Annotated in this window: 51 protein-coding genes and 2 tRNA genes (1 of these 53 only partly in view); 25 read left to right on the top strand and 28 right to left on the bottom strand. The window is 54.8% G+C overall.

The window, feature by feature from the left end; all coding sequences use genetic code 11:
• The 4 genes from mnmG to JT718_RS06055 form a co-directional block, all read left to right on the top strand.
• Positions 1-164, top strand: partial view of a tRNA uridine-5-carboxymethylaminomethyl(34) synthesis enzyme MnmG gene (gene mnmG, locus JT718_RS06070; protein WP_205501128.1) — the 3' end only. Its footprint begins 1,699 nt before the window's first position; the window shows 164 of its 1,863 coding nt (coding positions 1,700-1,863); its start codon lies off the left edge, out of view; it ends in the stop codon at positions 162-164.
• 1 nt (position 165) lies between these two features.
• Entirely contained in the window at positions 166-1,053 is an 888-nt protein-coding gene (locus JT718_RS06065; RefSeq protein WP_205501126.1) for a class I SAM-dependent methyltransferase, read from the top strand.
• 68 nt (positions 1,054-1,121) lie between these two features.
• Entirely contained in the window at positions 1,122-2,711 is a 1,590-nt protein-coding gene (locus tag JT718_RS06060; RefSeq protein WP_205501123.1) for an Ig-like domain-containing protein, read from the top strand.
• Positions 2,712-3,279: 568 nt separating this feature from the next.
• A complete protein-coding gene (locus tag JT718_RS06055; RefSeq protein WP_205501121.1) occupies positions 3,280-3,759 on the top strand; it encodes a hypothetical protein in 480 nt (159 codons plus the stop codon).
• A 594-nt stretch (positions 3,760-4,353) separates the two neighbouring features.
• Here JT718_RS06055 and JT718_RS06050 read toward each other — a convergent pair.
• Positions 4,354-5,760: an inorganic phosphate transporter gene (locus JT718_RS06050; protein ID WP_205501119.1), complete on the bottom strand. Its 1,407-nt coding sequence runs from the start codon at positions 5,758-5,760 to the stop codon at positions 4,354-4,356.
• 243 nt (positions 5,761-6,003) lie between these two features.
• Between JT718_RS06050 and JT718_RS06045 the strand changes: the two genes are divergently transcribed.
• The gene (locus JT718_RS06045; RefSeq protein ID WP_205501117.1) at positions 6,004-7,500 is read left to right on the top strand and encodes a glycine--tRNA ligase; all 1,497 of its coding nucleotides are present in this window, start codon (positions 6,004-6,006) and stop codon (positions 7,498-7,500) included.
• Between the two features lie 561 nt (positions 7,501-8,061).
• On the opposite strand, the gene JT718_RS06040 is transcribed toward JT718_RS06045, so the two are convergent.
• From JT718_RS06040 to JT718_RS06015, 6 genes are all read right to left on the bottom strand, one after another.
• A complete protein-coding gene (locus JT718_RS06040; protein ID WP_205501108.1) occupies positions 8,062-9,150 on the bottom strand; it encodes a dipeptide epimerase in 1,089 nt (362 codons plus the stop codon).
• 668 nt (positions 9,151-9,818) lie between these two features.
• On the bottom strand, positions 9,819-11,072 hold the full coding sequence (locus JT718_RS06035; RefSeq protein WP_205501106.1) for a sialidase family protein: 1,254 nt from the start codon (positions 11,070-11,072) through the stop codon (positions 9,819-9,821).
• Between the two features lie 119 nt (positions 11,073-11,191).
• Entirely contained in the window at positions 11,192-13,486 is a 2,295-nt protein-coding gene (locus tag JT718_RS06030; protein ID WP_205501104.1) for a TonB-dependent receptor, read from the bottom strand.
• A 104-nt stretch (positions 13,487-13,590) separates the two neighbouring features.
• On the bottom strand, positions 13,591-13,968 hold the full coding sequence (locus tag JT718_RS06025) for a hypothetical protein (protein WP_205501095.1): 378 nt from the start codon (positions 13,966-13,968) through the stop codon (positions 13,591-13,593).
• A gap of 199 nt (positions 13,969-14,167) precedes the next feature.
• Positions 14,168-14,638, bottom strand: a complete 471-nt coding sequence (locus JT718_RS06020; RefSeq protein ID WP_205501093.1) for an Mpo1 family 2-hydroxy fatty acid dioxygenase — start codon at positions 14,636-14,638, stop codon at positions 14,168-14,170.
• Positions 14,639-14,700: 62 nt separating this feature from the next.
• Positions 14,701-16,215 carry a glycosyltransferase family 39 protein gene (locus JT718_RS06015; RefSeq protein WP_205501091.1) on the bottom strand — a complete coding sequence of 505 codons (1,515 nt, stop codon included), beginning with the start codon at positions 16,213-16,215 and terminating at the stop codon, positions 14,701-14,703.
• 247 nt (positions 16,216-16,462) lie between these two features.
• Between JT718_RS06015 and JT718_RS06010 the strand changes: the two genes are divergently transcribed.
• Entirely contained in the window at positions 16,463-18,616 is a 2,154-nt protein-coding gene (locus tag JT718_RS06010; RefSeq protein ID WP_240336962.1) for a dipeptidyl-peptidase 3 family protein, read from the top strand.
• Between the two features lie 414 nt (positions 18,617-19,030).
• On the opposite strand, the gene JT718_RS06005 is transcribed toward JT718_RS06010, so the two are convergent.
• The 3 genes from JT718_RS06005 to ychF form a co-directional block, all read right to left on the bottom strand.
• Positions 19,031-19,561: a DinB family protein gene (locus JT718_RS06005; RefSeq protein ID WP_205501089.1), complete on the bottom strand. Its 531-nt coding sequence runs from the start codon at positions 19,559-19,561 to the stop codon at positions 19,031-19,033.
• 83 nt (positions 19,562-19,644) lie between these two features.
• Positions 19,645-21,120 carry an OmpA family protein gene (locus JT718_RS06000; protein WP_205501087.1) on the bottom strand — a complete coding sequence of 492 codons (1,476 nt, stop codon included), beginning with the start codon at positions 21,118-21,120 and terminating at the stop codon, positions 19,645-19,647.
• A 280-nt stretch (positions 21,121-21,400) separates the two neighbouring features.
• Complete coding sequence (gene ychF / locus JT718_RS05995; protein WP_205501076.1) at positions 21,401-22,498, bottom strand: redox-regulated ATPase YchF; 1,098 nt, start codon at positions 22,496-22,498, stop codon at positions 21,401-21,403.
• 112 nt (positions 22,499-22,610) lie between these two features.
• Here ychF and JT718_RS05990 point away from each other — a divergent pair, with 112 nt between their 5' ends.
• From JT718_RS05990 to JT718_RS05980, 3 genes are all read left to right on the top strand, one after another.
• Complete coding sequence (locus tag JT718_RS05990; RefSeq protein ID WP_317195487.1) at positions 22,611-23,747, top strand: aldo/keto reductase; 1,137 nt, start codon at positions 22,611-22,613, stop codon at positions 23,745-23,747.
• 121 nt (positions 23,748-23,868) lie between these two features.
• Entirely contained in the window at positions 23,869-24,612 is a 744-nt protein-coding gene (locus JT718_RS05985) for a DNA-formamidopyrimidine glycosylase family protein (RefSeq protein WP_205501073.1), read from the top strand.
• A gap of 100 nt (positions 24,613-24,712) precedes the next feature.
• Positions 24,713-25,855, top strand: a complete 1,143-nt coding sequence (locus JT718_RS05980; protein WP_205501071.1) for a glycosyltransferase family 2 protein — start codon at positions 24,713-24,715, stop codon at positions 25,853-25,855.
• 197 nt (positions 25,856-26,052) lie between these two features.
• Here the strand turns inward: JT718_RS05980 and uvsE are convergent, their stop codons facing one another.
• Both uvsE and JT718_RS05970 read right to left on the bottom strand, forming a co-directional pair.
• Entirely contained in the window at positions 26,053-26,964 is a 912-nt protein-coding gene (gene uvsE, locus JT718_RS05975; protein WP_205501065.1) for a UV DNA damage repair endonuclease UvsE, read from the bottom strand.
• A gap of 628 nt (positions 26,965-27,592) precedes the next feature.
• Positions 27,593-27,925 carry a DUF3276 family protein gene (locus tag JT718_RS05970; RefSeq protein WP_123134899.1) on the bottom strand — a complete coding sequence of 111 codons (333 nt, stop codon included), beginning with the start codon at positions 27,923-27,925 and terminating at the stop codon, positions 27,593-27,595.
• A 129-nt stretch (positions 27,926-28,054) separates the two neighbouring features.
• On the opposite strand from JT718_RS05970, the gene JT718_RS05965 reads away from it, so the two are divergent.
• On the top strand, positions 28,055-28,450 hold the full coding sequence (locus JT718_RS05965; protein ID WP_205501063.1) for a septal ring lytic transglycosylase RlpA family protein: 396 nt from the start codon (positions 28,055-28,057) through the stop codon (positions 28,448-28,450).
• On the top strand, positions 28,447-29,364 hold the full coding sequence (locus tag JT718_RS05960) for a DUF58 domain-containing protein (protein ID WP_205501061.1): 918 nt from the start codon (positions 28,447-28,449) through the stop codon (positions 29,362-29,364). The genes JT718_RS05965 and JT718_RS05960 overlap by 4 nt, the downstream gene beginning before the upstream one ends.
• Before the next feature lie 74 nt (positions 29,365-29,438).
• Here the strand turns inward: JT718_RS05960 and JT718_RS20465 are convergent, their stop codons facing one another.
• Complete coding sequence (locus JT718_RS20465; RefSeq protein WP_240336960.1) at positions 29,439-29,840, bottom strand: DNA-3-methyladenine glycosylase family protein; 402 nt, start codon at positions 29,838-29,840, stop codon at positions 29,439-29,441.
• Positions 29,841-30,205: 365 nt separating this feature from the next.
• On the opposite strand from JT718_RS20465, the gene JT718_RS05950 reads away from it, so the two are divergent.
• Positions 30,206-31,057, top strand: a complete 852-nt coding sequence (locus tag JT718_RS05950) for a hydroxymethylglutaryl-CoA lyase (RefSeq protein WP_205501059.1) — start codon at positions 30,206-30,208, stop codon at positions 31,055-31,057.
• Between the two features lie 5 nt (positions 31,058-31,062).
• Positions 31,063-31,800, top strand: a complete 738-nt coding sequence (locus JT718_RS05945) for a (Fe-S)-binding protein (protein WP_205501057.1) — start codon at positions 31,063-31,065, stop codon at positions 31,798-31,800.
• A 100-nt stretch (positions 31,801-31,900) separates the two neighbouring features.
• Here the strand turns inward: JT718_RS05945 and JT718_RS05940 are convergent, their stop codons facing one another.
• From JT718_RS05940 to JT718_RS05910, 7 genes are all read right to left on the bottom strand, one after another.
• Positions 31,901-32,860, bottom strand: coding sequence for an alpha/beta hydrolase (locus JT718_RS05940; protein ID WP_205501055.1), 960 nt, complete (start codon positions 32,858-32,860; stop codon positions 31,901-31,903).
• A gap of 33 nt (positions 32,861-32,893) precedes the next feature.
• Positions 32,894-33,772 (bottom strand): 4-hydroxy-tetrahydrodipicolinate synthase, encoded by an 879-nt coding sequence (dapA, locus tag JT718_RS05935; RefSeq protein ID WP_205501053.1) that lies wholly within the window; start codon positions 33,770-33,772, stop codon positions 32,894-32,896.
• Positions 33,773-33,889: 117 nt separating this feature from the next.
• Positions 33,890-35,425: an MBL fold metallo-hydrolase gene (locus tag JT718_RS05930; protein ID WP_205501050.1), complete on the bottom strand. Its 1,536-nt coding sequence runs from the start codon at positions 35,423-35,425 to the stop codon at positions 33,890-33,892.
• Positions 35,426-35,589: 164 nt separating this feature from the next.
• A complete protein-coding gene (locus tag JT718_RS05925; protein ID WP_205501048.1) occupies positions 35,590-36,363 on the bottom strand; it encodes a LytR/AlgR family response regulator transcription factor in 774 nt (257 codons plus the stop codon).
• Complete coding sequence (locus JT718_RS05920; RefSeq protein WP_205501046.1) at positions 36,356-37,444, bottom strand: sensor histidine kinase; 1,089 nt, start codon at positions 37,442-37,444, stop codon at positions 36,356-36,358. The genes JT718_RS05925 and JT718_RS05920 overlap by 8 nt, the downstream gene beginning before the upstream one ends.
• A 53-nt stretch (positions 37,445-37,497) precedes the next feature.
• Positions 37,498-38,226, bottom strand: coding sequence for a LytR/AlgR family response regulator transcription factor (locus JT718_RS05915; protein ID WP_205501044.1), 729 nt, complete (start codon positions 38,224-38,226; stop codon positions 37,498-37,500).
• Between the two features lie 15 nt (positions 38,227-38,241).
• Positions 38,242-39,285, bottom strand: coding sequence for a sensor histidine kinase (locus JT718_RS05910; RefSeq protein ID WP_205501042.1), 1,044 nt, complete (start codon positions 39,283-39,285; stop codon positions 38,242-38,244).
• A 207-nt stretch (positions 39,286-39,492) separates the two neighbouring features.
• Between JT718_RS05910 and JT718_RS05905 the strand changes: the two genes are divergently transcribed.
• Genes JT718_RS05905 through JT718_RS05895 form a run of 3 tightly spaced genes read left to right on the top strand, consistent with a single transcriptional unit; the run spans position 39,493 to position 41,457 of the window.
• On the top strand, positions 39,493-40,449 hold the full coding sequence (locus JT718_RS05905) for an ABC transporter ATP-binding protein (RefSeq protein ID WP_205501039.1): 957 nt from the start codon (positions 39,493-39,495) through the stop codon (positions 40,447-40,449).
• A 2-nt stretch (positions 40,450-40,451) separates the two neighbouring features.
• Entirely contained in the window at positions 40,452-41,228 is a 777-nt protein-coding gene (locus tag JT718_RS05900; RefSeq protein ID WP_205501037.1) for an ABC transporter permease, read from the top strand.
• A gap of 43 nt (positions 41,229-41,271) precedes the next feature.
• Positions 41,272-41,457 carry a hypothetical protein gene (locus JT718_RS05895; RefSeq protein ID WP_205501025.1) on the top strand — a complete coding sequence of 62 codons (186 nt, stop codon included), beginning with the start codon at positions 41,272-41,274 and terminating at the stop codon, positions 41,455-41,457.
• A 13-nt stretch (positions 41,458-41,470) separates the two neighbouring features.
• On the opposite strand, the gene JT718_RS05890 is transcribed toward JT718_RS05895, so the two are convergent.
• From JT718_RS05890 to JT718_RS05880, 3 genes are all read right to left on the bottom strand, one after another.
• A complete protein-coding gene (locus JT718_RS05890; protein WP_205501015.1) occupies positions 41,471-42,103 on the bottom strand; it encodes an AlbA family DNA-binding domain-containing protein in 633 nt (210 codons plus the stop codon).
• A gap of 43 nt (positions 42,104-42,146) precedes the next feature.
• Positions 42,147-42,995: an SDR family oxidoreductase gene (locus JT718_RS05885; RefSeq protein WP_205501013.1), complete on the bottom strand. Its 849-nt coding sequence runs from the start codon at positions 42,993-42,995 to the stop codon at positions 42,147-42,149.
• A gap of 146 nt (positions 42,996-43,141) precedes the next feature.
• Complete coding sequence (locus tag JT718_RS05880) at positions 43,142-43,519, bottom strand: DUF3127 domain-containing protein (protein WP_205501011.1); 378 nt, start codon at positions 43,517-43,519, stop codon at positions 43,142-43,144.
• Between the two features lie 189 nt (positions 43,520-43,708).
• Between JT718_RS05880 and JT718_RS05875 the strand changes: the two genes are divergently transcribed.
• Positions 43,709-44,650, top strand: coding sequence for an isoaspartyl peptidase/L-asparaginase family protein (locus JT718_RS05875; RefSeq protein WP_205501009.1), 942 nt, complete (start codon positions 43,709-43,711; stop codon positions 44,648-44,650).
• Positions 44,651-44,690: 40 nt separating this feature from the next.
• On the opposite strand, the gene JT718_RS05870 is transcribed toward JT718_RS05875, so the two are convergent.
• On the bottom strand, positions 44,691-45,575 hold the full coding sequence (locus tag JT718_RS05870) for a cyanophycinase (RefSeq protein WP_205501007.1): 885 nt from the start codon (positions 45,573-45,575) through the stop codon (positions 44,691-44,693).
• Positions 45,576-45,740: 165 nt separating this feature from the next.
• On the opposite strand from JT718_RS05870, the gene JT718_RS05865 reads away from it, so the two are divergent.
• Positions 45,741-46,235, top strand: a complete 495-nt coding sequence (locus JT718_RS05865) for a YciE/YciF ferroxidase family protein (RefSeq protein WP_205501005.1) — start codon at positions 45,741-45,743, stop codon at positions 46,233-46,235.
• Between the two features lie 71 nt (positions 46,236-46,306).
• Here the strand turns inward: JT718_RS05865 and JT718_RS05860 are convergent, their stop codons facing one another.
• On the bottom strand, positions 46,307-48,109 hold the full coding sequence (locus JT718_RS05860; protein ID WP_205501003.1) for a M1 family metallopeptidase: 1,803 nt from the start codon (positions 48,107-48,109) through the stop codon (positions 46,307-46,309).
• A gap of 278 nt (positions 48,110-48,387) precedes the next feature.
• Here JT718_RS05860 and JT718_RS05855 point away from each other — a divergent pair, with 278 nt between their 5' ends.
• The gene (locus JT718_RS05855; protein WP_205501001.1) at positions 48,388-50,061 is read left to right on the top strand and encodes a L,D-transpeptidase family protein; all 1,674 of its coding nucleotides are present in this window, start codon (positions 48,388-48,390) and stop codon (positions 50,059-50,061) included.
• A gap of 646 nt (positions 50,062-50,707) precedes the next feature.
• Positions 50,708-51,148 carry a helix-turn-helix transcriptional regulator gene (locus tag JT718_RS05850; protein ID WP_205500992.1) on the top strand — a complete coding sequence of 147 codons (441 nt, stop codon included), beginning with the start codon at positions 50,708-50,710 and terminating at the stop codon, positions 51,146-51,148.
• 217 nt (positions 51,149-51,365) lie between these two features.
• On the opposite strand, the gene JT718_RS05845 is transcribed toward JT718_RS05850, so the two are convergent.
• The 3 genes from JT718_RS05845 to JT718_RS05835 form a co-directional block, all read right to left on the bottom strand.
• Positions 51,366-51,908 carry a heme NO-binding domain-containing protein gene (locus tag JT718_RS05845; protein ID WP_205500990.1) on the bottom strand — a complete coding sequence of 181 codons (543 nt, stop codon included), beginning with the start codon at positions 51,906-51,908 and terminating at the stop codon, positions 51,366-51,368.
• A 334-nt stretch (positions 51,909-52,242) separates the two neighbouring features.
• Positions 52,243-52,316 (bottom strand) — tRNA-Asp (locus JT718_RS05840).
• Between the two features lie 249 nt (positions 52,317-52,565).
• Positions 52,566-52,639: transfer RNA gene (locus JT718_RS05835), tRNA-Asp, on the bottom strand.
• A 244-nt stretch (positions 52,640-52,883) separates the two neighbouring features.
• Between JT718_RS05835 and JT718_RS05830 the strand changes: the two genes are divergently transcribed.
• From JT718_RS05830 to JT718_RS05810, 5 genes are all read left to right on the top strand, one after another.
• A complete protein-coding gene (locus JT718_RS05830) occupies positions 52,884-53,831 on the top strand; it encodes an acetyl-CoA carboxylase carboxyltransferase subunit alpha (protein ID WP_205500988.1) in 948 nt (315 codons plus the stop codon).
• A 53-nt stretch (positions 53,832-53,884) separates the two neighbouring features.
• Entirely contained in the window at positions 53,885-54,727 is an 843-nt protein-coding gene (locus JT718_RS05825; RefSeq protein ID WP_205501500.1) for an MBL fold metallo-hydrolase, read from the top strand.
• A gap of 3 nt (positions 54,728-54,730) precedes the next feature.
• Positions 54,731-55,498 (top strand): patatin-like phospholipase family protein, encoded by a 768-nt coding sequence (locus JT718_RS05820; protein WP_205500986.1) that lies wholly within the window; start codon positions 54,731-54,733, stop codon positions 55,496-55,498.
• A gap of 110 nt (positions 55,499-55,608) precedes the next feature.
• Positions 55,609-56,226, top strand: coding sequence for a hypothetical protein (locus tag JT718_RS05815; RefSeq protein ID WP_205500984.1), 618 nt, complete (start codon positions 55,609-55,611; stop codon positions 56,224-56,226).
• A 136-nt stretch (positions 56,227-56,362) separates the two neighbouring features.
• The gene (locus tag JT718_RS05810; protein WP_317195486.1) at positions 56,363-56,848 is read left to right on the top strand and encodes a 1-acyl-sn-glycerol-3-phosphate acyltransferase; all 486 of its coding nucleotides are present in this window, start codon (positions 56,363-56,365) and stop codon (positions 56,846-56,848) included.
• Positions 56,849-57,315 lie beyond the last annotated feature (467 nt).

Here is a 57,315-nt window from a genome sequence, read left to right as displayed (position 1 = left end):
ACCGCATTAAAGACCGGTTGGACTACAAAGCCATCACGGCGCTTTCTAATGAAGCCCGCGAGAAATTGCTGAAAATCCAGCCAGAAACATTAGGACAAGCATCGCGCATCAGTGGCGTATCTCCCGCAGATATCTCCATCCTGATGGTATACTTAGGAAAATAGAATGAGCTACGAACGGCTAGACCATTGCCCCATTTGTTCCAAAACAGAGTTTAAGAATTTTCTAGTAGTACAAGACAAAAGCGTAAGCCAGGAGAGCTTTGTGATTGTGCAGTGCAACCACTGCCAGCTCAAGTTCACCAACCCACGCCCGGATGAAGGAAGCATAGGCCCGTACTATGCTTCCGAGGGCTACATTTCCCACTCAGACACCAGCAAAGGTCTGCTGAACAAAACCTACCGTTTGGTCAGATCCATGGCGGTGAAGAACAAAGTGGAACTGGTGAACCGTCTGGGCCCTAAAGGCAAAATCCTGGACTACGGCAGCGGGGTGGGGTACTTTCTGCAGGCCTGCCAGAAAGATGGCTGGCAAGTGGAAGGTTTTGAGCCCAACCAAGCCGCCCGGCAGCAGACGGAAGAAAAGATAGGCAAACCGCTGTTTCAGGGTTCTTTGGAGAATTTGGGCCAGGAAACGTTTGACGTGATCACCCTATGGCACGTGCTGGAGCATGTGCATACGCTCAATGAAACGCTCAAGGCATTGGTGAACGCCACCAAAACCGGCGGCCACGTGGTCATAGCCGTCCCCAACGCCGATTCCTACGATGCCAAGAAGTACGGAGCAGATTGGGCCGCCTATGACGTACCGCGGCATCTGTACCACTTCAACAAAGCCAGCATGCAGCGGCTTCTGAAAAAACACCGGCTGCAGCTGAAAGAAGTGTTGCCCATGAAGTGGGACGCCTATTACGTGAGCATCCTGAGTGAGAAGTACAAACACGGACAAACCAAGATGCTGGACTCGTTCTTCACGGGTTTCAGGTCTAACCTCCACGGCTCACAGAATGATAATTCCTATTCCAGTCAGATCTTCATAGCAAGGAAAAATTAAACCCACACACTAAGAGTAATGACCTTATAGTTTGACACTATAAGGTCATTTCCATTTTAAAGCCAAAAATGAAAAATCAGCTTAAAAACGCCTTCACCGCCGTTGCCTTGTTCCTGTGCGGATGCGCCAGCATCAGTAGCCCCGAAGGAGGAGAGAAAGACATCACCGCTCCAAAACTGGTTACCGCCTATCCCAGAAACGGGCAAACTAACGTAAAACCAGAAACCATCATCTTAACCTTTGATGAAGCCATCCAGACCGTGGATCTCACGCGGCAGCTCATCATTGCGCCGTTCACTGACAATACCTACAAAAGCCGGGTCAAAGACAAAACCGTGGAACTCACGTTCAGTGAGCCCTGGGAAGAGAACACCACCTACAGCCTTAACTTCCGAAACAGCCTGGCCGACATCACGGAGAAAAACCCTGCCAAGAACGTGGTCATTACCTTCAGTACCGGCCCGCTGTTAGATTCTGGTCGGGTGAGCGGGAAAGTGACCCAGCTGTTCAGCAACACGCCGCCTAAGGAAGTAAACGTACTGCTGTACCCCACCAACGACACTTCACAGGTGACCAAAGGCCGGCCGCTGTACGTGACCAACACCGACTCCACGGGGAACTTTGAGTTCAGAAACATCAAGGAAGGCAACTACTACATCTACGGCTTAACCGAGGCCAACAACAACCTGCGCTACGACAACGAGAAGGAGAACATCGCCTATACGCCAGACTCCATCCAGGTGCGGCCGACGGTAGAGAACATCCAGCTGCAGCTGCACACCCAGGATGTGACCCGGCCTAACGTAGTTTCGCGCCGCAGTTTCCTGAACGTGTATGAGGTGGAGTACAACGAGGGCATCACCACCGCCAACGTAACCTCCCCAGACAATAGCAGAAACATCAGATGGCTGATTGGCAACAACGGCAAAACCCTGCGCCTATTCCCAAGCAGCCCCGAAGAGAAACGCTGGCTAGTGCAGGTGCAGGACAGCGCCAGCAACCCGCGGGTAGACACCATAGCCGTGCGCCTCAGCGGCAACGCCGCCCCCCGTAAAAACAACTCGTATACCGTGGTCAACGGCTCCACCCTCAGGCCCGGAGAGCCCATCACCCTGCAGTTTGAGGTGCCCACCAAAGTGCTGAACCCGGAGGGCGCCTTTACCCTGCTGTTAGACTCGGTCACTACCGTCACCACCAAAGACACCGCGCAGCTACGCTTTAACCAGGAAGCCACCCAAATTACTTTGAACCTGCCGCTGCCGGCCAAGAAAGACATTACCCTGCAGATGGACACCACCAAGGTGGTACCGTTCATTGGCGCACCCTACACCAGCCAGACGCAAAAACTGGAAATCAGTGACAAGGCCGTGGCCGGCAGCCTCAAAGTGAACCTGGCCACCGAGCAGAAGAACTTCATTGTGCAGCTCCTGCGGCAGAACACGGTGGTGAAGGAAGTCAAAAACAAGAAGACCATCTTGTGGGACAACCTGGCTCCCGGCAACTACCAGATCAGGATTCTGGTAGACGAAAACGGCAACGGCAAGTGGGACACCGGCTCCCTCAAAGACCGTAAACTGCCCGAGCCAGTGGTGCTTCCCGTGGATAATTGGGAAGTAAGAACGAATTGGGACATTGAAACCCAGGAAATCAGGTTTTAGGTGGATACGGCGTGGATAACTGTGGAGAAAACTCTTGATAAAAGAACCCCAATCCTGAAAATCCAGAACGCGGGACCAGAAATTCAACCGTCTGGAGCCTCCATTGTGGGCGAGGGTGCATAAAATCAGAAGTTATCAGAAGTTATCAACCTGGGTATAAACGTGGGGCTGTTTCAGGCCCGTTTTGTGTGCAGAAGTGGAAATCTGAGATAAGTGATTGAAACTGACTAAAAAAGAATCCACACGCGCTTGCGAATAAAGTTGGGTACTTTGAGGATATATGAGCCCGCCGGGGAAAACCTGAGGAAAAGATTTTTTTTCCACTTCTGCACAGCCCTAATGACGAAGAAGAATCTTTTTAAAAAAATCATTTTATAATGGTTGTCCGGTTGACTTCGTGGAAAAGTGGGAAAAGCGCCAAAATCGGGAAGGAGAAAGGGGAGCCGGGGGGCGCGGCCAGATTTCGCCAGAGCGCGCCAGGCCGGCCCCAAATGTGGAAGAACCGCTATTTTTAAGTAGTTTTAGGAAAATCAAGCCGGAAACGGAACCATATAAACCAATAGAATCTATGGAACAGGACAGAGAGCAATTAGACAACGAGATAAAGCTGGGCTACGGAATAGGAGACCTGCGCTTCGGGTTGAGCATGGATGAAGTGGAAGACATCATGGGCGAGCCCGAGGAAGTAGAAGAATCTACCGACGAGGACGAGTTTGAGCACAAGGCCTGGAACTACTGGGACAGCGGCTTCTCCTTTTACTTTGACAAGGAAGACGACTACCGCCTGAGCTGCATTGAGATTGCCAACCCCAACGTGACGCTGTTCGGGAAGAAGATCTTTGAGATGAGCCTGCCCGAAGTGGAGGCCCTGTTCAGGCAGAACGGCGTGCAGAACGTAGAAAAAGAGAAGATTGAGAACAACGTGACCTGCCTCTCTTACGAGCGCGAGATGATTGACCTGTACTTTGAAGACGGCAAACTGCTGGCTGTGAACTTCGGGGTGCACATGGATGATAACCTGGAAGTGCTCTGGCCACAGGCAAAGTAGCCCCGGAGGAACCCAATTCCAGCATAGAACACCAGAAGAGAGCCGCCAATCGCGGCTCTCTTTTTTTTATGATCCGGTTTTCTGTTCAGGGAAGCCCCTGTTTTGGGCCGGTTTTCCAAAAAAGAAGCGTAAACCACGCCTATATTTTAAGTGTAAGGGCCGACTCACGCCGAATACGGAAGCCTGGAATCGTTCATATTTGCTGTTCCACGAAAAAGCGCGTGGAACAGCCCCGGGGAAGGCTCCAACAGGAGCGTTTTTAGGTACCACCAAGCCATCCACCCAGAAATAACAGGCTCTCGTGGGCTAGTTCCCGCGTGAGTCTTCTAAAACGCCTGTATTCGCAAAATGATTTTTCAGGAGCTAGCGGTTATCTAGTGCCCAAAGGCAGAAGACGGTGTGGGCCACAAAAGGGAGCTGCAGCCAGGTAGAGATTGCTGGGAAATTGGTTTCAGGGGGATTTTGGTAAAACAAGCCGAAAATGGCTTCAGAATCCAAGAGAGTGGCAGCTGAAAAGCAGATACAGAACGGCCTGAAACAAAAGAGCCGCTCCATTTCTGAAGCGGCTCCTGGTATGACGTACGAATTAAGGTCTTAGGCAAACATCCAGCGGAACAGCAGGAACAGGGTTCCCGACAGGAACATGGAAACCGGTAAGGTCAGGATCCAGGCCATGGCAATGTTGCGGATGGTGCCGGCATTCAGGTTCTTGATTCCGCGGTTGGCCACCATACTACCGGCAATACCAGAAGATAGGATGTGGGTGGTACTCACCGGTAACTTGAACACAAACGTAGAGAACCCGATCACGCTGGCCGCCATGAACTCAGCCGAAGCACCCTGCGCGTAGGTCAGGTGCTCCTTCCCAATCTTTTCGCCAATGGTTTTCACAATGCGTTTCCAGCCAATCATGGTCCCGATCCCCAGGGAAAGCGCAATCATCATAATCACCCAGTTAGGGGCATAGTCGGTGTAAGAGCGCATGCCGGTTACGCCGGCCATCAGTTGGTCGCGCTCGCGCTGGCTCAGGGTAATGTCTTGGCTCTCCATCAGCTTATCGGTGCCCTTGGTGATCAGGAGAATATCGCGGCGCAGCAAGAAGCGGGCGTCTTCGGGCAAGGTCTGGGCAGCGGCGTTCTGGGCGAAGATGCCTTTCATTTCGGCCACCTCGGCGTTGAGCAGGCTCAATTGCTTGGCGTCTGAGGCAGAAAGAACCGTGCTGTCTACCTTAGAAAGTACCAGCTCTACTTGCGTAAGGGAGTTTCTTAGTCCTGTAGGATCTTTCTCAATGTCCAGGGCATAGTAGGTGGGCACAATGGCAATCAAAATCAGCATCACCAACCCCACGCCTTTCTGGCCGTCGTTGGAGCCGTGGAAGAAAGACACCAGGGTACAGGTAATGATCAGGATGATTCTGATCCACAACGGCGGAGCCTTGCGTTTGTGCGGCTCCTTAAAGATGGTCTTGTTTTTCACGAACCGCTTCAGGATAAACATCAGGAACACGGTTAGGGTGAAACCCAGGAACGGCGAAACAATGAGGGACATGCCGGTTTTGCTGGCTTCAGACCAGGCAAAGGTAGCCTCTTTGGTAGAGGGCAGCAGCGAATAGGCAATCCCCAGGCCCAGAATAGAGCCAATCAAGGTATGGGAGCTGGAAGAAGGAAGCCCATAGTACCAGGTGCCCACGTTCCAGATAATGGCGCTCAGCAACAGGGCGGCTACCATGGCAATCCCGTGCCAGACGTCCTGGTCAATGAGCGTTTCAATGGGCAACAAGTACACAATGCCCATGGCTACTCCAATTCCGCCGGCGAAAACCCCAATGAAGTTCCAGAGGCCAGACCACACCACCGCGGCCCAGGGGCGAAGCGTGTTGGTGTAGATAACGGTGGCCACGGCGTTGGCGGTGTCATGGAAACCGTTCACAAATTCAAAAGCACACGCGGCCAGTAAGCAAAGTACCAGCAAGATCAACAGATCTGATTCTAATCCGAACATAAGTAAATATGAGTGAGAAAAAAGGTGCCAAAAGTAACGGAATAATTTTCCTCCAATGTTACCGAATTGTTAAGGAATACAGAGGATGGGAATTATACGGCAGCAAAAGTACTAAGTAGGAGCGAACGCTTCTCATTCTCAATCTTTTTAACCAAACATTTACCGGGTAAATGGGGTATCTTGCTAACCAAAGCCGCACGGGGCGGTACCCAACGTGAGCAGGAAACCTCTATATTTGCGCCCATGAGCACTACTGAGAAAACCACAGAAAACGCACAGTTAAAAGATATCATCTCGCACGCCAAGGAATACGGCTTCGTGTTTCCGTCCAGCGAGATCTATGACGGGCTCCAGGCCGTGTATGATTATGGCCAGAATGGGGTAGAGCTGAAGAACAACCTCAAAACCCTTTGGTGGAAATGCATGACGCAGCTCAACCAGAACGTAGTTGGGATTGATGCTGCCATCTTCATGCACCCGCTTACCTGGAAAGCCTCGGGCCACGTAGACTCGTTCAACGACCCGATGATTGATAACAAAGACTCCAAAAAACGCTACCGCGCCGATGTACTGCTGGAAGACAAAGCCGCCGAGTACGAGAAAGCCGGCGATGTGGAGAAAGCCCAGTCTTTGCTGAAGGAAATGGGTCGTTTGTTGGAAACTGAGGATCTGAAAGGCGTACAGGAATTGATTATCTCAGAAGGTATAAAGTGCCCAATCTCAGGTACTTCTAACTGGACCGAGGTGCGTCAATTTAACCTGATGTTCTCCACACAGGTGGGTTCTGTGGCCGAAGAGTCCAGCACCATTTATCTACGTCCTGAAACCGCCCAGGGTATCTTCGTGAACTTCCTGAACGTGCAGAAATCAGGCCGCATGAAAGTGCCGTTCGGGATTGCTCAGATTGGGAAGGCGTTCCGGAACGAGATCGTGGCCCGTCAGTTCATCTTTAGAATGCGCGAGTTTGAGCAGATGGAGATGCAGTTCTTCGTACGGCCTGGCACTGAGATGGAGTGGTACCAGCACTGGAGAACCGTTCGCCGCCGTTGGCACGAGGCCTTGGGTGTCCCTACCGAGAAACTCCGCTTCCATGATCACGAGAAACTGGCCCACTACGCCAACGCTGCCGTAGACATTGAGTTCGAGTTCCCGTTCGGTTTCAAAGAAGTAGAAGGTATCCACTCCCGTACTGATTTTGACTTGACGCAGCACCAGGAACTGAGCCGCAAAAAGCAGCAGTACTTTGACAATGATTTGAACGAAGACGGCAAACCATTCGGAAACTACGTGCCGTACGTAGTGGAAACCTCCGTTGGTGCTGACCGTCTGTTCCTGATGACCCTTTGCAACGCGTACCAGGAAGAGGAAATCACCGAAGGCGACAACACCAAGACCCGTACCTTCCTGAAATTCCACCCGGCCATTGCCCCGGTGAAAGCCGCTATCTTCCCGCTCGTGCGCAAAGACGGTTTGCCAGACAAAGCCATGCAGATCTTCGATGACCTAAAGCACGACTTCAACATCATCTACGAAGAGCGCGACGCCATCGGGAAACGTTACACCCGCCAAGATTTAATCGGGACGCCTTTCTGTATCGCCGTGGATTACGAAACCCTGGAGAACGACACTGTTACCGTACGCGACCGCGACAGCCGCGAGCAGAAGCGCATGCACATCTCTGAGTTGCGTCAGTACATTGGAGATGCCGTAAGTTTCAAACGCATTTTCGAGAACCTGTAAGTTGTGGATTTCAGAGCTATTTTCTGAAAAATACCTCCAAAACACTTCACCACAAAAAAGGCCTCTGCACTTTGCAGAGGCCTTTTTTGTGGTGGATAATGCAGAAACAAGCAGATGCTGAAAGTTCAGTTTTCCACGTGGTTCATCCTGCACCTTTTCCAAAATTTTCCCTGGTTCAAGTCAGTGACTTGGACCTATCATAGCTTCAGTTTGTAACTGCAGTGAAGCGTTAGCTTCAAAAGAGTACATTATATATAATAAAGTAAACCGCTGGCGCGAGCTTGCAGCTCGTGCCTTCACATTGCTGATCATCTAGATAAGTTAAAAAAGAAAATCAGGAATGCGTGCGGACACGAGCTGCAAGCTCGCGCCAGCGAAGCAGCAATAGATTGGGTTACTGCAGTTACAAACTGCAGACAATAGCAGGTCCAAGTCACTGACTTGAACCAGGGAAAATTTTGAAGGAAACTTCAGCCAAAGTGCTTAAAAACAGAAAAGCGTTTCGGGCCTGTTTTCATCAAAACAGACTTGAAACGCTTTTCAATTAACAGACCAATTTCCTCAGGATAAGGTAGGAGCGAAGATAACCCCATGACCAGGCACTTCAGGATTCAACCGCAGCACTTCACCTGTTTGTTCAAAACCACCGCTAAACGGATGCTCTGCTATAAATAAAGGAGTGTCCAAATCTATATACCCGAACCCTCCGATGCCGGCGGCGAAATGAGCAGAGAAAGTCATGGCCAGAATGCTCTCCACCATGCCGCCGATCATCAATCCCAATCCATGCACCTGCGCCAGGGCTGCCATCTGCAATGCTTCCAGCACGCCGCACTTCATCAATTTTATGTTGACAACCGAGGCGCTTTTGTCCTGAATAAGCCTTGCAACATCGGCAGCGCTGCGGGCAGACTCATCCGCGGCGATGGGGAAAGGACAAGTAGTTGCCAACACGGCCAAGTCTTCCCAAGATTCACGTGGAAGTGGCTGTTCTAATAAAATGATTGGGATTTCAGCTTCGAAAGCTATGTTTACAAAAGCTTGGGCGCGCACCAGATCATAGCCGCAATTTCCGTCAACAATCAGTTTTGCCCCCGGCGCTGCGTTGTGGATTGCCTGAAGTCGGCGGAGGTCATAATCCACATCGGTTCCTTCGGTCTTCACCTTGATGATAGAGAACCCACGTTCCACGATGGACCTAGCCGAAGCTGCAGCGTGCGCCTCATCCCCGGCAGTGATGGTGAGGTCAGTCACCAACTGCGTCTGCACTCCCCCGAAGAAAACATACAGCGGCATCTGGAAGTGTTTGCAGAGCGCATCCAGAATGGCCATCTCCACCCCGCACCGGGCAGCGGGTGCATCATGGGCGAGTTTATTTAATTCCTTGGCCAAGGTGCGCCAGTTTTTGACGTCTTTCCCAATCAAGTATTTCTCCAACTCCTGCAGTACCGCCAACGTGCTTTCCTGTGTCTCGCCGCTCACGGCCGGGAACGGAGCCGCCTCGCCCAAACCGGTGGTTCCATCTGCCAACTGTACCTGCACTACCACATTCTCCACCTGGTACTGCGTGCCCGTGGCAATGGCGAAAGGTTCTATCAGAGGCAAATTCAACGGTTGATAACTCACCGAGACGATTTGGGTAGAATTCATGCTTTTTTGTTTATAGGTGTGCCGACAAAGAAACAAAGAAAGGAAATGCAGCCGATAAGAAAACCGCGAATAAAATCTGCCAGGGCCGAAAGCGTGAAAGTTATCCTGTGAAAAACCGGCTTTTCCGTTTTCAAGGCGTTTTCTGAAAATCACCCTTAATATAGGAAGTTTTCAACGGCAGCTTTTCAAACCACATGCTACATCAATATTGGCCTACTATGGCGCGGAAGTTACTTCCGTGACTAACGAACATCAGAGTAGGAAGTCACGGAAGTAACTTCCGCGCCATAGTAGCAAAGGATGGGAATTCACTAAAAAGCGAATCGGGGCTACTTTTTGAAAAGTAGCCCCGATTCGCTTTTTAGCTGGTGTAAACGGTTTATTCTTTGGAATGGGAATCTGTTTGCCTGGTAAAGAAGAACGTTAATTACTGGTCTGACGGAATGCGTACGACGTTACAGGGTAACGTTGCTACAGTCCAGATGTGTAGCGACGTTACCCTGTAACGTCGTCATCCGGCAGGATGAAAGAGAGCAGCCCTCCAAAGGCAATACGGTGCAAAACACCTTCTGCACGCGGGGGCTGTACATCTTGATTAGGTTCACTTAAACTATCGTTTTTTCTATTTAGGGCCTGTTTTAAAGAAAACAGGCCCTAAAAGTCAAGGCTTACAACGCCTTCTTAGCTGAAGTATCCACCACTTTATACCAGACCTCACTTTTATTGTCCTGCTTTTGGGTATAGGCCACCAGGATTTTAGACGCACCGAGCCCCAGCACCACGGGGTGCGTGGCGCTGGTAGAGTCTGAGGTAAGATACGTTTGCTGCACCGGTTTACCGGAGGCGTCCCTCAACTGTAACCCGATGCGGCTGTTGAACCCCTTGGAGTTAGGCACCTGCTCATCCCACACCAAGGCCAGTTGATTTTCGCCAAAACTAGTGAGTTGCGGGTGTTTGGCCGAGGGAAGTTGACTTACCTGCTCTCTGGGAGCAAAGGTATTTGCTGCCGTTTTATGGCTGTAGAACACGCCGCTGCCGCCGCCCATGGTGTACCAGGCTGCGTGCAGACCGCTTTGGTTCCAGGCCAGGGTAGGGCCGGTGTGCGGACAGCCTTTAATCGCCCAATTGTCTACGCTGATGCGCTCGCGGGTAGCGAAAGTTTGTCCGTTATCCTTTGAAACCAGGTGCATCATGTCCCGGATGCTGTCGTTCAGGATGGCCCGGTAGGCGGCGTGGAGTTGGCCGGTGCCGTCCACAAACAGATCGGTGCGGCAGCATTGGCAGAGCTGCTGGTCGATGACTTTCTCGTAGGTGAACCCGTTTCGGCCAGTGGTGCTGGAAAAGTAGAGGCTGGAGCCTTCCTTGGGCGTGTTCTTGCGGGAATCGAGCCAGATGGCGGCAATCTCGCCGGTGGGCAGTAAGGCGATGTCAAAGTACCGTTCATCAATGCTGTTTTCGGCATCCTGCGCCAATTGCCTGGGGTCGGTCCAGGTTTTACCCCCGTCAAACGATTGGGTGTATTTCACCAGACCGGCGTAGCTGTTCTCTGGGTTAGGGTTCTGCACGGCAAACATGGCCAGAATGTCCCCGTTCTTCTTGAACAGGATTTTGGACAGGTTCTCATCGTGCGGGTACACGCCCTTAGAGGTAGGCACTGCTAAAGGTTTTTCAAAGGTGGTGCCGCCATCCTTTGAACGTGCGTACATGAGCAGGTAATTGCCCGTGGTGTCCTGCGCCTGCACCCAGCACAGCACTGGATTGCCTTGCTGGTCCTGGGTAAGGAAAGGGCAGGAGGCTTTCAGGTTTGCCAGGGAAATCCGGTTTTCTGGCGGTACCTCCTGCGCGGGGTTGGACTGACAACCTGCCAGCCACAGGAAGCACAAAACAGATAGAAGAGTAGTGATGCGGTATGGGTATTTCATATAGTCCTTGTGAATAAAAATGATGTAAATGCCTGAGCTTGATTTTAGCTTACTTTCTGTAAAACAGCTGTAAAACAAGCTTCAGCTAAACTAATCTGGTAAGTAAGTTAGGCTTGTTTTCAGCCGCCTTTTCCAATGAATTGATACCCCACGCCCACGTTGAAGGTGCGCGGCACGCCTTGCCGGTAGCTCTTGCCGTAGGAGTATTTGTCTACCGTGGTGGCGTAAAGTTTATCAGTGAGGTTGATGGCGTTGATCCACGCTTCAAAGCCTTTGAAGGCGTAGCCCAAACGCGCGTTGAACAGGTGGTAGCCACCGTAGTACTCAGAGTTCACGGGGTCCATGTAGTATTTGCCCACGCGCTGCCACTCCAGTCCTAAACGCAAACCTTTCAGGAAAGCCGGACGGTAGGTGACTTCGGCATTGCCGATGAACCGGGGCGCAGTGGCCATTTCATTGCCGGAATAATCTGCGCCGCGCTCCACGTACTCCAGAAACCAGTGCCGGGCGTTGGTGCCGCTGACCCTAAGTGAGAGTGCCTCAGAAGGGGCATAGTTCAGCCCATATTCAATGCCGCGGTGGCGGGTACGGCCGGCGTTCTGGTTCTGGTAGGAGCCATCGTCCAGCCGCACTGAGATGATCTCGTCTTTGCCGTCCATCTGGTACAAGCTCACGTCCAGGTAGGCTTTGTGCTGCAGGAAACTCCACCAGCCGCCCACTTCGTAGCTCTTGTAGTCAGAGGGTTGCAGGGTGGGCACTTTCACGCCGCGGTACAACTCAGTGATCTGCGGCGGCGAAAAACCAAGGCTGTAGTTGGCGTAAATTCCCTGGCTTTTCCCGAAATCATAGGTCAGCCCCAGCTTGGGCGAGAATTGCCGGTAGCCGTTTTCCTCATCAGGCGCACCGGTGAACGCCGAGGGCGGCAGATAGTTGTCAAAGGTATAGTCCATGCGGTCATAGCGCAGGGCGGCCACCAGTTTCAGGCGCTCCAGGGGGGAGATCTCGGCCTGGGCGTAAACGGCGGTGTTCAGCAGATCCACGGAGTAGTGGGTGAGCAGCGAATCAGAGGAGGTGTAGCCGGTGTACAGGCCGTTCTCGTCCCGATCAATGTCAATGAACCGGGCGGTATAGGTGGCGGGGCTGTAATCGGCACTCACGCCGGCAATGAGGCTGGCGTTCAGAAACGAGAAGGATTTCCGGTGCTGGGCAATAAGACCGTAGCTGGTGAAGGCGTCTTCGTTAATCTCGCCTTTGGCTTTGCGGGCGTTGCCCTGCACGTTCCCGATGGCGTAGAACGGGTTCTGCGCGATGGAGTTGTTCCGGAAATACAGGGTGGCCTGGGTTTGGTTGGAGGCATCCCAGGCGTGTTCCAGGGTGCTCCTGAGGCGCAGGGCGTTGACTTTGCGGTAGGTGAAGGTGTGCAGGCTGCTGTACTCTTTCCGGAAGAAACGGGTGCTGTCCAGGCCGCCGGTCTGGTCGGTTTGGTAGTCCACCAGGCTGCCCGAGGTAGTCAGTTTGCTGTGGTCACTGATGCGGTAATCGGCCCTAAGGGTGAACGCCAGTTTGTCAAAGTCGCTGTGGCTGATGATGCCGTCCCGCTGCGCGGCATAATACCCCCCGGCAAAGATGCCCACCTTCCCGAAGGTATTGGACACGCTGAAATCGGTTCTGCGGTAGCCCTGGTTGCTGCCTTCCACCTGCACTTTGGCCGTGGGCACCGGAGCCGGAGCCTGCGTGATGAAATTGACCGCCCCGCCGATGGCCTCGCTCCCGTACAGCGAGGAGGCCGGACCTCGTATGACCTCGATGTTCTTCAAGGCCGCCATGTTGATCTCAATAAGCGCGTTGTGGTTGAAATCACCCGAGGTACGGATAGGAATTCCGTCTTCCAGGTACAGGAAAAGACTTTTGTAGCCAATGGGCTGCCGGATGGCCATGGTGTGCTGCTCGTTACCCAGGTTCACCATGTACACCCCGCTCACTTTGTTGAGGACCTGGTCCAGCGTGGTGGCTTTGGTTTCCTGCAGCACCCGGCTGGAGATAGTACTGATGGCCACAGGCGCCTCAGTTCTGGCCTGGGCCTGCCGGCTGGCCGAGACAATGACCTGGTTTAGTTGGTTGGAGCTGGGCGTTAAGGAAACCAGGGTAAAGTTCTCTTGTAGTGGTACTTGCCGGGTGTTGTAGCCCAGGTAGGAAACCAATAATTCACTAGGCTTTTGCTCGGTTTTTAGGGTAAAGCTTCCATCGGTTCCGGTGATGGTTCCGGTGGTGTTCTGGACCAGTTGGACGGAGGCACCCACCAGCGCCTCTTTGGTATAGGCATCCAGCACCCGTCCCTTTACCGTGATTTGGGCATGGGCGTAGTGCACCAGCATCAGGAGCGTACAGATGCCGGCAAAAAGTCTTTTTTGCATGGAAGTAAGATTACAGTGAAAAACGGCAGGTACCGCAGCAACACCCGGGTACATCCCGGACACGGCTAACCGCTTCGGGGCTTAGGCCCCGAAGAAAACTATCTTTACACTGTACCCCTGGGCGGATGGAAAACGGAAAGAGGAACGCCCACCGGCCGGCCTTCCAGAGCAGCGGTGCGCGGCTGCGACTGTTGCGGTGCCTGGGGCACGGCAGAGGCAACCAGCGGCTGGTAATACAGCGTAATCTCCTGCTTCTGCTTCTGAGTTTTCTGGTTGGTAGGGTCCTGGGTCTGCTCGGATTTTTTGAGTTTCTTGGCCAGGTAGCACTTGCCGTGGCACTTCAGCTGCGGCTTCTCGCGGTTAATGCAGAGCACCCTGGCAATGAAGTCTTTGTTGGCCTCGTAATCCAGTACAATAAAGAACTTGCTGAATGCCTGGGTTAGCATCACCGTTAACAGCAATATGGTGGCAAGCTTTTTCAAGAGGTTCTGAATCGGCGCAAAGGTAAGGAAGCAACGCTAAACTTCTTGAATCAAGACGGCCCAAATGCAGGAAGGGTTGCCACTCCTATGATAGAAAGCTGTTTACGGGCCTTTTTCCGGAAAATAAGGTCAAAACAGCAGCCCAGGGCGCCGGCCCCAAGCCTTGGCGCCCATACCTTGGCGCGGAAAATCGGAATGGCTAGTACCGTAGCCCTAACTTCTGGTAGATGAAGCTCAGCAACCACACCGGCCCGATGAGCAGGAACTGCAGATCCTTCAGGAAGGAAGGTTTCTTGCCCTCAATCTTGTGCCCGATGAACTGCCCCACCCAGGCCACCACAAAAATGATGAGGCAGAAGGCCCAGAGCGGCAGTTGCTCGGACTGGTCCAGCTGGTAGACAATCCAGAGGAAGAAAGCCGTGACCAGGATCATGCCCACCGCCAGGCTGGGCGAAAGCGCCAGGTAGTAGACCATGCACAGCAGCACAAAGAGAATGCCCCAGTTGAAAAGGAACGGCAGTTCCTCAAAGAACGCCGGCACCGGGATAGACCAGATCAGCCCCACCAGGCTGATCATGATGGCGGGAACGCAGATCCAGTGGATGAGTTTGTTGGTGCCGTTGCGGTGGCTTTCGGCGTACTCGTCTAACAGGTGATGGATGGCGGCCATGGCTTTTTTTACTTCAAGGTAAACATTCTGCCGCAAGAAGTAAAGAGGTACTGGCAAGCGGGTTATTCCGCTCCAGCGGTGCCTTCAGGATGTACCTGCGACAGTCCTTTGTCGCCAAAAAAGGTGGGGCACGCGGTAACAGGGCTAAGGTGATACCGGGAGAAGAATTCTTGCCGGTCGGTGCTCCACAGGAGCCAGGCCCGGTTCAGGAGTGGGCTCTGCGGGGCGAAATCGGTGACGACGGGCCGCGCTTCCCTGGTTGCCTCGGCAATGGCCTGCTCCAGCACGGGGGTTGGCGCCGAGATCTCAAAAGCCCTGGGGGAATACTGCCCGGTGTGGTAGAACAGGTACGCGTCAAACGCGTTCTTGTCTGCCAGCAGGAGCGTGGCCTGCGGCTGCCGTTGCACATAGGCCCGGGTGCAGGCGAAGTTGGCGTACGTATACCCGTAGTTAGGTCCCACCGCGTAGGCCATGTTCCAGATAAACAGGCCAAGGCCCGCGAACAGCAAGGGGCGGGCCTGAAGCTTGTGGGAGCAGCTGAGCAGGAGCGCCAGGAGCCAGGGCACCATCACCATGAACTCGGCGTTGCCCACCGCAAACCAGGCAAACAGGAGATGGAGGAGCAGAATGAGCCCATGCGTACGGCAGAAAGCAGAGGTAGGCAGTGAAAGGCGGGGCTTGGCTGGGAGAAGTAGCAAGCAGGCCTTGCCCAGGAGTAGAAGTGTACCCAGTGCTGGTAATATGTAAAGCACGTTCTGCTGCACCAGGTAGTACTGGCGTCCGTGCACTTCAAAGAACGTCCTCACCAAAGAGATGCCCGTGAGCAGGAAATGCTGGTAGGTAACGGTGGTCTCCACCTCGCCTTTGTAGAAGTCCAGGAAGATAAACCGGTGCGCCTGCAGGAGGGGCATGCCCTGCAGCTCCATCACCACCGCGTAGCCCAGGGGAACCACCAGGGCGGGTACCACAAACCAGAGGGCAAGTTTCCAACTCCGCTTTTGGTCCAGCAGAAAGTGGAGGAGGAGCCCCAGCCACCAGAAAAAGTGGATCTGGTGGTACAGACAGGCCCAGGCGGCCCAGAAGCTGCTCCACAAGAGGTGCCGTTTCTGGCCACTTTCCTGGAAAGTAGCCCAGAAATAGCTGCCCAACAGGGAGAAGAAGAGCGGAATGATGTAGGTTTCGTTCTCGGTGGCGTACCGCAGGGTGCCCAGACTGGCCCCGGCAAGCAGGAGCAAGCCGGCCTGCACGGCTCTGCTCTTCTGCCGCGGGGCAATGATCCGCCAGAGCACCCACAGGCTGGCCCCGGCAAAAAGGCTGTTCAGGAACTGCATCAGCTCCAGGGGAGCCACGGGCAGGCCCAGGCGGTGCACCAGGGTATAAGCGCCCAGACCCGTGATGTTGTAGAGCAAGTGGTGCGGCTGCCACAGGTCTACCTGCCATTTCACGCAGGCGGCATAATCATAAGCGTCTGAGGTGGAGTTCTGGGTAGGGAAGGCGGCATACACCAGCCCCAGGCCCAGGAGAACGGTAAGCGGAAGGAAACGGCCTTGGACCAACGTGTCTGAGCGGAGCGCCATGGAAGCAGAAGCAGGCAAGTATCTTTTATGGAAGCCTTTTGGCCGGTAAAGGTATTTCTTTCCCCCAATTAATCGTTATCTACCAGAAAAGTAAAGCCTAGGGCATTAAAGGAACCGCACCGTTTCCGGCTCTTTTTCGGGAAAACCGCCCCGAAACGGGCGCCTGGCGCCGGGGCGCAAACCGGTCTGGTTTTTGCCTGCCACCACCTTATTCTTTACTTTTAAGCGAATTTACCAATAGAGGAAAATGAAGAAAACCCCAATTACCGCTTCGGCGCTGCTGCTGGCTACCTTGCTGGCGGGCGGCTGCGCGAAGAAAACCACTTCGGCTTCCGCCTCGGCCTCCATGATGCCCGCCGAAGCCGCGGCCGTCGCCAACCAGGACCTGGTGGCGGTGACCCAAACCTCGCCGCCGCAGGTCATCCAGGACGAGAAGGACTTCAAGTACGTGACCGAGCAGTTTGCCGACCTGCGCATCTTGCGCTACCGCGTGCCGGGCTTTGAGAACCTCACCGCCAAGCAGAAGGAACTGCTGTACTACCTGTACGAAGCCGCCCTCTCGGGCCGCGACATTATTTACGACCAGAACTACAAGCACAACCTGCGCATCCGGCGCACCCTGGACGCCATTGTGCAGAACAAGCGCGACCGCTCCACCTCGCCAGACTGGGAGAAGTTCATGGTGTACACCAAGCGCTTCTGGTTCGCAAATGGCATTCACCACCACTACTCGGCCAACAAGATCCTGCCGGAGTTCAGCCAGGAGTTCCTGGCCGCCTCCATCCGCAAGGTGCCGGCCGGCCAACTGCCGCTCACGCAGGGCGAAACCGTGGAGGGCTTCATCAAGTGGATCACGCCCATTTTGTTTGACCCAAACCTGGATGCCAAGCAGGTGAACAAGGCCGCCGGCCAGGACCTGATCAAGACCTCGGCGGTGAACTTCTATGAGGGCGTGACCCAGAAGGAAGTGGAGAGCTTCTACGCCAACATGACCGACAAGAACGACCCGCGCCCGGTGTCGCACGGCCTCAACTCCAAGGTGGTGAAGGAAAACGGCAAGCTGGTGGAGAAGGTCTGGAAGGCCGACGGCATGTACGGGCCCGCCATCCAGCGCATAGCGTTCTGGCTGGAGAAAGCCGCCGGCGTGGCCGAGAACGAGCAGCAGCGCCTGGCCCTGCAGAAGCTGGTGGAGTACTACCGCACCGGCGACCTGAAGGTGTTTGACGAGTACAACATTGCCTGGGTGAAAGACGTGAACTCGCAGATAGACGTGGTGAACGGCTTTATTGAGGTCTATGACGATCCGTTGGGCTTCAAGGGTTCCTTTGAGTCGGTGGTGTCGTTCCGGGACGAGGAGGCCACCAAGCGCATCAAAGCCATAGGCGACCAGGCCCAGTGGTTTGAAGATAATTCCCCGCTGCTGCCCCAGCACAAGAAAAAGAACGTGGTGGGCATCACGGCCAAGGTAATTACCACGGTGGTGGAAAGCGGCGACGCGGCCCCGGCTACGCCCATCGGCATTAACCTGCCTAACGCCAACTGGATCAGGAAAGAGCACGGCTCCAAGTCGGTGAACCTGGGCAACATTGTGCACGCCTACAATGAGTCGGCCAACACCGGCGGCAGCGCCTTGAGCGAGTTTGCGTTCAGCCAGGAGGAGATTGACCGCGCCAAGCAGTTCGGTTCGCTGGCCAGCGACCTGCACACCGACATGCACGAGGTGATCGGGCACGCCTCGGGGCAGATCAACCCGGGCGTGGGCACCCCCAAGCAGACCCTGAAGAACTACGCCAGCACCATTGAGGAAGGCCGCGCCGACCTGGTGGCCCTCTACTACGTAATGGACCCCAAGCTGGTGGAGATTGGCGTGATGCCTTCTCTGGAAGCTGGCAAAGCCGAGTACGATGGTTACATCCGCAACGGCCTCATGACGCAGCTGTCGCGCCTGGCCCCCGGTGAGAAGATTGAGGAAGACCACATGCGCAACCGCCAGATGGTGGCCGCCTGGGCGTTTGAGAAAGGGAAGAAGGACAACGTGATTGAACGGGTGACCCGCCAGGGCAAAACCTACTTCAAGATCAACGACTACCAGAAACTGCGCGCGCTGTTCGGGCAACTCCTGCGCGAGACCCAGCGCATTACCTCAGAAGGAGACTTTAAAGCCGCCCAAAACCTGGTGGAGACCTACGGCGTGAACGTAGACCAAGCCTTGCACAAAGAAGTACTGCAGCGTTACAGCAAGCTGAACATTGCCCCGTATAGCGGCTTCATTCAGCCCAAACTGACGCCCGTGGTAAAAGATGGAAAAGTGGTGGACGTGCTCTTGGTGTACCCAGACAACTTCACGCAGCAAATGCTGGAGTACGGCGAAGTGTACAACCTGCTGCCCCACTACAACTAATCCGGCTTTCTGCTTCTTTTCTGAGAACCGGCCCTAAAACAGCAATGCCCGCCAGGAGCGGGCATTGCTGTTTTAGGGCCGGTTTGGTTAAAGGAGTGAAAAAACGTTCTTTCAGGAAATACACTTAGTTTCCCCACTATACCCTCGCTCGCCTCTGGCGAGTGTGCGCTATTAGTCGGCCTCTGGCCGCATAATGGTTTACCCAAAGTGGAGAAAGCGACAGGGAGCCGCAAGTGATGCATGGAGAAGAAGCGCCCCCTTTCCCTCGCTCGCGTCCCGCGAGTGTGAGAAATTGCGCGGCGTCTCGCCGCTGGGGACATTGCACTACGGGTGCTTTGATCAACATTACCCGCAAAGCGGCCAGAGGCCGCCTGATAGCGCACACTCGCGGGACGCGAGCGAGGGGATAGGGAGTTAGCTTTCTTTCTGATCATTCGCTTGCAGGATGCGGGCGGTGACCAGGAGTTGGCCTACGTGGCGCATGGTGTGCTCGGCGGCGTGGAAGAGCAGGCCCAGAACGGTGGAGGGAAGCTGGGCCCGGCCCACACCCCGGAACTGCGTTAGGGTGCCAGGGTCTGTTTTTTTCAGCTGGTCCACTGCCTGGTCAACCTGGGTTGTGAAGGCCTGCACCAGCGCTTGGACCGTTGTGCCGGTGGCCGGGGCCGAGCCTTCGGCTTTCAGGTAGGCGAAATCCTCTGGGGTGAGGGTTTCTCCCTTGGCGTAGGTGAACAGGCGGCGCAGGACGCCGGTGAGGTGCTGCAGGTGAAAGCCTACTGAGGCCACTCCGGCTGGTTTTTCCCAGAGCAACTCCTCGGGGAAACCGCTGGTGTACCGTTCTACTTCCTCACGGGCCTGTAGCAGGGCATGGGCCACGGGTTGCAACAGGGCGGGCACCTGGGGCAAGGGGCCTCTGAGCCATACTTCTGGTTTGGGTTCTTTTTGCATGGTTTTAGAAAAACAGACTGAAAATAAGAATGCCCAACCTTAAGGCTGGGCATTCTTAGACTATTTATTCACTTTTGCCTCCCTTATTGGATGAAGAGGCGGAACTCAGCCCTACGGTTTCTGGCGCGGCCCGAGTTGGTGGTGTTAGGTGCAATTGGCCGCTCTTCGCCAAAGCCTTCGGTGATCACGCGGTCAGAGCTGATGCCCTTCTGGTTGGTGAAGTACGACTTGGCTGCCTCAGCTCTGCGCACAGACAACTCCTGGTTGTACTCATTGGAACCAATGTGGTCAGCGTGGCCGGAGATGCGCAGGTTGTAGTGCGGATATTTACCCAGCATGGTGGCGATTCTGTCCAAAGTTGGGTAAGAAGTTCTCTTCAGAACGGCTCTGTTGAACTCAAACTCAATTTTTGGAACGCGGGCCATGTAGGTGCTATCGGCGGCGTCTAAGCCTGGGCAACCCATGTTAGCGGCAGTACCGGCAACGTCTGGGCAACGGTCTACGTCATCGTTCACACCATCGCCATCGCGGTCTACTACCACTGGGCATCCGTTGGCATCAACGCGGGTACCGGCTGGAGTGCCTGGGCAAGTGTCGTTTTTGTCAGCTACGCCATCGCCGTCAGCGTCTGGGCAACCTCTGGTAGCGGCAGTACCTGCCTGGTCTGGGCACTCATCTTCTGAGTCGCGCACGCCATCGCCGTCTTTATCTGGGCAGCCTTGCAGGGCAGCAGTACCGGCCTCAGTAGGGCACTGGTCTTGGTAATCTGGAACGCCGTCGCCGTCACCATCCAGCGGACAACCTTTCTTGTCTACCTGTACGCCGGCCGGAGTGTCTGGGCACTCATCTCTGCGGTCAGAAACGCCGTCGCCGTCAGTGTCCTTGGCCTTGCCTAATCCGAAGGAGAGACCCACGGAGTGCTGCAGGTAGCGGTCGTTCAGCTCATCGGAGTCACGGTACTTGATGCCGTCCAGCAGGTCGGTAGACGGGTAGTTGAAGGTACTCTGCACAAACAGGCCAATGCCGTCTGAGATTCTGAAGTTAAGACCGGCGCCCCCGGCATAGTTCATGCGCAAGATGCCCTCATCATACGTGGCTGGGGTAGCCCCAGTGGGGTAATAGGCCTCCACGCTGGCGTACTGGGCGCCTACGCTACCAATCAGGTACGGGCCAATGAAGGCATCCTCCTTCAGTATTTTGCCATTGTTCAGCTTCAGCTTCAGACCCAGGTTGGCCGTTCCTACCTCATCTTCGAACCGCATGTTGCCGGTGCCGCCGTTGAGGGAGTAATTGCCATCCTGCTCCAGGTTGAAGTAGTTCAACTGCAAGGACAGGTCAAAAGAAGGAGAGAGATAACGGTTTATTCCTAAACCTCCGCCCCAGGAACCGTTGCTCATGTCCCAGATATCATTGCGAAGATTGGTGCGGGCCTGGATGTTGCTGCCATACAACGAAATACTTGTTCGTCGATCTGCAGATTGACCCACTGACTCAGTGGGAGCCACCATAGCCAGCAGTAAACCGCCGAGTACAGAAGCTTTAAGTAATGTTTTTTTCATAGTGTTTACAGAGTTGTAATATAGTATTCTGCACATATTTACCGGTTTTTCAATAAAATGTTGCCCGTAATGAATAAAAATAAATTCTAATATTGGGTAAGTGCCACATTGTCAGCTGGTTAAAATTTGACAAAGTCTGATTATTTATAATACTAAATTACCTATACAGGCCATTTTGGCCGTTTTTTCAGGTTTTAAGCCTAATTTCTATATAGAAGTATTCATAAAAAAAGGAGAACTGGTACGTTCTCCTTTTTTGTTTTTGGGGCGGGTTGTGGGCTTACACGTTGAACCTAAAGTGCATGATATCACCGTCTTGCACCACGTAGTCTTTGCCTTCCAGGGCCATCTTGCCGGCCTCCTTGATCTTGGCCTCGGTCTTGTACTCCATATAGTCCTTGAGCTTGATCACCTCGGCTCGAATGAAGCCTTTCTCAAAGTCTGAGTGGATGACCCCGGCGGCCTGCGGGGCTTTCCAGCCCTTGCGGATGGTCCAGGCGCGTACTTCCTTCACGCCGGCGGTGAAGTAGGTGATCAGGTCCAGCAGGGCGTAAGAAGCCCTGATCAACTGGTTCAGGCCAGACTCCTTCAGGCCGTACTCGGCCAGGAACATTTCTTTTTCCTCTGGCTCCGTGAAGTCGGCGATCTGGGCCTCAATGGCGGCGGAAATTACCACTACCTGCGCGTTCTCGTCTTTCACGTGCTCTTTGAGGGTGTCCAGGAACTTGTTGCCGGTCTGGATGGACTCTTCGTCTACGTTGGCCACGTAGATCACGGGTTTAATGGTGAGCAGCTGAAGATCGGCCACGGCCTCCAGGTCCTCGTCTGAGCAGTCCAGGGAGCGGGCGTTCTTGCCGCTTTCCAGGTGGTCTTTGAAGCGCTGCAGGCTGGCGTACTCTTTCTTGGCTTTGGCGTCGCCCGATTTGGCGGTACGCTCTACCTTGGCAATTTTCTTGTCAATAGACTCCAGGTCCTTGAGCTGCAGCTCGGTGTCAATCACGTCTTTGTCAAACACGGGGTCAACGCCGCCGGCCACGTGCACAATGTTGGGGTCGTCAAAGCAGCGCACCACGTGGATGATGGCGTCTACCTCCCGGATGTTGGCCAGGAACTTGTTGCCCAGGCCTTCGCCCTTGCTGGCCCCCTTCACCAGGCCGGCAATGTCCACAAACTCCATCACGGTAGGGATCACGCGCTCTGGGTGCACCAGCTCCTCCAGGATGCGCAGGCGCTCGTCTGGCACGGTGATCACGCCCACGTTGGGCTCAATGGTACAGAAAGGGTAGTTAGCCGATTCGGCTTTGGCGTTTGACAAGGCATTGAACAGCGTAGATTTACCCACGTTTGGCAAACCCACTATTCCACAACGAAGTCCCATATAGATAAGGTTGGTCTTAAATCAAGGTTAGAATGGTGCCTCTGGCCGCCCACGCTCGTTTACGGGCTGTTTTTCAGAAGCGGGTGCAAATATACGCAATCCTTGGGGGACTATGGCGAAAATACGCAAAACGTTAAATGGTCGGCGGGAGAGCAGCTACTCTGCAGAAAGTAACGTACACGGCAAAGGGGCAGGGCGCGTCTGGCCCGCCCCGGCCAAACAACAGCAAGAGTACACCATTAAGCAGAACTACCGCAGTATGATGGAAAAAAGAAAATTAGGAACCCAGGGCTTGACCACATCGGCGCTGGGTTTGGGTTGCATGGGCATGTCTGACTTCTACAGCAACCGCGACGATAATGAGTCTATTGCCACCATTCACCGGGCGCTGGACCTGGGCATTGACTTTCTGGACACCGCCGATATGTACGGGGTAGGTGCCAACGAGGAGCTGGTGGGCATAGCCATCCGCGACCGCCGGGACCAGGTGGTGCTGGCCACCAAGTTCGGGAACGTGCGCGATGAAAAAGGGAATTTCCTGGGCATCAACGGTACCCCGGAATACGTGAAGAAAGCCTGCGAGGCCAGCCTGCGGCGCCTGGGCGTGGACCACATTGACCTGTACTACCAGCACCGCGTGGACAAGCAAACCCCCATTGAGGAAACCGTGGGCGCCATGGCCGACCTGGTGAAAGAAGGAAAAGTACGCTACCTGGGCTTGTCAGAAGCTTCGGCCAGCACCCTGGCGCGGGCCCATGCCGTGCACCCCATCAGCGCGCTGCAAACCGAGTACTCGCTCTGGAGCCGCGACGTGGAGGATGAGATTCTGCCCGCCTGCCGCGAATTAGGCGTGGGGTTTGTGCCCTACAGCCCGCTGGGCAGAGGGTTCCTGACCGGGCAGTTCAAGACGCTGGAAGACATTCCCGAAGATGATTACCGCCGGCATTCGCCCCGGTTCCAGGGCGAGAACTTCCAGAAGAACCTGGACCTGGTGAAAAAGATAGAGGAAATGGCCGGCCACAAAGGCTGCACCGCCTCGCAACTGGCCCTGGCCTGGCTCCTGGCGCAGGGCGAGGACCTGGTACCCATTCCCGGTACCAAGCGCCGGAAATACCTGGAGGAAAACGTGGGGGCCCTGCAGGTCACCTTGTCTAAAGATGAGTTGGCCGAGATTGAGGCCATCGCCCCGAAAGGCGTTGCCGCCGGCCAACGCTATGCGGCGCCGCAGATGGGCAACTTAAACGTGTAGGGCGGTTCCTTCACCCTGTATTTGACCGGCTGGTTTTCTGGCGTAACGGCGGCAGCCATTGAAGGATCACCGCCGGGCCTGAAAACCGGTGTACATCATCTTTAACCCTCACCCTTGTGCCATGCCCGAAGGACCCGAAATGGTTTTCCTGAAAGAACTAGCCGAGCCCTTTGTGGGCCAGCAGGTGTGGGAGGCCAGGGGTGAGGCCAAAGGCATCTCTTTTGACCGGGTGAAAGGGCAGGTGTTGCAAGACATCAAGACCTTTGGCAAGGAGCTGTTTTTCTGTTTCCCGGATTTTGCCCTCCGCGTGCACCTTATGCTGTTTGGCAAGTACTCAATTAACGGTGAGTTGAACCGCGTGCTGCAACTGGGGCTGGTGTTTGAGGCCGGGGAAATCAACTTCTACGCCTGCGACTGCCGCTTGCTCAACGCGCCCTGGGAGGACCAGTATGACTGGCCTACCGATGTGCTGCACCCCGCCTTTGACCCGGAAAAAGCCCTGGGCAAGCTCCTCCGCTCCCCCGGCCGGTTCATCTGTGATGCGCTGCTGGACCAGACCCTTTTTGCCGGCGTGGGCAACGGCCTTAAAAACGAGGTACTCTTCCGGCAGCGGATTCACCCGGAAAGCCAGGTGGGCGAGATTCCCGCATCGGAACTGAGGGCCCTCATCAAGGCTACCCAAGCGCTGAGCGCGGAATACCTGGAGGGGAAGCGCCACGGAGAAGGGGAGGTGCACTGGCAGGCTTACCGGCAGAAAATCTGTCCCCGCGACCGGGTCCCATTCCTGAAAGCCAAGCTCGGCAAGCCGCCCCGGTCCTGCTACTTCTGTGCCCTGTGCCAGCGCCAGTACCTTCCGGATTGGTAATTCCTCCTGTAAAAAGTCGAACCTGTTTTTGGGGCCTTTTTTAGATTTCGGGTACAAAACAACCTACTAGATCGGCACTGTGTCGGGCGCTTTTATATATATGATACTCACCGCTTACTCCATCCTGATCACGCTTTTCTGGGTCGCGCTCATGGGGTACCTGGTGGTGAACTCCAGGAAGGTGAAGTTTTTGAAAGACGTGGTACCTGCCTTACCGGCGCCGGAGCCCTCGGTGGCCATCATCATTGCGGTGAAGGACGAGGAGGCGAACCTGGAGGCGGCGCTGCGCAGCGTCTGCGGGCTGACCTACCAGAACCTGACTATCCTGGTCATCAACGACCGCTCCACCGACCGCACCCCAGAAATCCTGAGCAGGATGGCGCAGCAGAACCCGGCCCTGCAGGTGCTCACCGTACGGGAACTTCCGCCCGGTTGGCTGGGGAAAAACCACGCCTTGTACCAGGGCTACGGCGCCACAGCCAGTGAGTGGCTCCTGTTCACCGATGCCGACGTGCTCTTCCATGCGGGGGCCTTGCAGAAAGCCATGACCTACGCCGTGGCCAACCAGCTAGACCACCTGACCCTGTTCCCCCAGATTACCTCGCGGTCTGGCTTGTTCCGGAGCGTGATCAACACCTTCGCCCTCATGCTGGAAACCCGGCAGCGGCCTTGGGACGTGCCCAACCCGGCTTCGGACGCCTCGCTGGGCATTGGGGCCTTTAACCTGCTCCGGCGCTCAGCCTACGAAAAGGCCGGCACCCACACCGCCTTCTCCCTCCGGCCCGACGATGACCTGAAACTGGGAGAGCGCATCAAAGCGGCCGGTCTGCGGCAGGAGGTGCTGTACGGGGTGCCCGAGGTGTCGCTGGAGTGGTATACCAGTCTGGGCGAGTTTGTGCGGGGCCTGATGAAAAACACGTTCTCGGTGTTCAACTACCATTGGCCCACCGCCCTGAGCATGGCCCTGCTTACCTTGCTGGTGTTTGTGCTTCCGCTGCCGGTCATGTTGCTACGAGGGGAGATAGGCCTGCTCCTGGCCGCGGTGCTGCTTTTAGCACAGATTCTGCTAATGGTGCTGAAAACAGGAACGGACGGAAAATGGTGGCACGCCCTCCTGATCCCTTTTGCCGGCGCCGTGATGGTGTACATCCTCCTGGCCTCGGCTTACAAGACCTTACGGCAAGGAGGCATTTACTGGCGCAACAGCTTCTACCCGCTCTCAGAATTGAAGAAGCAGCGGTAGCCGTTTTCTTTTGATTAGTACTAAACAGGTTAGGGATAGAACCGGTTTGGCGTTTCTTTTCTTATTTCCTAGGAAGCCATGACCGGCGAAATTCAACGTTTTGAGGCTACTTTCCAGAAAACAGGCCTAAAACAAGAGCTCTCCTGCGCAAAAAGCGTACTCAAACCCTTACGCCGGTTTTCTGTCAATAAACCTCCTTAGGCCAGTTTAATCCGGTATTCCTGCAGGTACCGCATCACGGCTTCGTCTTTGGCTTTGGCCTCAAACATGATGTCCACGTCGTGGCCATAGCGCTTTACATGGCTGTAGATGTAGTCGGCGTGGGCGGTTTGTACAGCGGCGGGGTCTTCGTACTTTTTCTTGGGGCTGGAGAAATGCACCACGGGCGTCACCTCTTGGGGCCAGGTTTCTACCGCCGCCAGAAAAGCCTCTTCCTCGCTCAGGCCGCCCGTGCAGAACTCATGGTGAAAGTAATCAAACACCACCGGGATGTTGGTTTGCTGGTGCAGCCACAGCAGGTCGCGCACGCTGAACATGTTCACCTTGTCATCATTCTCCACGGTGAGCCGGGTCCGCACGTTGTCGGGTAGGTTGGTGTAGTTTTCGGCGAAGCGGGCCAGGGCAGATTCCTTGTCGCCGTAGGCGCCGCCCACGTGGATGTTGATCTTGGCGAACGGGGAGTGCGGCAGGTGCAGCAGGTCCATGACTTCGGCATGCTGCCCCAGTTCCTTGATGGTTTTGGTCAGGACCTGCTCAGAGTTGGTGGCCAGCACGTTGAACGGCCCCGGATGGTAGGTGAGCCGGAGCCCCGCCTGGGCGGCTTTTTCGCCGCAGCGCTTGAGCACCGCACGGATCTTTTCATAGTCGGGCAGGTCGGCAATCTGGTACTCGCTCATCCAGGGCACCATATCAGAGCTCATGCGGTACAGCAGGATCTTGTGCTTGATGTTCCAGTCAATGATCTTCTCCATGTCCTGGAAGTTGGCCAGGGCAAGTTGCGAGGCATAGGCGATTCCCTGCTCCTGAAACGTTTTCTTGATCATGGAGCGGTTCACCTTTATTTTTTGGGCGGCCAGGGTTAAGTTAATGCAGGCATATCCGAAGCGCATAGGCAGTCTGGTTAAGTACGGCACCTGCCCTCAACTGAGCAGCACAACTATGCACTACCCATTAGCGTGGAGTCAGGTGGGAAGGCGGAGAAAGCACCAACAAGTGCGCTCCTGCCCAGGATTTTACTAACGGCCCCCCTTGGCAAATGTTCAGAGAGGGCCCGTGCCAGGAGTTCGGTTCTGGGGCACCAAGGGGCTTGTTGTGCTTCAAGGCAGCTGCACAGGCTAACCTATTCGGCCCAGCTATCTTAGAGGGAAGAGCCATTCGGCAGGGGCCAGTTAATTGGCAGAGTAACCAGCAGCATGCTTTTAAGTTTCAAGCTAAGTTAAAAGCAGTATAGGCTAACGGCTTGCGTTGGGTAAGGACAGACCAGGCTAGGGTTGAATGAAGGAGTGAAAAGGGCAGGTTCCCGGATGAGAAAATCAGACCCGGAATTTTGCGGGGATGGATGAGGCCGGGTAAGGCAGGAGGGAAAAGCAACGCCCAGTGAACCAGAAGCTACCCAGGCGTTAGGAAAGGGACAAAGTAGCGTTAGGGCTGTTTTTTAGGAAAACAGCCAGAAAACGGAGCAGAAAAAGATAAAAAAAGCTCACGCGAGGCATGAGCTTGAGGAGAATTGCTGCGGGACTATTCCCACTTCAGTTCTTCATCTACTGCAGCTTCAGACTCCGCGTGTTCTAAGCGCTCCAGTTCCGCTAAGGCCTCTTCAGACAATAACTCACCTTTTACATGGTTAACGGTATCCTGCAACGCTTCCATGAACTTGGCAAAGTCTTCTTTGTACAAGAAAATCTTGTGCTTCTCGTAAGAGTAGTTGTCGTCCTTGAATTTCCTCTTGCTCTCCGTGATGGTCAGGTAATAATCATTGGAGCGGGTTGACTTCACATCAAAGAAATAGGTGCGCTTTCCTGCCCTTACTCTCTGCGAGTAGATTTCTGCTTTGTCGTTGTTCTCTTCCACCATAACTTGAAGGTTCCTTATTTATTTGAAGTAGCCAATTTAAAGCAACAGATTCACATCTAAAAATTTTTAAGATTAATTTTAATAGGTAAATTCGAATGTACTAATGTTTGTTTCAAACAAACCTACATGCGAAAAAGCCTACTTTGCCTTTTCCTTTGCCTGCTGCAATGGACCAGCTTTGCCGGAAACACCCCCCTGAAAGGCACCGCCACCTTCTACGCCAAAGCGCACATAGGCCAGAAAACCACCAGCGGCGAACGCTACGACCCCAATGAACTCACCGCCGCCCACGCCACTTTGCCCCTGAACAGTTGGGTGCAGGTGCACAACCTAAGCAACGGCCGCCGCGTGGTGGTGAGAATTAATGACCGCATGAGCCGCAATTCCCGTTACGTGATAGACGTTTCCAGAAAAGCGGCCCAGACCCTGGGCATCATTGGGCCCGGCATGGGCAAGGTACAACTGGAGGTGATCAGCAAAGAGGAGGCTCTTGCCCTTCTAAAGGAGACAGACAAAGCATGAGCAGAATAACCGTTGATTTAGACAGTGTCCGGAACATCCATAACCTGGAGTTGCTGGCCAAGCGTTTGGTGGAAGGGTTTATCACCGGTTTGCATAAATCGCCGTACCACGGTTTCTCCGTAGAGTTCTCTGAGCACCGGCTCTACAACTCCGGCGAGAGCACCCGCCACATGGACTGGAAAGTTTTCGCCCGTACCGAGAAGCTTTTTGTGAAACGCTACGAAGAGGAAACCAACCTCCGCTGCCAGTTGCTGCTGGATGTGTCTGGCTCCATGTATTATCCCACGCAGAACTACGGCAAGCTTTCCTATGCCGTGCTAAGCGCCGCCGCACTGGCAACCTTGCTCCAGAAACAGCGCGACGCGGTGGGGCTTACCACGTTCTCTGACCAGATTGAACTGCAGACGCCCATTAAATCTACCGGGGCGCACCTGCACACGTTAATGTTAGCCTTGCAGCAGCAGTTGCAGAAACCTGCTCCGCCGCAGAAGGAAACCCGGGTGTCGGCCATGCTGCACCACATCGCACAGCAGTTGCCCAAACGTTCCCTGGTGATTTTATTCAGCGATTTGCTCAGCCAATACGAGCAGCTAGACGAGATTTTCCTGGCCCTGCAGCACCTGCGGCACCAACAGCACGAGGTTTTGTTGTTCCATCTTACCCACGCCGAAACCGAGGAGGATTTTCACTTCCCCGACAAACCCTTCATGTTCACGGGACTGGAAACCGGCGAAAAGATCAAAGTACAACCCTCCGAGATCCGGGACGAATACGTGAAAGCCATGCGGCAATTCAAGAACGAACTGAAACTACGCTGTGGCCAAAACCGCATCGACCTGGTCTCAGTTGATCTGCGCGAGCCCATTGATAAAGTCCTGCAGGCGTACTTAATCAAAAGGCAGAAAGTGCGCTAACGTCTTATGCCTGATTTTGGGAAATAAGCTCAGAAACAACTTCTGTTTTTGACTCAAGACTCAAGACTCAGAACTCAAGACTCAGGACTACTTACTGGCGCATTGTCCAGCGATTGCCATAGGTACCGGCACGCCAGAGTTCTATGTGGTTTCCAGGGAAGCGACAGTTCCAGCATCTTGGCTTTGGCTTGTTTGTGGCTTTCAGTGAATTGGTAGAGGCGTTTCATGGCGTTGTAAATACTCAGATCGTCTACTGGCATTACATCGGGGCGGTGGAGGGCGAACATCAGGATCATCTCGGCGGTCCAGCGGCCAATTCCTTTGACTTGTACCAGGCGGGCAATCAGTTCCTCATCCGGTAAATGAGCCAGGAGGTTGTCTTCCAGGTGGCCAGCGGCTTTGTGCTCCGCCAGGTTCTGCAGATAGCCAATTTTCTGTTTGGACAAACCTGCCGCCCGCAAGATCTCAAAAGGCATGGAAAGCAGCAGGCTGGGTTCGGGGTAGTTTCGGGAAAAAGGGCCAGAAACCGGGCCTTGATGGTGGCCGCCGCCTTCACCGACAATTGCTGCGAGATCACTGAACTCAGCAAAGCATCATAAATGGGCCGTGTGGCCGCAGGAATAACAATAGGGGAAGCCTGCAGCACCAGTTGGTACAGCACCGGGTCTTGCCGGAACAAAGAAGCGTGGGTTTCGTTCATGCCTTCATTTAGTTGAGAAGTGGTTGGGGTAAACGTACCGTAGAGGGAAAGCCCTGCAAAATAAAGCATCAACCCAACGTTCTTACGCTTAAATTGCCCTTAAAAGTAGCCGCTTTCTTGGTGGCTGTTAACTGAACCTTCATGAAAATCATTGAATGTCCCCGCGACGCCATGCAAGGCCTGGCCGACTTTGTGGCTACTGAACTGAAAGTACAGTACCTGCAAGCCCTGCTTCAGGTGGGGTTTGATACGTTGGATTTCGGGTCTTTTGTCTCGCCCAAGGCCATTCCGCAGATGCGCGACACCGCCGAGGTGCTGGCCCAGTTAGACCTTTCCGCTACCACCTCCAAGTTGCTGGCCATTGTCGCGAACGTGCGGGGTGCGGAGCAGGCCGTAAGTTATGCGCCCATCCGGTACATCGGGTTTCCTTTGTCTTTGTCAGAAACGTTTCAGAAACGCAACACCAACAAAAGCATCTCTGAGGCCTTGGTGGAGGTGGCCCAGATGCAGGAGCTGTGCCTCAAAAACGACAAGGAACTGGTGCTGTACCTTTCCATGGGCTTCGGGAACCCATATGGTGAGCCGTGGGAACCAGCCCTGGTAGGGGAGATGACCCAAAAGCTGGACGAGCTCGGCATTAAGATCGTTTCGCTCTCAGACACTATCGGGGTTTCCTCGCCGAAGACCATCCTGCCCTTGTTCCAGACCCTGATTCCCGCATTCCCGCACATTGAATTTGGGGCGCATTTGCATACCAGGCCCAGTACCTGGCAGGAGAAAGTGGAAGCCGTGTACGCCAGCGGCTGTCGGCGTATGGATGGGGCGCTGCTGGGCTACGGCGGCTGCCCCATGGCCAAAGATGAGCTGGTAGGCAACATGCCCACCGAGAAAATGGTGGCTTATTTACAAGAGAAAGGCGTACCTTTGAACCTGAACCAGGAGGCGCTTTCCAAGGCAAAGGCCTTGGCGTCCCACGTTTTTCAATCGCATTAACCCACATGGCACAGCCGGTTGTAGATATTTTTATTCCTTGTTTTGTTGATCAACTGTTCCCGCAAACCGCCTGGAACATGGTGAAGGTACTGGAGGCCCTGGGCTGTAAGGTGCGCTACAACACCAACCAGACCTGCTGCGGACAGCCCGCGTACAACGCCGGTTTCCAGCAGGAGTGCCGCCAGGTAGCCGATAAGTTCCTGGAAGATTTCTCGTCTGAGGACAGCGACTACATTGTGGCACCCTCGGCCTCGTGCGTGGGCATGGTCCGGAACGCGTACGCCAACATCTTCGTGACGTCCTCCAACTTTGTGAAGTACCGGGCCATGGAGCGGAAAGTGCTGGAGTTAACCGAGTTTCTGACCGATGTGCTGCAGGTACAGCAGATTCCCGGTGCCCGATTGAACGCCAAAGTAACCTACCATGACTCCTGCAGCGCCCTGCGCGAATGCGGCATCAAGGAAGGCCCTAGAAAACTTCTGGAAATGGTGGAAGGACTGAGTTTAACTGAGATGCGCGAAAACGAGACCTGCTGCGGCTTTGGCGGTACCTTTGCTGCTAAGTTTGAAGCCATCTCAGTAGCCATGGCCGAGCAGAAAGTAGAGAACGCCCTCAGCACCGGGGCCGAATACATTGTCTCCACCGATACCAGCTGCCTCATGCACCTGGACGCCTACGCCCGCAAGCAGAACAAACCCATTAAGGTGATGCACATTGCCGATGTGCTGGCCAGTGGCTGGTAAACCTACCCGAACCCGTATTCAAATAGAAAAGCGGAGCCCGTTTTAGAGCAGATTTGAAGAAAACTGCTCTAAAACGGGCTCCGCTTTTTGCGTGAAGGTGCTACTTGATTCCTTTCACAAACCCAACTACCTCAGGCATCAGCTTGGACGCTAGCGGAAGGGTTGGGTTGGAGTACGTCGCCATGTTCGCTTTCAGGTCCATAGTGGTTTCTTTGAGTACGTGGTTCATGTTCTCCACTTCTACCAGTTTGCTTTTAGGGGCGGCGGTAGCCAGTAAAGTAGCCTCATTGGTGGTTACCTGCAGATCAAGGTTGCCCTGCACCACCAGCACCGGCACGGTCAGCTTCCTGATTTCGGCCTGCGGATCATACTTGAACCAGGAAATGAGATATGGCTGTACACTGGGGCGGAACAACGAAGCCAGCATGGGGTTCACCTCTGCCACGGTGTGGCCCTGCACCAGTTGGTCCAGGATAGGGTAGGCGGCTTCAGTGACCATCTTGGGCTGCATCATCAATTGCTGGCGGATGACCTTGTCGGCGGGCTGGCCTGCCCCGGCCAGGGAAATAAACCCATCGGCTTTGGCCTGGCGGGCAGCAATCATGCCAATGAGCGAACCTTCACTGTGGCCCAGCACCACTACTTTGCTGAACCGCTTGTCTTTCTTCAACTGCTGCGCCCAGGCGGCGGCATCCTGCACGTAATGGTCAAACCGCAGATCAAATTCAGACATGGCAGCCGCTTTGCTTTCGGCTATGCCGCGTTTGTCGTAGCGCAGAGAGGCAATACCCTGGGCGTGCAGTTCTTCGGCCACCATTTTCAGGCTGTTGTTCTGCATCATGGGGTTATTCCCGTCCCGGTCGGTAGGGCCAGAGCCGGAGAGGATCAGCACCACCGGCATTGGTTTCCCCGAGGCAGGGACCAGCAACGTGCCCTTGAGCGATCCTTTGGCGGTGTTCAGTTCAATGGGTTCGCCGGCAGTTACAGCTCCAGATTGCGCCTGCACCCGCAACAAACTCCAGAAGAGAAGCACCGCAAACAGCAGAAGTCGGTTTTTCATTTGTTTTCTGAAAAAGAGGCCAGAATCAAAGTCTTAGGACAGGAGCGGGGTAGCGGCATCCAGTACCCGCTGCTTCAGGCTAGCCGAGGCAGGGGCCAAGGGAAGACGTACGTACGGTCCGCAGATGCCCACTTGCTCCAGCACCAGCTTCACACCTACCGGATTAGCCTCTTCGTACATAAGCGGGTTTATTTTCCCGAAGGAGCGTTGCAAAGCACCGGCTTCTTTGAAGTTACCTTCCAAGGCCAGGCGCGTCATACGGCTGAATCTTTCCGGGAACGCATTGGCCAGTACCGAGATGATACCGTCGCCGCCCACTGAGATCAGGGGCACGGTGGTCATGTCATCGCCGCTGATCACCAGGAAACCTTCCGGTTTTTCCTCAATGATGGCCATGTACTGCTCCAGGTTTCCGCAGGCATCTTTGGTCCCGATGATGTTGGGGTGCTGGGCCAACCGCAGGGTAGTGGCAGCGGTCATGTTAATGCCAGTGCGGCCGGGCACGTTGTAGAGCAATACCGGTACCGGAGAAGCATCGGCAATGGCGGTGTAGTGCAGGAAAACACCCTCTTGCGACGGCTTGTTGTAATACGGGCACACGCTTAGTATGGCGTCAATGCCGGTGAAGTCAATCTTTTGGATCTTCTCCAGCACTGATCTGGTGTCGTTGCTGCCCAAGCCGTACACCAGGGGCTTACGGCCTGCTATACGCTCTTTAGCAAAGGCCAGAAGTTGCGTTCTTTCCTCTGGGGTAGTGGTCACGCTCTCGCCGGTAGTGCCGTTCACAATCAGGTAATCGGCGCCGTTGTCCAGCGTAAAATCAATCAATCGGCCGAAAGCCTCTATGTCTACGGACAGGTCTGAAGTAAAGGGTGTTACCAATGCCACACCTGTTCCTCTCAATGCTTGCATGTTTGTTTTCTTGATGAAGTATTTAGGCCGCAAAGATACGTTTTTGCCCCAACAGTTTTAAACCATGCCTAACGTTTGTTCTGAGAAAGAAAAAACGCCTCTCTTTGCCTGGCCCATTTACTTCTTCAAACTCAGCGGTTGGGCTGCTTTCTGAACCGCCGCCTCCAACTCAGCCCAGTCGGTTTCCTCCAGGTGCATGGCAAATACCTTCTTTACCTTCAGGTGTTCGCGCTGCACGGCCTGCGTTAGTTCAGAGACATACTGCGGCATGAAGAACGACTTATCCGGCATACGCTGGGCCAGGTCACTCCCGTAAAGCAACTGATGCTCGGGAAAATAGGCCATCATCATGCGCTCACCACCCTCACCGCGCACCGGGTACAGTTCCAGCCGGTTCGGTCCGGTCCCAATCACGGTTTTGCCTGAAACCAAAGTAATGTCTGCTTTTCTGCGCTTGGTTTGCAGCAGATCCGGATGCTGGGTATGCGGGGCTTTGAGGTAGCGTTCCAGAATAGGCTTGTTCAGGTCCAAGGCGATGATGGGAATGCCCAACGCCGCATATTCCCGAATGCCGGCGAAGTGCGGCCAGGCATCTGAGGTGGTGATCACGCCTTTGATCTTCTGGTTAGGAAAGCGCCTATTTGCTTCCGCGATGACCTTGCTGGAGTACCCCGCCGAGATAGGAGCTTCCAGGATAAGCAAACCGTCTGGCTGCTGCACAATGGCCACATCCCACATGCCGGGTATTTTCACCACCCCAACCGCCAGGGTGTCTGCGGGTTTGTTGGGCAGACCCAACGGCAAGCTGTCTATGTTCCGAGCGGGTTGTATCAGGAAAGCCTGGCGGGTTGCCTCTGGAATGGCGAAAGTATCCGCCGGGGCGGCAGGGTTCAGCTTCAGGTCCAGAATGGTAAACTCCTCATACGGTTGCTGGTTTCGCTCCACGGTACGCTGGCGCGGGTACCGTATTCCGCCCGCCTCCAGGGTCCAGTAAGAGTAGATGGTGCGGGTGGTGACATCGCCCCATCGCCCGATGAACAGGTCATCGGGGTACGAATCGGTGAGGTCCAGGGCGGTGGGTAGGTGCGTGTGGGCGTTCAGGAGCAGGCGCAAGGGGTTGCCGTTCCAGGTAAAGGAGAGAACCTGATGCGGCACATTCTGGTAAATTAGCTGCTTTTCCAGTTTCAGGTCCTTGGCCTGCAAAGCCGTCAGCAGGAGCCGTTCCGGAGCCAGGGCGAAGGTCTCCTCTGCTTCCCGCAATTGGTTAGACCTGCCGGGAACCACCCGGGCACCGACTTCCTGGGCGGCGGCTCCCTCTGAAATTTTCAGGGTAACCGGGCTCCATTCCGGCGATTGGGTGAACTTGCTTTGCGTTTTCCTGAGTAACCGGCTCTGTGCCACATCCCGCAGTTCATCAACCTGCACGTAAGAGACAATCCAGGGGCCCTCCGGCCTTTCGGATTGTTCGGTCCAGTACCGGTGCCCGATGCCGTGGTAGGAAAGGGAAGAGATGGATTTCAGGGCTGCTTCTCCGCCCATCGCGGCAATGGCTTGTTGTACTACCTGCTGAGCTGTAGAGGTGGTTTTCTGTTTCTGGGCGTGCGCAAGCCCAGTCACGGTGGCCAGGGCTAACATCAAAAGCTTCTTTTTCATAGAGGTAAACGGTTTGGTGGGGCGTTTCAGGCCTGTTTTTCTGAAAACGGCTCTGAAACAGCGCGAAGAACCGGTACTCTAAAAAAGAAAAGAAGGCAATTGCAGCCAACGGCAGAGCCTAACGGCCGATGGTTCCTTTGATGCAGTCAGTGGCGGAACAGGCCCTATGATTCCAACTGCTGTTGCAGCGGCTCGCGGCGTGACCGGCTTACTTTAAGTTGGGTGCCGTCCTGCAGCACCGCCACTGCTTCCTGGTTGAAATACGTCTGCAAAGACTGAATACGGTCAATGTTCACGATGGTGCTGCGGTGGATGCGCACAAATTGCCTGGGGTCCAGCTGCGTTTCCAGTTGCTGCAACGGTTCGCGGTGCAGGTATTTTTTCCGGCCCAGATGGATGGCCACGTAGTAGTCCTCGGCCTGCAGCCAGTCAATGTCAGAGACTTTCAGCACCACTTGGCCTTGCGCTTCTTTCACCAAAATTCTCTGCAGGTACCGGGGAGGAGTGGGCGGGGCCAAGTGCTGGAGCACCTGGGTCAACTGAAGCTGCAATTGCTCTGCCGAGGGATTTCTCTGGACATACCGCTTTGCTTTGGAAAGCGTGCGGAAGAAACGCTCGTCATCAAAGGGTTTTAACAGGTAGTCTACGGCGTTGGCTTCAAAAGCCTGCAGGGCATACTGGTCATAGGCCGTCACGAAAACGATTACCGGCACCTGTCCGGCAGGCAGGCGGGAAGCTACTTCCAACCCGGTCATGCCCGGCATCTGGATGTCCAGGAACAACAAATCGGGACGGAGTTGGGATATCTTCTCCAATGCCTCGGCCCCGTGGCCGCAGGTAGTCACTACCTCTATTTCCGGGTCACTTTCCAGCAATAACGCCAGGCCTTCCCGGGCCAGGGGCTCATCGTCCACTACTATGGTTCTGATTTTAGTCATGGTTAGCTGAGGTTGGGAGAATAATCTGGGCTAGGGTGCCGCCACCGCATGCTGGTGATAGGTGAAATTGCGCGGCCTCACCGTACAAGGTTTCCAGGCGCTGCCGCGTGTTGCGCAGGCCTATTCCGCTGGCAGACCCAAGGTTTTCCGTTAGCCCAATGCCGTTATCCTGCACCTCAAGAATCAGGTGCTGGTGCTGGGCGGAGGCCGTAATCTGTACCTGGCCACCTGTAAGTTTCTCTTTCAGGCCATGGCGTAAGGCATTCTCCACCAGCGGCTGCAGCAACAAGGCAGGTACTTTAATTTTTTCGGCGGTGGGATCTACCTGAATGGAATAGGTGAGCCGGTCCTGAAAACGGATGCCTTCAATCTCCAGGTATTTCTGCACCAAGGCTATTTCCTGGCACAGGGGAATCAACTGCACGTGCGAGCTGTCCAGTAGGAACCGCAACAAATCACTCAGGCCCGCAATCATTTTAATGGCGGTCTGTTCTTCGTGTCTGCGCACCAGCATGGAAATGGAGTTGAGCGTATTGAAGAGGAAATGCGGCTGCAGTTGCATTTTGAGGCTTTCCAGGCGGGCATCGCTGAGCTGTTTTTCCAAGGCAAGGGCCCGCGCCTCCCGTTCCCGGTAAAAACGGCGGTACGTAAATGCGTAGCCAATACCCGCCACCATGGCGTAGATGATGAGCTGGAAATGAAACCAACTGCCCAGATAGCCCCGCACGTAATCCCACAGCTCGTATTTGGAGCCCGCGGTGCGGAGCGAGTACGTGAAGAGCGCCTGGAAAGTGGTCTGCAAAAGTGCTACGGCAATGGCAATGGGCAGGTGCCGGGCCAGCAGCGAAGCGGTGGAAACTTGCCGGTGAATCCAGCGGTTACTCAGCGCCAGAATAAAAGGAGTGTAACAGGCCCAAAGAAAGTAGAAGGGGAGTTGCCGCAGAAAGGCTTTGCCCAGGGTCACCGGCATGTCGCCGCCTTTCTCCATGAGGTAGTACTGCACCGAGGAGAAGATCCCCAGCAGGCACCACCCCAGGAAGAGCGTCACATACAACCGTTTTTTCTGCAGAAAGGAAGCCAAGCAATCCGTTTTTAAGCCAATTTGGGAAAATCAGGCCAAATATAGCGCATCGACTATAAGTTCTTGCTTTCCACCCAGCGCATAAAACTTTCTTTGTAGCTGTCGCCAATGGGTATTTCCTGCTCCTTTATTTTGATGCGGCTTTTCTCAATACTGTCAATGTGCGCCAGAGAAACAATGTAAGAGCGGTGCACGCGGGCGAACTCCAGTTCAGGCAACTTCTCCATGATCTTGTTCATGGATAACAGCGTGATAATCTTGCGCGAAGTGGTGTGTAGGATCACGTAATCCTTGAGCCCTTCAATAAAGAGAATATCTCTCAGGTTTACCCGTAAGGTCTTATAATCTGCCTTCACGAAGATGAAATCCTCAGTATCAGGTTGGTGGGTTGCTTGGGTGGGAGCCGATGCGGCAGCGGGTTGCAACTGGGCCCGTTCATAGACTTTGTTCACGGCTTTGAAGAACCGGTCAAAGGGGATAGGCTTGAGCAGGTAGTCTACGGCATCCAGGGTAAAGCCGTCCAGGGCGTACTGCGGGTACGCGGTGGTGAAGATGACGGCCGGCCGGTTCGTCAGCGATTGCACAAACTGCACACCGGTAATCTCGGGCATCTCAATGTCCAGGAACAGGAGATCGATGGGTTGCCGCTGCAGGATGGCCATGGCCTCCAGGGCACTGGAACAGGTTTGGACCAGGTTCAGAAACGGGATCTTGCTGATGTAGGAGCGCATGAGGTCCAGCGCGAGCGGTTCATCGTCAATGGCGAGGCAGGTCAGTTGCATACGGCAAGTTAATGGTTAAGATAAGGTATTCAAGACCAGTTTCACGTCAAATTGCTGGTTCTGCAGGTTGGTGTCCAGGGTGTAGGCATTAGGGTACAGCAGTTCCAGTCGCCGCCGGAGGTTCTGCAAGCCAATCCCGCCAAAAGCATCTTGATTGGGCGTGCGTTTGCTGGTGTTATGCGTGGCGAAGGTAAGTTGGCCGTCCTCGGTGTGCAGGCAAATGTGCATGGGGGCAGTGGTGAGCCCGTGCTTGAACATGTTCTCTACCAGGGGCATAAGTAGCATGGGTGGCAGCAAAACCTTAGATACAGTGCCTTTCACATCCAGAGTCAACAGCTCGGGGTTGGGCAATCTTAGCCGGTGCAGGTCCAGCAGATGTTCCAGGTGCTCAATCTCTTTCTCCAGCGGCACCAGCGGGGTATCGGTCTCGTAGAGTTGGTAGCGCAGCAGCAGCGACAGCTTCAGGATGGCATCGGGGGTGCTGGGGGCGTTCTGGTAGGCCAGTGAGTAGATGTTGTTGAGCGTGTTGAACAGGAAATGCGGGTTCACCTGGGCTTTGAGCAATTCCAGTTCGGTAGTGGTCTGCTGGTGCTCCAGTTCTTTGCGGCGGCGTTCGTTGCGCAGGTAATCGCCGGTAACCTTGAGTGCCGAGCTCAGGAATACGTTCATGATGCCCATGATCGCAAGTTGCACCATAATGGTAGAGAACCTGGTGATGGCAGGCGACTTCCTGATCTGGGCGGCTATTTTAGGATCATGGGCGGCAATTCTTTTCCATTCATACAACTCAAGGGGCGTACGGATGGCCGCAAAGGCCGCCAGGGTGAGAATTACCGCTAAAGCATACAGGACCACTTTGTCTTTGGCCAGGATCTTAGGCACCAAAACAAACCAATTGAAATAGAACAGGGCCAGGTGAAACAGGAACGTTTGCGCCAGATCTACCAGCATCCAGGTAATGGGCAGGGAGTTGTACCTGAAGTTGGAATAGAATAGATTAAATACCAGCAGCGCTACCCAAAGCAGCACATGGAGCAGAAGCGGCGTATGTTTCTTCATCGTTTTCCTGAAAACAAGCCAAAACTACGCATTCACCTACGCTTTCCCGCAGGAACGAAAAGGATTTAGACCAACGCCCAAAATTTATAGATGAACAGCTTGCAATGGGTAAAAGCGGGATTCGTCTACAAGAATAAGGGGTTGGTATAGTTTAGTTGCAGCCGCCCGAGGAACCGCTTTCATTTGAAGCATCAAACCCCTTCGGCTATGAAACACCTTATCCAAACGCAGGACCTGCGCTACCGCTACGGCAGCCGCGAAATCCTGACCGGCTTACACCTGAACATCCCCAAAGGCAGCATCTACGGGTTTCTGGGGCCCAACGGGGCCGGTAAAACCACCACCATCCGCCTGCTGCTGGGTTTGCTGACCCCCTCGGGCGGTTCAATTGATTTGTTCGGGAAGGAACTGGTCCGGAATAGGGTGGAGGTGCTCCGGCAGATTGGTGCCCTGATTGAAGTGCCCAGCCTGTACCGCCACCTTTCCGGCCGAGACAACCTGGAAGTCCTGCGCCGCCTTCTGGGCCTAGACAAGAAGCGGGTGGAGGCCGTGCTGGAGATTGTGCGCCTGCAGCAGGATGCTCATAGGCCGGTGAAGCAGTATTCCCTGGGCATGTGCCAGCGGCTGGGCATCGCACTGGCGCTGCTGTCTGACCCCGAGCTGCTCATCCTGGACGAGCCTACGAACGGCTTAGACCCCAGCGGCATCCGGGAGATGCGCGAGCTGCTGATTGACCTGAACCAGAAGCACGGTAAAACCATCTTTCTGTCCAGCCACCTGCTCAGTGAAATAGAGAAAACAGTCACCCATCTTTCCATTCTGCACGAAGGAACGCTTGCCTTTGAAGGCTCGGTGCAGGAACTACGGCGTGTGGCGGCACATACCCAAACCCTGGAAGTAGAGGTGGATAACGCTTTATTAGCCAGGGAAGTATTGCTGCTGCAGGGGTTTGCGGTGGAGACGTTAACGGAAAACCTGATACGGGTAGCGGTGGATTGCAAACCAACCGCAGCCCACCTGAACCGCCTGTTGGTGGAGCAAGGCCTGGCGGTGTCTGGCCTGGTGTATGGTCAGCGGAGTCTGGAAGAGGTTTTCCTGTCCATGACCCAGGAAGCCACCATTGCAGCAGATTCTACTCTCTCCTCAACCCTAACCCTTGCTTAACCATGGAAACTACAATTACCTATCTGCGCCGCGGTGCCTCCGCTGAGGCGCTTAAAATCAAAAACTCCTGGGCGCTGTGGCTTTCGTTGCTGGCGCCGCTCTCAGTGGTGGGCATGACGTTTCTGGTCTTCTTTTTCCGGGGCGATAGAATTCTGAAACCGGGCACCGACCCGTGGTTTATCTGGATGACCAACAACTTCATGGCCACCTCGCAGTTGCTCATTCCGCTGTTTCTGGCCCTGGTCACGGCGCTGGTGAACGGCATTGAACACAACTCCTTCGGCTGGAAACAACTGTACGCCGCGCCGGTGCCCAAATGGACGGTGTTCCTGAACAAGTACCTGCTGTTGCTGGGGCTTACGCTGGTGTCGTTTGCTACGTTTTGGGCGGGCGTGTTGGCGGCAGGATATGTACTGGGCTTTCTCAAGCCCGAGTTCGGTTTCCAGCACTACTACCATGTGCAGAGCATCAGCGTGGGAATCTTCCGCATCTTTATCGGGTCCCTGTTTATCCTGACCCTGCAGTTCTGCATCAGTTTCCGGTGCAAGAGCATTGCGGTAAGCATTGGGTCGGGGATCCTGTTCGTGCTGGCCTTCCTGATTGCTTCCAGCTGGGAGTACATTGGGTACTACCCGTACAGCTGGCCCTATTTCGCAGCGCTTGCCTCCACGACTAAGCAAGCCAGCTTTTTTGTGCCCCAGATGGGCTACAGCCTGGCGGGCAGTGCGGTACTCCTTGCCTTAGGCACCTGGCATTCCGGCCGAAGCATTGTGTCTTAGTTTTTCAGCTGATTTTGTAAAAACAGGCTTAAAACCCAAACCCATGAAAGTTGTATTTACCCTTACCCTAGGCGTGTTGCTGGGCTGGGTTTCCTCTGTCTGCGACAGGGAAGGGCAAGTGGCCTTGGAGCAGCACCAGATTGACCTGGAGGCCAGGTGGCAGTACCAGGCTGCCTCTGAGTACCCCAAGGAGGAACCCGTGAAATCCGTGCTGTTTGCCTGGCCGTAAGCTGCCTGGCTCCTCAGAACAAGGTGTAGTAAGGCTCCTTTTCCTTGTCGTGCAGCCTGATGCGGCCCTGCAGCACCATGATCGCCAACAGGCGCTGCACCTGCGGTTTGGAGAGGCTGCCCAGCTGCATGAAATCTCTGAAGGTGAGCCGGCGGAATCTTTTGAGCAGCTCCAGAATACGTTCCTGCTGGTAATCTATTATTTCCTCCAGGGTCTCGGTGGCCGGTTCCGGGGAGGGGAGCGTTCCTGCCACCAGGCTGGTCTGCACACTCTCGTCTTTCACCCGGGTGTAACAGCGCCAGTCATCTTCTTTCACTTTGGCTAAGTGAGGTTTAGTTGAGCTTTCCGGAATAATCACTTTAAGCACGGTGCCCTCGTCCATTTCCACTTCCTGGTAGAACACCTGCACCGGCGGATCACAGAAAAGGTTCACGGCCAGGTTCAACGTGTGCATTTCCTCTTCCGGGTCTACGCCGGTGATGGTGCCGTTGTCCTGCACGCCCACCAAAATATGGCCGCCCCGGGCGTTGGCGAAGGAGACCAGGGTGCGGGCAATGCGGGCCGCGTGGGTGATGGTCTTCTTGAACTCCAGGGTTTCGCCCTCGCCCTGTAGGATCAACAAATACATTTCCTGGGTTCCCTGCATGCCGCTGTGCCTCCTGCTTTTGGGGTGAAAAATGAAAAACAGCCTAAAAACCCGTCTGTTCCGCGCTGATGTCCCAGAGCCGACGGGCCAGGTGGGCGTTGTTGGAATCGGCGGAGGAGTTCACCGGGCGGCAGTCTTTGAAGTACTTGCCGCTTACGTGCTTTACGTACGGCGAAGTGGCCAGGTACACCGAGGTCTGGGCGCCCTTGGCCGGCGATTTCATGAACAGGCGGCTCAGGAGCATCAGGCTTTTCACAAAGAGGTTGCTGTTCTTCCCGAAGTTGGTGGCCACGGCGCCCGGGTGCAGGCAGTTCACGGTCAGGTTGGTGAACTCGGTGCGGCGGGCCAGCTCGTAAGTGAAGTAAATGTTGGCCAGCTTGGAATCTGCGTAGGCGGTGATGGCGCTGTATTTCTCGGGCTTGCCTGCGTGCTCAAAGTCCAGCTGCCCCAGCCGGTGGGCTTCTGAGGTCACGTTGATCACCCGGCCTTGCTCAGAGGCCAGCAAAGAATCCATGAGCAGGTTGGTGAGCAGGAAAGGCGCCAGGTGGTTGGTGGCCCAGGCCAGCTCCCAGCCGTCTGGGGTGGTTTGCAGCGGGCCGGGAATCAGGCCGGCGTTGTTGATGAGCACGTCAATGACCGGGAACTGTTCTTGGAGCTCGCCGGCCACGCGCCTCACTTCCTGCAAAGAAGACAAATCGGCTATAAAGAGCGAAAGGCGGGCGCTGGGTACTTTCCGCTGGATATCGGTTAGGGTCTGCTGGCCTTTCTGGGCACTTCGGCAAATTAGTAGCACGTGGGCCCTTTGCTGGGCCAAGGCTTCGGCGGTGGCTTTTCCAATGCCCGAGCTTGCGCCCGTCACTACCATCACCCGCTGGTCTGTTTGTGTTGTCATGTCCTCTGCTGCTCCGGCTTCTCGGGGGTATTGGGCACTACGCAAAAACAGCCGTTTTAGCTGCCTTTTGCCCTAAAAAGCCCTAAAACGAAAAATGCGGCCCTTTTTGGGAGCCGCATTTTGTTGTATGAGGAAGCAAGAATTCCTTAGAAAGGAAGATCGTTGTCCATGTCGTCGCTGATGAATGAGCTGGACTTAACCGGCTGCTGCGCGTACGGGTTGCCCGCGGCTTGCGGCTGGGCGGCACCGGCGTGCTCTACTCTCCAGGCCTGCAGGTTGGTGAAGTACATGGTAGTACCGTTCTTGGTGAACGGTTTACCGCTCAGGTTGAACGCAACCTTCACTTCATCGCCTTTTTTGTAGTTGTCAAGAATACCGCACTTGTCTTGGGTAAGCTGAAACTTGGCATATTGCGTATAAGAGCCGTCTGGAATCTCCAGAACGAATTCACGTTTCCGGAATTTTTCGCTCACTTGGGTTTCGTCAAAGATTTCGTGCAATCTTCCCTGTACATCAAAAGACATAGGTGATAAATTTAATATGATTAGTAAAGTAAACTCTACAAATATACAAAGAATGGAGGGTTTAGATTCCACCGGGCGATTATTAATTTATCCACCGGCCGGGGGAATTTGCCAAGGCTTGCCGCCCGGGTTTTGCCCCTCATTTTACCCCCATTCCTGAACTTTTTAGAAGACTAGCAAGAAGAACCTATGGAGAAAAAGCCATCCTTTGCCCTGGCGCTGCACGGCGGGGCCGGAACCATCACCCGCGCGTCGCTCACCCCCCACATGGAGCAGGAATACCGCGCCGCCCTGCGGCAAGCCCTGGAGGTGGGATATAAGATTTTGCGGGAGGAAGGTTCTGCCTTAACCGCCGTGGAAGCCACTGTGGTGCACCTGGAAGACTGCCCCCTGTTCAACGCCGGGCGCGGATCTGTGTTCAACAAGCTGGGGTACCACGAGATGGATGCGGCCCTCATGTGCGGCAAAACCCTGGAGGCCGGGGCCATTACCGGGGTGCGTAACATCAGGAACCCTATTTTGCTGGCCAGCGAGGTCCTGCACCATTCAGACCACGTGCTGCTGAGCCATCCCGGAGCCGAGGATTTCGCCCGTAACCAGGGCCTGGCCTTTGAACCCGACGCCTATTTCTTCACCCAGCAGCGCTACGACCAATGGCAGGCCCTGCGCGACACCGATGTCTACATGCTGGACCACTCTGAGACCGGCGAAAAGAAATTCGGGACGGTGGGGGCCGTGGCGGTAGACCTGGCGGGAGACCTGGCGGCGGCCACCTCCACCGGGGGCATGACCAACAAGAACTTCAACCGCGTGGGCGATACGCCCCTCATTGGTGCCGGCACCTACGCCAATAACAAGACCTGCGCCGTGTCCTGCACCGGCCACGGCGAGTACTTTATCCGGCACGTGGTGGCCTATGACATTTCCTGCCTCATGGAGTACAAAGGAATGTCCCTGGCCCAGGCCTGCAACCTGGTGGTGCACCAGAAACTGAAGCAGTACGGCGGCGAAGGTGGCTTGGTGGCCGTAAGCCCCACCGGCGAGGTGACCCTGCCGTTCAACTCAGAAGGCATGTACCGGGCCAGCTGGGTGGCCGGCGGCGAGCCCCTGGTAGGCATTTACCAGGAGTAGCCGTTTCGGGGCTGCTTTACAGAAAGTAGCCCCGAAACGGCTACTCCTCCCATGCTGGTTGTTTGTTGCCCACGCAGAACTTGCGTTCCTTTATGTCATAGTAGTTGCCCAGGGCCAGCACGTGCACCCTGAAGTTCTCAATGGAGAGCGGGGTGCCCGGCGCGGCGTAGGAGGTGTTGTTGTGCTTGATGTGGTGCCCGTCTACCACAATCACCAGGTTAGAACCAATGGTTTCTATAAAGTTACCCTGGCTGATTAGGACGCCGGTGTCTTCGCCCAACCCTATGCCTATTTTAAAAGGGTGCGTGGCTACGGCTTCCATCAAACGGCCGAATCGGCCGCGTTTCACAAAATGTGAGTCAAAAATAACGTTCTCCTGGAACGCCAGGCCCCGGTCCAGCTTCACCGATCCCTTCAGCAGGGCCCGGGAGCTGCTGCCGCCCGTGATCATGATGTCTGACATGGCCATGGCCCCGGCGCTGGTACCCGCAATCACAAAACCCTCTTCCTGGTAGTAGCGCCGGAGCAGGATCTGGTGAAAGGCCGTGCCCGAGAAAATCCTGAACAGGCGGGACTGGTCGCCGCCGGTGAACATCACGCCGCTGGCGGCGCGCAGGCGCTGCAGGTACTCGGGCTTCAGGGCGTCGGCTTCCTCCCTTATGTCCATCACCCGCACCTGCTGGCAGCCCAGCACCTCAAAGGCGCGCAGGTACAGGGCCCCCAACTCCTCGGGGATCATGGAGGCCGACGTGATGACTTCAATCCGGGCCTGGCTGCCGCCCATGGCGTCAATAATGCGCTTGAGAATGCCCAGCTCAAAGAAATTGAGGTGGTACTGCTTCTTTGCCCGGGGAAAAGTGCCCTTGTCTTCGTTGCCGCCTACGGCGATGAGAATGCCCTTGGGAGCCTGCTCAAATGTGGTCATGTATGCTGCTTACGGTTACTTTCTGGGGTTATACGGGGCAACCGGGCGCAATGGCTTGCCCTAATTGCGGCGGAACAGAAGTTCTGAGATTCTTTTGAACTAGGCAAAAATCGCCTCGTATAGGAAAAGTACTTAGTGAAGATGTTCACCTTAAACCGTTTAGCTATGAAATTAACATCCTTGAATGACCTGTTCATCCACCAGATGAAAGACCTGTACAATGCGGAGCAGCAAATCATGAAGGCCATGCCTGAGGTGATGCAGAAGGTGTCTAACCGGGAGCTGGCTTCTGCGCTGGAACAGCACATGATGGAGACCAGGGGCCAGATTGACCGCCTGGAGCAGTGCTTCCAGATCCTGGGCATCAGCGGCACCGGTGAGAAGTGTATGGCCATGGAGGGAATCATCAGGGAAGCCCGCGATTTCCTGACCCACGACGCCGACCCCGATGTGATGGATGCCGGGATCATTGCCTGTGCCCAGCGCATTGAGCACTACGAGATAGCCGGCTACGGTACCGCCTGCACCTACGCCAAGTTCCTGGGCCACAACCAGGTGCTGGACCTGCTCAAATCCATCCTGAGCGAGGAGAAAATGACCGACGAGAAACTCACTGTGATTGCTGAAACTACCGTGAACAGAAAAGCAGAGAACCACTAAACGCCTTTCTAAGCCACACAAAAAAGCCCGTTAGGCAAACCTAACGGGCTTTTTTGTGTGGCCTGGCAGCTTTAGCGGTTCAGGAGCGCATCCAGGGTGCTGGTGGCAACGGCGTGGTAATTGGGCCGGGCTTTCTGGTAAATAGCCTGGGCCTGGGCGGTGCCCTGCGGGGTCTGCAGGAGGGCTTTGTAGAGGGGCAGCAGGAATTTGCGGCGGCCCACCCGCACCAGAAACGCCTCCAGAGCCGGGTAGGCGGCTTCATAGCGGTGTAGAATGGCGTGCCTGAGCCATTCGGCCTGCACCTCGGCGTTGCCTGAGGCGGTGAAGCCAAAGGCCTGGTCCAGCTCTTCCAGCTGGGCTTGCGTGAGGCCCTGGGGCAGGTTGGTGAGGAAATACAGCCACTCATGGGTGCTCCAGCCGTGGGTGGCCAGGTCCTGGGCGGCGGTACCGTGCTGCCATTTCTCCAGTTCCTGGGCTACTTTCTCAAACAGGACGGCTTTGGGGGGCAGTTGGCCCGCCGGGAGGCCGGGAGCGTGTATCCAGCCTGCGGCATTTATCTGTTGCCGTAGCGTGTCATCCCCGTTTATCAGCTCTTTTTCCAGAAACTGCTCAAAACCGGCGGTATCCATAGACTGGAACCGGAACTGGCTGAAATATCGGTTCACAAACAGATCAAACCTGTCGCGCCCAACCAGCTTTTCTAGGTGGCGCAGGAAGGCATTGCCCTTCTCGTAGGCAATCTCGGTGAGGCCTTCGTCCGGGTCGCGGCCTGCAAGGTTCAGGTGGAGGCAGGTGTCCTGCGGTTTGTCGCGCAGTTCCTCCAGGGTGAGCTGCAGGTCCTGGTAGCCCAGGGTGTGCAGCATCTCGGCGTATGCGGGGCCGTAGAGCGCCTCCATGATGCGGCGCTCAAAATAGACGGTGAAGCCTTCGTTCATCCAGAAGTCGTTCCAGGTGGCGTTTGTGACCAGGTTCCCCGACCAGGAATGGGCCAGCTCATGGGCTACCAGGCTGGTGAGCGAGCGGTCTCCCGCAATAATGGTGGGCGTGCAGAAGGTGAGTTTAGGGTTCTCCATGCCCCCGAACGGAAAGCTGGGCGGCAGCACCAGCAGGTCATAGCGGCCCCACCGGTAAGGGCCGTACAGGTCCTCGGCGGCTTCCAGCATTTTCTCGGTGTCGGCAAACTCATAGGCCGCCGCCTCCAGCGTGGCCGGTTCGGCGTACACCCCGCACCGTTGCCCCAGGGGCGCAAAGGCCAGATCGCCCACGGCTAGCGACAGCAGGTAGGAGGGAATGGGCTGCTCCATCTGAAAGAAGTACTCGCCGGTGGCCCCTTTTTCCTGCGGGTTGTCGGCGCTCATGAGGGGCAGCAGGTGGGCGGGCACCTGCACCCGCGCCGTGTACGTGAACCGCACGCTGGGGCTGTCCTGGCAGGGCAACCAGGTGCGCGCCAGGATAGCCTGTGACTGCGTGAACAGGAACGGGTGGGTCTTGCCGGCCGTCTGGCCTGGTTCCAGCCACTGCAGAGCCGCCGACTGCGGCGTGGTCACAAACCGGATCTCCACCTGCCGGGTGTCTTCCCGGAGGGCGATGTGCAGGCCCTGCCCCAGGAAAGGCTCCTCCTCTGTAAGGTGGTACTCGGCTTCTTGCTCCTGTCCCACCAGCTTTACCCCGGTAATCTGCAGGTGGCGCACGTCAAAGATAACTTCCGGAGCCCCCTGGTGCTGGAGGGTGTACAGGCCGGTGCCTTTGATGGTTTTCTTGCTAAAATCTAGTTCCAGGTGCCAGTCGGCATGGGTCATGCGGGCCGTTTCCGGCCTGGAAAAAGAATGCGGGTCTTGGGGATGTAGGGTGGGTGAACTATTGCTAAAATCCATTTTGTGAAAGGCTGGTTAAGTTAGTGGTTGTTGGTGACAGAGCCTGGCAGAGAAGCTTATTTTAGGGTCAATTTTTCCAAAACGGCCCTAAAACAGGAATCAGAGGTACTTACCTGAATTGGTCTCGCTTCTGGCAGGGTTGGGTGATTATAGTGTCGTATGGCTATATTTGTATGCATTTGGATTAGAAATGTACAATTTAATATAGTTGCGCTACCTTAACTTTTTTGGGAGCTTGGGAGTATAAGGAACAAACTTTTATGTAAGGTAGAATATCTATGAAATTAAATAAACTCTCCTTTTGCTTTTTCTTCTTTCTCATGATGACCATGGTGCTGGTGTCGGCCTGTGCCAAGTCGGGGGAGAAGCAGAAAAAGAAAGTAGCGCTTACCACGGCCAAGGAGTTTCCGCAGCAAACCGACAGTGTTTACGTGGTCAGGTTCACCTTGAGCGATCCTGAATTCAAGGAACACCTCAATTTAATGAAACTCTTCTATCGGGAGCGCCAATACCGGTTTGCCTGGTTCAAAGATGGCGAACTGGTGCCCCAGGCCTATAAATTGGTGGAGGTCATTAACCGGGCCCATGAGGAAGGCCTGGACCCCAAAGACTACGCCCGCAAAGACTTCAAGGGCATGTTCCAGCGGCTGGAGCAAGCCAAAGGCGATTCGGTGCGGTACAAACTGCAGCAGGAGCTGGACGTTACCCTCACCGCCTCTTACTTTGACTACGCCACCGACTTCTACAAGGGAACCGTGAACCCCCGCAACGTAGACAACATTGACTGGGCGGTAAAGAAAAACAAGATCAAGCTGCACAAGGCGCTGCAGACCATCTTGAAGGAAAGGGAAAGCCGTTATCCCTACTATGAATTTGAGGCCCTGCACAGCGGGTACATCAGGCTGCGCGAGGCCCTGAAGCAGTACCGCCTGGCCAAGCAGCAGGGCGGCTGGCCTAAAGTGGAACTCGCCACCAAAATGCTCAAGCCCGGCGACTCGGCCCAGGCCGTCTTAACCCTCAGGCACCGTATTCTGGGAAAACCCGCGGAAAATACTCCGCAGAACCTGGTGTATGACCCAGAGCTGGCCAAAGCGGTGCGCAACTTCCAGATCCGCCACGGCCTTAAGCCCGACGGGGTAGTGGGAGGGGAGACCTTGCGGGTCATGAACATTCCCATTGAGGAGCGCATTGACCAGATCATCCTGAACATGGAGCGCTGGCGGTGGGTACCCAAGCGCTTTGAGGACAAGTACGTGTTTGTGAACATTCCAGAGTACATGCTGCACGTGTTTGAGAAAGACAAAGAGGTGCTGAGCATGAAAGTAGTGGTGGGGAAAGAGATGCACGCCACCCCGGTGTTCAGCGACAAGCTGGAGTACATTGTGTTCTACCCGTACTGGAATGTGACACCCCAAATTCTGGCCGAGGAGATTGCCCCTGCGCAGGCCCGCAACCCCAACTACCTTGCCGCCAATGACATGGAGTTGGTGAAGGACATAGGCAACAACAAAGTTGAGGTGCTCTCGCCGCACTCCGTGGATTGGTACACCGTAGACGAGAAGTTCAAGTACCGGGTACGGCAGCGCCCGGGAAGCAAGAACCCGCTGGGCTACGTGAAGTTTATCTTTCCTAATGAGCATAACGTGTACCTGCACGATACCCCCTCAGACCACCTGTTCAACCAGGCCGAGCGGGGTTTCAGCCACGGCTGCATCAGGGTAGAGAAGCCATTTGAATTGGCGCAGTACCTGCTCAAGGACCAAAAGCAATGGACTCCATCGGCCATCAAGGCGGCCATGCATGGCGGGGCCGAGAAGTATGTCAACCTATCAGCGAAAGTGCCGGTGTACATTGTGTACTTCACTGCCTGGGTAGACGATGCCGGCGCGGTACATTTCCGGGATGATGTCTACGGCCACGACCGCGCATTGGAACTGGCTTATTTTAAATAATAGAAGTGTAAGTCCCTGCTTACTTCCATAAGAGTTCATCCTCCGTCTTTGCTCAACTTTTTAGCAGGGGCGGAGGATTCTCTTTTTGGGCAAGTTAAAAGGTTGAGGCTCGGCTTCGTTTTGTACAAGGCAGGGAACGGCCTGGTGGCAGGCACCCACCGCAGGATGAGCTTACCCAAGTGCCGGGAAGAACATTCAGGTCCGGTAAGGGAGAAAGCAGGATGAGAACTTTTAGCTGCCTGAATACCCTTTACATCCACCGCTCAGAAGGGAATCGCATCGAGTGGAAGGTATGTTGCCATTATGGCAGGAGCTTAATGGATAGAGCGCTCAAGTTTGCTGATTCTTGGGGAAGACAAGTAGGCCGCTTTGTAAAGGTGGAAAAGGAGTGAGGCAACAAAGATAAACCCTGTTTACATTTGTTATACAAATGTAAACAGGGTTTATCTTTGTTGGTGAGCAGCAGAACGAATGCGGAATAAAACCTTGGATCTGCACTTATTATATTAATTTTGAATCTGTTGTGGAAGTTGCTTTAAGTGAGGCTTACAGTTGGGCGGGTGATTTATCCCCAACCTAGCGGTAAACTCTAAAGGGCATTGTTGCTCCGGTTTGATGGTTTTGAACAGAAAACAACTACCTAATTGTGTCTGAGTTACTCCCCAGAATTACAGAAATACTCCACTGGAGCACCCTAGGGCCCGCCGCTTTCGCCGATGAGATTGGGGTTGCCAGAGCCGTGATGAGCCATATTTTGTCTGCACGAAACAAGGCCAGCCTGGAAGTGGTGCAGAAAGTTCTTCTCCGGTTCAAAGAGATTTCCCCGGCCTGGTTGCTTCTGGGCCAAGGAAGTATGCTAATGCAATTGGGAGAAGAAACAAGCCACTCTGACCCGGTGTTGAAGCAGGTTCATGGCGAGTCTTCTGATGCTAATGTGAGTAGCCGCGCTGATGAGGATGGAAAAGTACCAACGCAGCTGCACCCTTCTACCCCGCCGATTCCAAGCAAGTATGGCCAGGAAAGAAAAGTGGTCAGGCTAATGCTGTTGTATTCAGACGGTACATTTGAGAGCTTTGATCAGCCTTAAATTGCAATATCAAAGGTAGTGTCATTTGAAAGTAGTTTCAAATAACACTGGTGCATGTTGCATAAAAGAAAGAAGCCTCGCCGCAAGTCTCCAGTAAGAGGTGCTTGCGGCAAGGCTTCAGAGCGAACATCAAAGGCTGGTTGTTAGCCCTTAATCAAATTATTCTATTGCAGAGGTATCTTGGTAAAGGGGGCTTCTAAAAGGTGGGCTTTCCGGTTTAGGACACCAGGGCAACGTCAATAAGGTACACACCTTCTTCCTCAGTGTTTGTGAGGTGGACGTGCAACTTGTGGAGTTCCCCGTAATGATCAGCAATTCCCTTGATGACCCCTACGCCCAACTGCGGGATGTTCCTTTTGGACCTATAGTGAATGTGGATGGATCTGGGGCCTTTTCTTTTAATCTCCAGAATAGGAGGGGTTACGTCGGGGTTGTTGGTCCTGACGGCATGGTGCATGGTGTTCTCTGTGTGCTCCAGCAGGTCAATGGTTTTCCAGGTGGGGTCAATGTAGGCCTTGTACACCTTGAGCAGATTGGGCACCAAGGCATAGCCAAACCTTTCCAGAAAAGCCCCGGGTTCTACGTCCAGCTCCTTGATGGCTTCCCCCACCAGCGTGAATACAATGGAATCGGGGTAAATCTGGGTAGCATCAATGGATAGGCTCTCGGCGTTGGCCTTTTTAGAGATAGTATTCCAGGTGGCAAAGCCGTGCTCTTTAATGACAAACTTCTCAAACTCTAATAAAATAAAACCATGCATAGGTAAACGGTGGGGCTCATGGGGTGTATCGGCGGGCAGCCTTAAAGGCAGGTCCGGCAGATTTTGGTAAATATTGCAAAAAAAGCCCACTTCTCTTACCTGGCTGAAGAGGGCAAACAGGTTATCTTTTCCCAAAAGGCATTGCTGGCGAGGAAGCAGTAGGTGGAAAGTGCCGCACAGCCTGCGTACGCCCGTTTTGGGCCTGTTTTTACGATTTTAGCCCCAAAGCGATTTACTGATGAGGGGCGAGCCTACTGACCAAAGGTGGGCAAGCGGGGCAGGGCCAGCTAAAAGTAGGGCACAAAAAAAGCCCCTCATCTCTGAGGGGCTTTTGCGGTCCGGACGGGACTCGAACCCGCGACCTCCGCCGTGACAGGGCGGCATTCTAACCAACTGAACTACCGGACCAACTTGTGTTTTTATCACCTCAGGACCTGCTGTCCCGTTTTGATGGTGCAAATATGTAGCGTTAAATTTTAAGATGCAACTTTCCTTCTCAAGAAAACCTCTTTTTTTTCTGACCTGGGCCTTAAGGCTCTGTTTCTGGCCTGTTTTGGGCGAAAAAGGGTGAAAACGCTTTCCCGAACCAAACGCGCTTAACTGGCGGGCCTACTGCAAAGGGCACAAAAAAAGCCCCTCATCTCTGAGGGGCTTTTGCGGTCCGGACGGGACTCGAACCCGCGACCTCCGCCGTGACAGGGCGGCATTCTAACCAACTGAACTACCGGACCAACTTGTGTTTTTATCACCTCAGGACCTGCTGTCCCGTTTTGATGATGCAAATATGGGGGGTAGATTTTTACCGCACAAGGCCCAAGCCTAAAAATAGCCAAATTTATATATGCCAGTAGGGGTAACCCGTTCATAGTCAACCCAAAAATTTTCACTTAAAACTAGAAAAAAGTCCTGCTACTAAACTTTGCAAGTTTCGTTTACCTTTGTAGTCACACTTTAGCTAAACGTAAGGGGCATCATATGCTATTAGATTTTGAACAACCCATTGCTTCCCTTGAGGGGAAACTAGCCGAGATGAAGAAACTGGCCGCCGAAAGCCAGGTAGACGTGAGCGAGGCAGTACAGGCATTGGAGGATAAAATTAAGACGCTTAAGAAAGAGACCTATGCGAATCTTACCCGCTGGCAGCGGGTGCAGCTTTCCCGCCACGTAGAAAGACCCTATACCCTTGACTACATCAATGGCCTGTCTTCTTCCTTTATAGAGTTGCACGGCGACCGCAACGTGCGCGACGACAAAGCCATGGTGGGCGGTTTTGGCGAGATTGACGGCAGAACCGTCATGTTCATAGGCCAGCAGAAGGGCCGCAACACCAAAGAGCGCCAGTACCGCAACTTCGGGATGGCCAACCCCGAAGGATACCGCAAGGCCCTGCGCCTCATGAAACTGGCCGAGAAATTCAACAAGCCCATTGTTACCCTCATAGATACGCCGGGTGCTTTCCCGGGCCTGGAGGCCGAGGAGCGCGGACAGGGCGAAGCCATTGCCCGCAACCTCAAAGAAATGTTCATGCTCAAAGTACCCGTAATCTGTATTGTTATAGGAGAGGGCGCATCGGGCGGAGCCCTGGGTATTGGCATTGGCGACCGCGTGTACATGCTGGAGAACACCTGGTACTCGGTGATCTCGCCGGAGTCGTGCTCTTCTATCTTATGGCGCAGCTGGAACTACAAAGAACAGGCGGCCGAGGCCCTCAAACTCACAGCCAAAGACATGCTGGGCAATAAACTGGTAGACGGCATCATCAAAGAACCGCTGGGCGGCGCGCACGTGAACCCCGAGAAGATGATCAGGACGCTCAAGAAAAAGATCCTTTCCACCCTGGAGGAACTGGAAGCCATCCCCGCCGAAGAACGTATCATGCAGCGCATTGAGAAGTTCGGGCAGATGGGCGTGGTCGCCGAGTAAGTCCGTTTTAGGGCGCTTTTCAGGAAATCAGGCACAAAAGCTCTTCTATGTCGTTGACCTTATACCCCATCAATACCGGAAATTTTAAGTTAGACGGAGGCGCCATGTTTGGCGTGGTGCCCAAGTCCCTCTGGCAGCGCACTAACCCCGCAGATGAGAACAACCTCTGCACCTGGGCCATGCGCTGCCTTTTGGTGCAAACCCAGGACCGGCTGGTGTTAATTGACAACGGCATAGGCGACAAGCAGGACGCCAGGTTCTTCAGCCACTATTACCTGCACGGCGATGACTCACTGGAGAAGTCCCTGCGTAAAGCCGGTTTCGGGTTCTCAGACATCACCGATGTTTTCCTGACCCACCTGCACTTTGACCATTGCGGCGGCTCGGTGCGCTACGGGCAAGACGGCACTTCCCTGGAAACCGTGTTCCCCCGGGCCCGCTACTGGAGCAACCAGGACCACTGGCAATGGGCCACCCAACCCAATCCGCGCGAAAAGGCGAGCTTCCTGAAGGAGAACATCCTGCCCCTGCAGGAAAGCGGCCAGCTGGAGTTCCTGCCGGTAGGGCAGGAGCAGTTCCTGCCCGGCTTTGACGTGACCTACGTAGACGGCCACACCGATAAAATGATGGTGCCCCGCCTGCAGTACAAAGGCCACACCCTCTGCTTCATGGCCGATTTGCTTCCCTCGGTAGGGCACCTGCCGCTGCCGTACGTGATGGGCTATGACACCCGCCCCTTGCTCACGCTGCAGGAGAAGGAAGCTTTCCTGAACCGGGCGGCCGAGGAGCAGTGGGTGTTGTTCTTTGAACACGATGCCCAACACGAGTGCTGCACCGTGAAGCACACCGAAAAAGGGGTGCGCGTTGACCAGGTTTTTCCTTTCGCAGCCCTGTAAGCCATGCCTGCACTGGGACTTTGCCTGTCTGGGGGAGCCGCCCGCGGGGTGGTGCACCTGGGGGTGCTCCAGGCCCTGCAGGAACTCAACGTGCCCATCCATGCCATTTCGGGGGTAAGTTCCGGGGCCATTGCCGGGGCCCTGTACGCGGCCGGCTTCGCGCCGGAAGAAATCCTGCGCTTGGTGTGTGACCTGCCCCTTCCTAAACTGTTCAAACCTGCCCTCAACCGCGGGCTCCTGCACACCCAGGCCTTGCACAAGATCTTTGAGGAGCATTTGCATGAGACTACGTTTGAGGAACTGCCCATTAAACTGATCATCTCGGCCGTGGACCTGGTAGAGGGCAGCACCGTGTATTTCACCCAGGGCTCGCTCATTGAAGCCCTGAAAGCCTCCTCGGCGGTGCCCATTCTCTACAAGCCCGTGCAGCGGGAGAAGCGGCTGCTGGTAGATGGCGGCATCATCAACAACTTACCCGTGGAGTGCCTCACCGGCGAATGCGACAAGATCATTGGGGTGCACGCCAACCCCACCAACTACAAGGCCGAGATCTCCAGCATCCGGAACGTGACGGAACGGATTTTCCATCTGGCCCTGCACGCCAACGTACAACCCCGCGCCAGCCTGTGCGACCTGTTCATTGAGCCGCCCAAGCTCCGGGACTACCACATCTATGACCTGAAAAGGGCCCGGGAAATTTACGCCATCGGGTATGAGTACACGCTTACGCTAGAACCCCAGCTCAGGGCGCTGCTCCAGAGCGTTAGCTAACTAGTTAACGTATATAAATTATCCTATTAAGAAGGCAGAATCTTCCTGTCTTTGAGTAAATTAGTTTCGTATAAGGCAAAGGAAAGCTCCTTCCTCCTAACCAGTCTTGTATGGGCAAATTTCTTTACGTAGCCGTCTTTCTGCTTGGCTTTTTGCCCGTGAGGGCCCAGGAAAACAGAAGCACCCTTATACCGGCCAAAATCATTCAGCGCACCCTCATGGTGGGCGGAAGCGTGAGCGGCTCTTACCGCCAGATAGACATTACCGGCCCCAATGAACCAGTCTCGGGCCACCGGACGCAGTTTGACCTGGACGCCAAACTAGGCTACTTTGTCCTGCACGATTTTGCGCTTGGGGTGCGGGGCGCCATCTACTACTATAAGGAATCTATGGACAACCAGGTGCCTACCCAGGCCACGAATGTGCTGGTAGGGCCCTTCGCGCGGTATTATCTAAACAACGGGTTCTTTGGCGAGGCCAGTGCCGCCGTGGGGGTGAACAAACGCCCCAACATTTCCAAAACCGACCTTGCCGAGTTTAGGGGCGGCGTGGGGTACGCCATTTTCATCAACCCCAAGGTTGCCGTTGAGCCGGCCCTGCTCTTTTCCTACTACCAGGAGAAACGCGTGACCGAAGGTAACCGAAAGGTGACCGAGTTTGGGCCCACCCTCAACGTGGGCTTGCAGGTGTACCTGTTCAGAGAACGCAAGTTTAAACTCACCCCGTAAGCCTGACCCAGATAGAAACCAGCAGAAACGCTGGTTTTTTTCGTATTATTGTGGTCTGATCTAACGCAACACTATGTTTGGGAAGGCACTCGCAAAAGTTATTTTCAAGGTATTTGGCTGGAAACTGAACGGATCTATGCCACCGGACATCAAGCAGGCCATTATGGTAGCCGCGCCGCACACCAGCAACTGGGACTTTGTGTTTGCCCGGGCCGCGTTCTACCTCATGGATGTGCCCGTGAAGCTGACCATCAAGAAAGAGGCGTTTTTCTTCCCCATGGGCGCGCTGCTGAGGTCCATGGGGGCCGTGCCGGTAGACCGCAAGAAGAACAACAACCTGGTGGCCGCCATGATTGACATCTTCAAGACGCATGAGGAGATGGTGATGCTGGTAACCCCCGAGGGCACCCGCAAGTACCAGCCCCGCTGGAAAAAGGGCTTCTACCACACCGCCGTTGGCGCCGGGGTGCCCATCTTGTTGGGTTACCTGGACTACGCCAAAAAAGAAGCGGGCATTGGCCCCACTATTTACCCCACCGGTGACTTTGACGCCGACATGCAGAAGATCCTGGCGTTTTACCGCACCGTTACGCCTAAATTCCCGAGCCAGGGGGTTAGGTAAGTTTCCATGAAACCATTTTCAAGCGTTTAGGGGCTGTTTTACAGAAAACAGCCCCTAAACGCTTTTTTGTTTTAGTGGGAATGAATTGTTTAGGCTTCTGGAGATGGAATACAGCTTTGTTCTGTGCGGCGGAGCCATTTAAGGCCTTGGCTCTATCGTTATTCAAAAGACAGTTACTTGTAGGAGGAGGCGGTCCTTGCGCTGATGACCGCATGTTGGTTGTTGGTGATAACACCAACAACGGTTTACAGTTTATACAGTATTAGGGTAGGAGGAAGGGATGGAACACTGAAAACGAAGGAACACCAACAATGGTAGAACCACGGTGTTATAGGAATTAGGGTAGGATGATAGGACGGAACACCTACAGCAGTGAAACACCAACAATGGTAGAATAGGCAACTGGATTAAAGCAGATCGGCCGGGGTGAGTGGTTTTTGAGTTTGTTGGCAGTGGTTGGGGCGGGG

The sequence above is a fragment of the Rufibacter psychrotolerans genome, assembly GCF_016924645.1.
Taxonomy (GTDB): domain Bacteria; phylum Bacteroidota; class Bacteroidia; order Cytophagales; family Hymenobacteraceae; genus Nibribacter; species Nibribacter psychrotolerans.
The sequence above is the reverse complement of the archived record's forward strand: the minus strand, read 5'-3'. Positions and strand labels throughout refer to the sequence as shown.

Coding starts and splice junctions, on each gene's coding strand:
- JT718_RS06065 (WP_205501126.1), top strand. CDS start 166: ATGAGCTACGAACGGCTAGACCATTGCCCCATTTGTTCCAAAACAGAG.
- JT718_RS06060 (WP_205501123.1), top strand. CDS start 1,122: ATGAAAAATCAGCTTAAAAACGCCTTCACCGCCGTTGCCTTGTTCCTG.
- JT718_RS06055 (WP_205501121.1), top strand. CDS start 3,280: ATGGAACAGGACAGAGAGCAATTAGACAACGAGATAAAGCTGGGCTAC.
- JT718_RS06050 (WP_205501119.1), bottom strand. CDS start 5,760: ATGTTCGGATTAGAATCAGATCTGTTGATCTTGCTGGTACTTTGCTTA.
- JT718_RS06045 (WP_205501117.1), top strand. CDS start 6,004: ATGAGCACTACTGAGAAAACCACAGAAAACGCACAGTTAAAAGATATC.
- JT718_RS06040 (WP_205501108.1), bottom strand. CDS start 9,150: ATGAATTCTACCCAAATCGTCTCGGTGAGTTATCAACCGTTGAATTTG.
- JT718_RS06035 (WP_205501106.1), bottom strand. CDS start 11,072: ATGAAATACCCATACCGCATCACTACTCTTCTATCTGTTTTGTGCTTC.
- JT718_RS06030 (WP_205501104.1), bottom strand. CDS start 13,486: ATGCAAAAAAGACTTTTTGCCGGCATCTGTACGCTCCTGATGCTGGTG.
- JT718_RS06020 (WP_205501093.1), bottom strand. CDS start 14,638: ATGGCCGCCATCCATCACCTGTTAGACGAGTACGCCGAAAGCCACCGC.
- JT718_RS06015 (WP_205501091.1), bottom strand. CDS start 16,215: ATGGCGCTCCGCTCAGACACGTTGGTCCAAGGCCGTTTCCTTCCGCTT.
- JT718_RS06010 (WP_240336962.1), top strand. CDS start 16,463: ATGAAGAAAACCCCAATTACCGCTTCGGCGCTGCTGCTGGCTACCTTG.
- JT718_RS06005 (WP_205501089.1), bottom strand. CDS start 19,561: ATGCAAAAAGAACCCAAACCAGAAGTATGGCTCAGAGGCCCCTTGCCC.
- JT718_RS06000 (WP_205501087.1), bottom strand. CDS start 21,120: ATGAAAAAAACATTACTTAAAGCTTCTGTACTCGGCGGTTTACTGCTG.
- ychF (WP_205501076.1), bottom strand. CDS start 22,498: ATGGGACTTCGTTGTGGAATAGTGGGTTTGCCAAACGTGGGTAAATCT.
- JT718_RS05990 (WP_317195487.1), top strand. CDS start 22,611: ATGGCGAAAATACGCAAAACGTTAAATGGTCGGCGGGAGAGCAGCTAC.
- JT718_RS05985 (WP_205501073.1), top strand. CDS start 23,869: ATGCCCGAAGGACCCGAAATGGTTTTCCTGAAAGAACTAGCCGAGCCC.
- JT718_RS05980 (WP_205501071.1), top strand. CDS start 24,713: ATGATACTCACCGCTTACTCCATCCTGATCACGCTTTTCTGGGTCGCG.
- uvsE (WP_205501065.1), bottom strand. CDS start 26,964: ATGCGCTTCGGATATGCCTGCATTAACTTAACCCTGGCCGCCCAAAAA.
- JT718_RS05965 (WP_205501063.1), top strand. CDS start 28,055: ATGCGAAAAAGCCTACTTTGCCTTTTCCTTTGCCTGCTGCAATGGACC.
- JT718_RS05960 (WP_205501061.1), top strand. CDS start 28,447: ATGAGCAGAATAACCGTTGATTTAGACAGTGTCCGGAACATCCATAAC.
- JT718_RS20465 (WP_240336960.1), bottom strand. CDS start 29,840: ATGCCTTTTGAGATCTTGCGGGCGGCAGGTTTGTCCAAACAGAAAATT.
- JT718_RS05950 (WP_205501059.1), top strand. CDS start 30,206: ATGAAAATCATTGAATGTCCCCGCGACGCCATGCAAGGCCTGGCCGAC.
- JT718_RS05945 (WP_205501057.1), top strand. CDS start 31,063: ATGGCACAGCCGGTTGTAGATATTTTTATTCCTTGTTTTGTTGATCAA.
- JT718_RS05940 (WP_205501055.1), bottom strand. CDS start 32,860: ATGAAAAACCGACTTCTGCTGTTTGCGGTGCTTCTCTTCTGGAGTTTG.
- dapA (WP_205501053.1), bottom strand. CDS start 33,772: ATGCAAGCATTGAGAGGAACAGGTGTGGCATTGGTAACACCCTTTACT.
- JT718_RS05930 (WP_205501050.1), bottom strand. CDS start 35,425: ATGAAAAAGAAGCTTTTGATGTTAGCCCTGGCCACCGTGACTGGGCTT.
- JT718_RS05925 (WP_205501048.1), bottom strand. CDS start 36,363: ATGACTAAAATCAGAACCATAGTAGTGGACGATGAGCCCCTGGCCCGG.
- JT718_RS05915 (WP_205501044.1), bottom strand. CDS start 38,226: ATGCAACTGACCTGCCTCGCCATTGACGATGAACCGCTCGCGCTGGAC.
- JT718_RS05910 (WP_205501042.1), bottom strand. CDS start 39,285: ATGAAGAAACATACGCCGCTTCTGCTCCATGTGCTGCTTTGGGTAGCG.
- JT718_RS05905 (WP_205501039.1), top strand. CDS start 39,493: ATGAAACACCTTATCCAAACGCAGGACCTGCGCTACCGCTACGGCAGC.
- JT718_RS05900 (WP_205501037.1), top strand. CDS start 40,452: ATGGAAACTACAATTACCTATCTGCGCCGCGGTGCCTCCGCTGAGGCG.
- JT718_RS05895 (WP_205501025.1), top strand. CDS start 41,272: ATGAAAGTTGTATTTACCCTTACCCTAGGCGTGTTGCTGGGCTGGGTT.
- JT718_RS05890 (WP_205501015.1), bottom strand. CDS start 42,103: ATGCAGGGAACCCAGGAAATGTATTTGTTGATCCTACAGGGCGAGGGC.
- JT718_RS05885 (WP_205501013.1), bottom strand. CDS start 42,995: ATGACAACACAAACAGACCAGCGGGTGATGGTAGTGACGGGCGCAAGC.
- JT718_RS05880 (WP_205501011.1), bottom strand. CDS start 43,519: ATGTCTTTTGATGTACAGGGAAGATTGCACGAAATCTTTGACGAAACC.
- JT718_RS05875 (WP_205501009.1), top strand. CDS start 43,709: ATGGAGAAAAAGCCATCCTTTGCCCTGGCGCTGCACGGCGGGGCCGGA.
- JT718_RS05870 (WP_205501007.1), bottom strand. CDS start 45,575: ATGACCACATTTGAGCAGGCTCCCAAGGGCATTCTCATCGCCGTAGGC.
- JT718_RS05865 (WP_205501005.1), top strand. CDS start 45,741: ATGAAATTAACATCCTTGAATGACCTGTTCATCCACCAGATGAAAGAC.
- JT718_RS05860 (WP_205501003.1), bottom strand. CDS start 48,109: ATGGATTTTAGCAATAGTTCACCCACCCTACATCCCCAAGACCCGCAT.
- JT718_RS05855 (WP_205501001.1), top strand. CDS start 48,388: ATGAAATTAAATAAACTCTCCTTTTGCTTTTTCTTCTTTCTCATGATG.
- JT718_RS05845 (WP_205500990.1), bottom strand. CDS start 51,908: ATGCATGGTTTTATTTTATTAGAGTTTGAGAAGTTTGTCATTAAAGAG.
- JT718_RS05830 (WP_205500988.1), top strand. CDS start 52,884: ATGCTATTAGATTTTGAACAACCCATTGCTTCCCTTGAGGGGAAACTA.
- JT718_RS05820 (WP_205500986.1), top strand. CDS start 54,731: ATGCCTGCACTGGGACTTTGCCTGTCTGGGGGAGCCGCCCGCGGGGTG.
- JT718_RS05815 (WP_205500984.1), top strand. CDS start 55,609: ATGGGCAAATTTCTTTACGTAGCCGTCTTTCTGCTTGGCTTTTTGCCC.
- JT718_RS05810 (WP_317195486.1), top strand. CDS start 56,363: ATGCCACCGGACATCAAGCAGGCCATTATGGTAGCCGCGCCGCACACC.